The following is a 57,671-nucleotide window of genomic DNA, read 5'->3' as shown; positions in this document are numbered from 1 at the left end:
CAGGCCCAGCTCCGGCTCGGCCTGCAGAGCTTGGTAGGTCAGCGCCAATGCGTCGTTCAGGCAGGCCGCGTCGCTGTTGAAAAGCAGAATTGTTTCCCCGGTAGCATGCTGAATCCCCAGGTTGTTGCCCTTGGCAAAGCCCGAGTTATCGGGGTTGCGCACGAGCTTGATAGAGGGAAAACGCTGCTCAAACAGGCCAGGGTCGCACTCGGTAGAGGCGTTATCCACCACGATAATCTCGTAGCTAACCCCTTTCGTGTGCTTAATAATGGACTCAACTGCCTCGCTGGTAAGCTGAAAGGTGTTGTAGTTGATGATAATAACGGAAACCTGCATGGAAAAAACTACTGGCCAGAAGCCACCACCTTGGTATAAAGCTGTTCGTGAGAAGCAACAAACTGATCCATGTCGAACCGCCTACGGATGGCAAAGGCTGCCTCACCATGCCGCCGCAGCAGAGCCGCATCCTGTACATACTGCTCCATATGAGCCAGCAGGCTGCTAAGGCGGGGGGTGGAGTCTTCTTCCATTTCAATTAAGAATCCGCCCGGCTCCGCGCCAGCCGGCGCAATCACCTCGGGAATGCCGCACAAGTCGCTGGCAATAACCGGAACCCGATGCTCGAAGAACTCTACGATGCTGAGGGGTAGGCCTTCGGAGAAGCTGGAGGGCACCAGGCCCACCGCACACGCCGACATATAGTAGTGAGGATCGTCTACATTGCCCACAAAGATAATATCGGGGTACTGGTCTCCCAATTCAGCCCGTATCTCGTCGATGCAGGGCCCCTCCCCCATGCAAAGCCAGGCAAACTGCCGCTCCGGATGCCGGCGTTTCAGCTCCTGGTAGGCCGCCAGCGCAAAGCGCCACCCCTTCTGCTCGGTGCCACGCGCTATCATGCCAAAGACCAGCGCCCCGGCCGGGATGCCAAGTTGCTGCTTCAGTTGGGCAGCTTCCGGCAAAGGCTTTTGGTAGCGTACTACCCCGTTATAAATGGTAGTTACTGGCGTAGTTAGCCGCTCGGTTGCGGTAACCTCACGCCGGGCTTTCAGGCTTTCATACTCGGCTTTGTGGTCGGAGGCCAACACCTTCTCACCATAGGCACGCAAAAGGGCTGAATCCTCATGGGTGCTCCCCTCCTGCAACACCCGAGCTGTGTACTCCGATACGGCCACAATGGCTTTAGCCTTATTGGCATATGGGTAGAAAGAGATATCCCCTACCTTCAGCAACATGGTGTAACCGTTATGGTCGGTAATAACCACCGGCACGGAAAGGAAACGAGCCACTTTGGTGAGCCGGGAATGTTTCACCAGTATCTCGTGCCCGTGTACTACGTCGATACGGTGCCGGATAAGCACATAAAAGAATACCAGCGTCTTGCATGTTTCATGAAAGCCCGCGTAGCCAGTTAGGCGCTTCAGCAAGCCATTCATTTTCCACAATACCTTGTTCAGGCGCGGAAAGGAATTCATATCAAGCAGGCGCACCTGGGGGCTGAGGTATGCCGCTACCATGCCGGCATCTACCATCTGCTCCCCATGATTGAAGTAAAACACTTCGTGGCGCTTGGTATTGGCAATACCCGATGCCAATGTCAGGGCCACAATATGCGACCCCGCTTTCTGTAGATTAAGCGTGGTGTATAGTATTCTCATACATGGGCAGGGCTATGCGACGTAGCGGCAGCTAGCTGGAAGGCACGCTCATACTGAGCGGCACACGTTTCAATGGAAAACTGCTGGCTGGCCTCCAGTGCGTTTTGCGCGTGACTGGCATACACATCCGCCTCTTGGTAGTACCGTCGCATAGCCGCTGTCAGCATGGGCAGTTGAGGAGTATAGGTGGCAGGCTCCATGTCCACAAGCAGCCCCGTAAGGCCGGCTGATGATTCGAGCAGCTCCGGAATACCGCCTACGCGGGTTGCTACCGACGGCTTACCGCTTACCATGTACTCAATTATGGCCAGGGGCAATGCCTCGGCCCGGAAATAGGTAGGCAATAGGCCCACATCAAACCCAGCCACGTAAAAATCGGGATTTGGCACCTGCCCGGTAAACACAATGCTCGTATCGGCGGCGCACTCGGCCTGCAACTGCTGCAAATACGGGCTTCCGCCTACCAGCACGAGGTAGAGCGGCCGGCCGGCGGCTTCCCCTTTTACGTGTTGAAATGCCTGCACGGCATATTTCCAGCCCTTTTCCTCAATGCCTCGCGCTACCATGCCAAAAACAAAGGCATCCGACGGGATATGCAACGCCCGGCGAGCTTCCTGGGCGTTAGCGGGGGTAGTAACCACGCCATTGTACACCGTTTCTAGGGCCGGCAAACCGGGAAAAGCGGCTTTTAGATTACGCTGACAGTAGCGCGACACGGTCAGGATGCGCGCGGCAGCCTGGAGCACGGGCGCAAAGTCGCGGCGGCCTTCCTGCAGAAACTTGTTGTACTCGCCGTGCTCCGTAATAACGAGTGGAATACCCAGCTGCTGGGCAACGGGCATACAAATAGCATCGGCCACGGTGGCGTGGCTGCTTATCAGTTCTATGCGGTGGCGGCGCAGGCACTCGGCCAGATAGGCCTGCTGCCGCTGCTGAAAGAATGTAGCTGAGCGGCCGAGGCGCTGCTGCAGCGCATTGATTTTATACGCCCAAAAACTCTCGCCCGGCTTATCGGCCATCGACAGTACCTGAACCTGTGGCGGTAGCAGCCGCGCTACCAGGGCCTGATCAATTAGCTCAGCCCGCTGGTTAAATACAAATACAGTGTGCCCGCGGCGGTGAAGCTCAGCGGCCAGATTCATGGCCAGTACCTCGCCCCCTCCTACCTGCAAAGACCACGTAGAAATCAGTATTCTCATTGATTTTAGCCTGCTGCTGGCAGGATAGAAACTCGTTATGGAACGCCCGCCAATTTGCGCCGCCGGCTACAAAGCCAGCAATTCCGGCAGGCGGCTACACGTGCTTGGCAATCAGATCTTCGTAGGTGTGCACGGCCACTATCTGCCCGTCCTTCAGCTCATAAATCCGGTCGCACTGCCGCAGGGTAGTGATGCGGTGGGCAATAATCAGAATGGTAATATCCGTGGCCGAGAGCTTGTTGATAGCCTCGGTTACCTCCTTTTCAGTTTGCGTATCCAGGGCGCTGGTAGCCTCGTCCATCACCAGAATCTGGGTTTGCTTGTACATGGCCCGGGCAACCCCAATGCGTTGCCGCTGCCCGCCTGAAAGCCGGGCCCCTCTCTCCCCCGACACCGTGTCCAGCCCCTGGGGCAGGCTTTCCACAAAATCTGCCAGAGAGGCCTGCTCCAGGGCGTACTGCAGGCGCTGCGGATCGGGGTCGGATTCACCCAGTGTAATATTATCGCGCAGGGAAGCCTGCATTAGAAACGTATCCTGCTTTACGTAGCCCACCAGCTGGTGCCAGGCTTCTGTATTCTCCAGGCGCAGGGGCACACCATCCACACGTATTTCACCGGACTGCTGGGTATAGAAGCGCAGCAGTAGGTTCATGAGGGTGGTTTTACCGGAGCCGGAGCTGCCAATAAAGCCGATCTTCTCTCCTTTGTTAATTGTGAAGGAAATGTTCCGCAGCACGGGCTTATCACTACCCGGAAAAGCAAACGTGATGTTGTCAAACTCTACCCTCTGCTGGAAGCGAATAGCGGGCTCTTGCTTTATCATATGTTCCCGCCATTGCGGCTCCTCATAGGCCTTTAATGCTTCCAGCGTGTAAAGGTGCTGTTTCATGGACACCATGCTAGCCAATATCCGATTGACGGAGGGCATCAGCTTGTACGCGGCGGCGGCAAACAGGCCTACGATAGTTACCAGGGTAGTCGTGTCGCGGGTAACGAGCAGTGCGTAGAGGATGATGGTAACCACAGCCAGAATAGAAACCATCTCAATAGTTCTGGGCGGCAACAGCCCGTACACGTACCCTTTGGCATCAACGTTTTGCAGAAGTCGCTGGTTGGCGTTAATGCGCTGGCGGAACAGCTGCAGCTTATGGGCCAGCTTCAGCTCTACGTACCCAGCAAAAGTGTCACTCACAATACTGTAGGCCGTAGGCGCATGAAGATCCCGCTCTTCTCCTAGCCGCTGCACCCGGTTGCGCAACGCTTTGTATGTAACGTAGGTAGCGGGCACCAGTGTGGCAGCCAATATGACAAATAGCGTTGGCTGGTATAATAGAATCCCCAGCACAACAATTAATATAATAATTCCCTCGGAAAGCAGCACAAACAATTGCCGCATTATACCATTCAGATAGGCATTCGGAACGGTCAATACTTCATTGACCACCTTAAAAGTACCGATTTCCTGAAACCGCCAGAAGGGCAGGCCAATGTATTTCACGTATTGGCTATCAATGATTTTCAGGGCGACATCTGCCGTGAATTGTACTTGCTTGTAGTTGATCCAGCTGATGAAAATGTTTTTAAGCAGAAAGAAAACGAAGACAACCAGAACGGCCGTCACGAAAAATGCCGTTTCAGTCTGGAAGCCCAAGCCGTGGTAGAGTGGGGAAGCCCATTTATTCTGCAACACTGCCCCTGGTCGTGACGCTAACGTAACTATTGGAATCAATGACGCTAGGCCGAATACATCCAGAAACGAAGTGAATATCTGCAGCAGAAACAGCAAAAATGCCCGCTTTTTTTCCGTCGGCGACAGATAACGCAGGATACTCTTGATGGCCTCTGTTACTATGTTGCCTGTTAGCATTTTAAGCTGAAACTTGATGAATTGCGGCGGAAGAGGCACAGGTCTGGAGCAGACTGTACGCCGCACGCTATCGATTGGGCCCGCAAAGGTACAAGATAAAATCTTGAGAAGTTTTTATCAATCGTTTGGTTGTTATCCAATTCGATGGTAAAGCTATAGAGCCTACCCACCAGAACGGGAACCCTGCTTCCGGGCTCTGATCAACTTCTTGAATAATTGACAGAAAGCCCCCCGCCGTACGCAGGCGGTATTTAAAAAGTTCGGCTGTGTTATACCCTCTTGGTGCAGCACAGCCCCTTGGCGATGGTACCAAGGGGCTGTGCTGCACCAAAAGGGCTTTCTATCGGCAAGCCACCTGGCCAATGAAGATCAGCGGCGCCCAAGCAGGCGCTGGGCCTTCATCACTGATTTGCCTGGTATGCCTAGCTTGGCGCACATGTAAAGGCCCCAACTTATAAGGGAATGATCATCTTGCCACCGTACGCGCAGCCAGTGTGCCGCCTGCGGGCTACCAATCTGGTAGAGCAGTTCTGAACGCAACCGCGTTTGGGCTTTAATAATATGGTCGGCTTCAGGGCTAAAACCGCGGTGCTTGTTTAGTAACATCAATGAGCCTTCCTGATCCTGCCGCTTTCGGGTTTCGAACGACGAGGCACTATGTCGTCGGTATAGAGCGCTCACCTTGGGAGAATATAGTATTCTATATTCCTTGGCTATTCGTAACCACATATCCCAGTCTTCAAAAGGCAGTTTCTCGTCAAACAAACCAACCTTTTCATAGCAAGACCTACGTACCAAAGTACTCATTGCAGCAATGAAGCAGCGCTCTAACAATGGAATAAATATATTTTCCGGGTGCGACACAGCAAAGTCGTCCGGCTTATTCATGTAATTGCCTTGTTCATCTATAAACTCAATCGCGCTGGTTAACATCCCTACGCCTTCATCAGCACTTTCAAGCAATTTAACCTGCTCAGATATCTTATCCAATAGATAAATATCATCCGATCCGATGGTGCTGATATAAACTCCGTTTGAGTTTTTAATAGCCGTATTCAACGTATGACAAACGCCACGATTTTCATTCTGATAGATATATTTTAAAACCCTCTCCGCACTATCGCATAGCGGTTCATGCCGTTTCACCCAGGATGCTATTACTTCATCTGAATTATCCTGAGAATGATCATCTACAATAACAATTTCAATTGGTTTATAATTCTGGTTCCACAAACTATCCAATGTTTCTAACACATACTGAGCATGGTTATACGAAGTAACGCATATACTAACTAAAGGATTCGAAGAATTTTTCATTGGAGCGTTTTCCATCAACCCGTGCTTTTACTACTGAGAGTTTATTGTATTTTTTTTTCCATAATTATCAACTCATCATTGAACTCATTTTTCTTTATATCAAAACCCCACTTCAGATACAAATTAACTGCTCTATGATTGTTACGCAAAACTTTAAGATACAATTTTTTCAATTTTTTCTCTCTAGCAAGCATAATCACGGTTTTCATCATCCAACTCCCAATACCCATTCCCCAGTATGCCTTATCACCGATATAACCCCAATACTCTCCCACGTCACCGGAAATATTTTTTATTCCAAATGCTCCAACAGGAATTTCTTTACAACGAATCCCCCAAATAATAAAATTATTTCTGGTTGGCAATTTTTCAAACCACTCCCGTTGTTCCTGGCGAGTCACTGGCACACCCTGAATTAATGATTGTATTTCAGGGTCGTTCACCCATTTGAAGGAATGTTCTAGCATTACCTCATCGAATAGTGTGTACTGTAGTTCGTCCACTAAATACCGAAATTAAATGATGAGGTCGTGCAGTATATCAGAAACAAACGCAACTGCTACAAATGTTTTTCGAACACATCAGTCAGCTCTATAACGGAACCAAAGTCCTCTTTCTGCGAAAGTAAGCCATAGTTTACTTCTGAGTTGACGGTGGATATACCAAATGAAAATTTTAGTATACCCTCCTGTTTTGCAACCTCAGCAGCATACACTACCAAAGCATCTATAACGCGAGCACTACGCCCTTCCTCATTCGCGTGAGTGTACTGACTATGAACAAATCCGCGCGCTGCATCAATGAATAGCAGTGTACCTCCTACAATTTTATCATTAATCGAAGCTGTGTATAACCGAATATTATCCGGATTATTTTTAATTAACCCATACATTTCATCGACCGTATGAACAGGCTTAACACTATGTGTTTTCATAAGACTATCACTCATTATATCCCAAAATTCAATCAAACTATCATTCTTCTGTATTACTACCCCAGTAGCAGAAGCTTTTCTTATATTTTTTCTTCTAGCTTTGGTCAAACGCAATGGGTTATTTAGATTAATAACCGAATTGACATCCCTGCAGATTATTTCGAAGTTATTTTTATAGAAATAAAACTCTTGTGCCTCAGAATATTCTTTGCAAAAAACTCTAGCAACAGGCTTTATAACTATTTTTTCAAATCCATCACTTTTTATTTTTGCGACAAGAGAGTTAAATACATTCTCTAACTGTTCGTATTTAATATCACATTTATACACCAATCCACCATATGTCAGTCCTGGATGAGCAATTAAAACATGATGATTTGATGCATTTTTTGGTACGGCAGCTACAAATACAGCTATCAGGTTTTCTTTATTCCATACCATGTATGATTTATCACTGAATCTATCCTTGTGATAATCCATAAAGGAGCGCCTGAATAGGAAAGTACCATTGATGCTATCATCAATAAACTTATCCCAGACAGCTATATCCTCTTGCGTGTATTGCTTAACTGTATATACAGGTAAGTTGACTAACTCATTCATTTGGAGCCCATTTGTTTTAGTTGAGAGAAAATAACATAATCCCGAATATATTCCTCCTCTATATACTCCAGTGAAGCCAGACACAGCAGAACGGCATCGCGCGAAAATTTAATTGTCCGCCAATACAGGCGAGGAATATATAGGCCAACATTGGGCTTATCAAGATAATACGTGGTTTGCTTACCCCATATATCCTCGAGCGTAAATTCTATTTCACCACTGACAGCGAAAATAATCTGCTCTAACTCTTTATGGGCATGGTGCCCGCGCACTACTTCGTCGGAAACAGAGTAGGTCCAATAAACGCGCTGAACGGTGAACGGCAGACCACTATTCTGGGCAACCGTCAGGTAACCGATTGTAGTATCACCTAATCGGGAAAACTCAATTAGCCGGGGCTGTTGCGCTGCGTTATCCATTCAGTTGAAATAAGCCCCTATCTCGTCTGCTACAGTTGTTACCTGCTCTGGCGTCATGCCAGGCCACATGGGCAGGCTCAAACAGGTATTGGCCAACTCCTCCGCAATAGGGAAAGAGCCCACTAGGTAACCGGAGGTAGCGTAAGCCTGCTGCAGATGAGGGGGCACCGGGTAATGGATAAGCGTACCAATACCGGCCTTGCCAAGGTGCTGCTGTAGGGCGTCCCGATGCGCCGTCCGGACAACGTAGAGGTGATAAACGTGCGTACTACCCTCTGCTACCACGGGTATCTGGATGTCGCCTACCCCCTGTAGCTTTTCATTGTACCACCGGGCAATCTGCTGGCGTTGCCGCGTCCACTCGGGCAAGTACTGCAGCTTTACTGACAGCGCCGCGGCCTGCATCTCATCCAGGCGGGAGTTGTAGCCGATAACCTCGTTGTAGTATTTGCGCTGGGAGCCGTAGTTGCGCAGGGTCTGAATTTTCCGGGCAATCTCCTCATCGTTGGTGGTAATAGCGCCGGCGTCGCCGAGTGCCCCCAGGTTTTTGCCAGGGTAGAAACTGGTTCCGTTCGCGTGGCCGAAGCTACCAGTCAGGCCGCCGTGGGAGGTAGCCCCCTGGGCCTGCGCATTATCTTCAATCACCAGCAGGTTGTGCCGCCGGGCAATTTCCATGATGGGGCGCATCTCGCAGGCCTGCCCGTAGAGGTGCACCGGCATGATGGCCCGGGTGCGCTCCGTAATGGCAGCCTCAATCCGGCGGGGGTCCAAGTTGTAGGAGGCGGGGTCCGGCTCGACGGGAACCACCGTGGCCCCCACGTAGGAAACAGCCAGCCACGTAGCGATATATGTGTTGGAGGGCACTATCACCTCGTCGCCGGGGCCAACACCCAGCGCCAGCAGCGACAGGTGCAGCGCATCAAGGCCATTGGCTACCCCAATGCAGTACCGGGCCCCAGAGAACGTGCTGTACGCGGCCTCAAACGCTCGCACGTTCTCGCCCAGCACAAACCACTGCGAATCATAGACGCGGGCCAGGGCCGCTAGAACCTCGTCGCGGATGGGGTTGTGCTGGGGAGCGAAAGAAAGAAAAGGAACTGCCATGAAAGTTGCTACTAAGGGGATGCCAATGGAGCAAAATTAGGGAATGTTCCCATTACGATTTTACCGCCCGCTGTCAGCCTGCCCACTACAGTGGGGGTTAGGACGCCGGAGTTTGATTCCAGCCTTGCTTGATCTGTCTTTCGCTTCTCAGATTATTTGGTTAGAACGCGTCCGGGCGGCATATGGCCACTCATGAGGTTGTAGCAGCTCTCCAGCCATTGCCAGTGGCTTTAAGGATACGTATTCAGTGCGGACTGGTGACTGTATTTCAGCTTTTTAGGGTGGGCCTCACTCATCTTCCCAGGCAGACGACGAATATTCAACGCCGGGTGTGGGCGCTTTCCGGCCTTTATGACGCCTCCTGTCACTGCCGAACCGGTACCGGCCCGGTACACCTCGGCCAGGCTTCTTACAATCAGCAAATCGGCACCGAGGTACCACGGAGACGTTTGAGAGCAGGCGGGAGCAGCTGCGCGCTAATGGCCGAGCTGTTTTTTATTACTGGAGGTGTGGTTTAACTAATCATATTCCTCGCAGTAACGCTGACAAATGGCTAAGCGTATGTTGCTATCCTCTTACAGATTTTAGGTAGTCGTTTGCATTACTTGCTCAGTCAGTAAAACGAAGTAGAGACGCCACTTCATCGGCTAACTTAAACAGCGTCTTAAAGCAGATCTACCTACTCTATTTCACGAGTTCAACCGCCACACCAGCAGCCATTTGCCCATAAGCTATTTACGGCCCGGGTGGCAGGCGCCAAAATTTACTTTAGCTCAGCTATCTATTCGCCCCCGCTTCAACCGCCGCCATAACTGTCCTATTTTCGGGTAGTTGAAATATGTTTCCATTACCCGACTGTGTACCAGCTGCTTAAGCGTTTCCTTAGTTATGGGTTTGGGCATGTAGCGGCTCGAACGGGCAACCGGCGATTGGCGCAGGTAGTGGGGGTAGAGAAAGCGCAGGCGGTTAATGCAGGCGCGGTGCCAGGGCTTGTTGCGGCCGTTGTAGTGGATGATGACCTTATCGGCAAGGTACGTGCGGAGGTCGCGCCGGGCCAGATCGTGGGGGATATAGGCCTTCATTAGGTTGTAGCGGCTCTCCAGTCGGTGCCAGCGGCCGTCAAACACTACGTTCAACGCATCCTGATCATGGTAAAGCAGCACCTCTTTGGGAGTGCGCACGATTACCTCAATGGCCTGCTCACTGATTTGCTGCTCCCGCCACCGGGGCAGGTGCATCAGTAGCATCCCGGAGTTGAAATAATCCTCTAGTCGCCGGATGCCAATCTCGCTACGCAGCGGCACTTCTATCTCCATGACGGCTCCCACGGCCGCGCCCTGCAGATCGGTTTGGTACATGGAGTCCAGGGACCCAATCACGAGCATGTCAATATCTAGGTACAGCAGCCGCTCGATGTCCTGCGGAACCAGCCGGGGAAAAAACAGGCGGTAGTACGCCGCCATGGTAATATAGGCTTCGGGCTCATCGGGGCCGGGTACCGGAAAGCCGCTGGTGACCTCCGGGCTAACCACGTAAAAGTGCATGTCGCCGCCCTGCTGGCGGACGAATTCTACCATGCGGGCCTTCTCGGCCTCCGGCACGTCGGTGGCAATGGCATGGACCTGCACCTGCGAGTTGCGGTTATTCGAAAAGATGGAGGTCAGCAGCACATAAACCGGCGTAACGTACACCTCGTCAAAGGCTATGGCAATGTGAATGGTAGCGGGATTGGTTGACATGAGTAAAGTTATAAGAAGTCCCATCGAAAAATCAGGACCACCTAACCGTTGGGTATTCTCAAGATTGGGATGGCAAAGATACAGGTATGTATCCTATGCTTTGTATAACTTTGTGCGTATGACGGCATACACTACAGGTCAACCTCATCCTAAAAGACACTTTGAATTTAATTTGGAAGCATTACGCGGATTTGCCGCGTTAGTAGTGGTAATAAGTCACTGCTTAGGATTTTCCAAGGTGTTGAACGGATCTGAAAGATCTGGATTATGGACATATGACTTACCTGGGCACCTAGCGGTATTGGTTTTTTTTATCCTGTCGGGTTATGTTATTGGCCTTGCAACTAAAGTGCCTTTAACATGGGCAACCGCTGTACCTTATTTAAAGAAAAGGTTCATACGATTGTATCCTATCTATATAACAGGCATACTGTTAGCTTTACTAATATCCGACAAAACATACTCTGCAACAGAAATTTTATCAAATGCATTGTTTCTGCAAAGGGTAACGGCTGACCCTATGTATGAAATCGGGGTGAACTGGTCGTTGAACTACGAGGTTTTGTTTTACATACTATTTATACCCATTTCTGTATATAATATAAATCCTATACATATTTTCTTTTCCGCTTTGCTATTTGGCTTATTTTTTCAGCTTATACTACCCATTCAGCTACTTGCAATGTATGGATTCGGCTTTTGCTTCTGGACCGTTGGCCTTTGGCTAGCCAAAACGGATGTAACATCCCGTGCCCACACTTCTCGTTACACGCTCGCGGGTCTATTGTGTGTCATGCTATCATTCGGTTCGCTTAACTTCATCAAAGAAGTTATGGAATATACTTTACATACAGATACTATGAGGGGAGTTCAAAGCCACTACAGCGTCCTAAATATCATGCCCTCTGATTTTAGCTATTTTCCCTTAGGCATATTGTTAATCACGTATTTTACAAATAAGAGAATAAAGCACAACAAATTATTGATGATCACCATTTTAGCCACACCTCTGTTATACCTATTGCTCCAAATATACTCCAGCACCAAACGCCCAATAGACATAGACTCAAGAGTCGTTGCCTACATATTCTACCTGATCGGCATTATTTTACTGTTTATTGAAAGCAGAAGCAAAAGCTATAAAGAAAAAACGCTACCCGCCCCAATGATTAAATTAGGCAGTATATCCTACGGTATTTATTTAATTCATTTCATAATAATAATATTAATTGGCAGAATCGATTTTATCAACAAAACAAACACTGCATTTATCTTACGCACATCAGTTGCTATCGTGAGTACGATAGTAGCAGCTTATATATTGGAAAGAAAATTACACCCATTAGTCGTTAAACAGCTACGAAAGACACCTTTTTTCAACACTCTATAAACAGCTTCTCACTCCGATTTCCCGTCATTTTCACCACATGTCCACTCCCCCCGTTATCCATCTGGGCTTTTGTTTCGACAAAGGTTACCTCCCGCCTTTCTATGTACTTCTCACCTCTATATTTTATCATAACAGCGCGCATAACATTGTTATACACGCCATTGCAACAAATATATCAGAAACCGACAAGAGCGGGCTGGTACGCTACGCCAAGAAGCACGGAGCAGAAATCTTTTTCTACACTGTCGAGCCTCACCTGGTCCAGGACTTTGTGCTGCCAGACCACGCAGGCAGCTACTTTACTGAAACGATTTTCTACCGTCTATTTTTTGCCAAGCTGGTTCCCCCTTCAGTTGAATCTATTATTTATATGGATATTGATACAATTGTAGTAGGTGATCTTAGTCCCCTATCACATCTGGATACAGGAGAGCACCCTCTCGCCGCCGTCGCCGATGATTGGATGCCTATTCGTGAGGATCTTGGAATTACACAGAAGGGACAGTACTTCAACTCAGGTGTAACTCTTATCAACATTCACAAATGGAATGAGAAGAATGTAACTGAGCGTGTAACAGATGTTATTATAAAATACCCTGAACGTATCAAACAATTTCCTGATCAAGACGCGTTGAACATGGTCTTGCTTAACGACTGGTACAAATTGAGCGTAGGCTACAATTTGACAGGGGTGCACTGTCCGTCTGTGACAGACAGAGCTATACTAGATGAGTACCTAAAGGACAAGACAATCATCCACTTTAGTGGGCCTAAGCCTTGGAATGTACTCACTGATTGTAACCATGTTTATGAGTATAAGTGGTTTGAATATTATAATATATCCCCAGTAAAGTCATTTGTTAAATACTTTGATATTAAATTATCTAAAAGCTTTATCAAGAAATTCACTTTTAAACATCTTCTTAAATTCTATTTAAATACACCCATCTTAGGCAAAATCAAGCGCGCTATTTCGTCAGGCGCAAATCAAAATATATAGATTTTTTCAAATATTACTTAGGGGTTTCATCATATCATAGGAGAAGCTACTTTCTTCCGATTAACCACCTCTTACTCTGGCTCACGCACTGCTTTCACCACGTAGAGTGGTCGGTTGCGGGCGGCGTCGAGGCCGCGCCAGACGTACTCGCCAATAATGCCGAGGGCCATCATCTGGAAAGCCGAAACAAAGAGGAGCACTACCATAAGCATGGTCCAGCCGGCAGGCTGGGCCGTACCGCTCAGCCGCAATGCCACCAGATATAGCCCGTAGAGCAACGCCACCGCGCCCAGGCAGATGCCGGTGACTGAAATAGCACGTATGGGAAAGAAGGAAAAAGACAGAAAAGAGTCCAGAAACAGCTTCACCTTCTTCGACAGCGTCCAGCGGGAAGTGCCGATTTCGCGACGACGGCGGGAGTATGGCAGGTTTACGTAGGGGTAGCCCAGCCACGTCATCAGGTAAAACACGTTGCTGTTGCGCTCCTGCAGGCGCACTACCTGCTCCCGCACTTGCCGGTCAAACAGCACGTAATCAAAGCCGCCCGGCGGGATGTTGCGCAGCGCAAAGCGCCGCATCAGGCTATGAAACAGTTTGGCTAAAAGGACACTAACGGCACCCTCCTGCCGATCCTGGCGGTTACCGATAACCAGCGGGAAACCCTGCTGCCAGTAGGCGTACATGGCGGCCATCAGTTCGGGCGGGTCCTGCAGGTCGGCGGTGATGATAACGTTACAGTCGCCGGTGGCGTAGGCCATGCCCGCCACGATGGCATTGTAGGAGCCTACATTGGCGGCCAGCTCCACCACCTTCACCCGCTCGGGGTATTGGCGCTGGAAGGTGTGGAGGGCGGCTACTGTTCCATCACCGGAGGCATCATCTACCAGCACATACTCAAAGGTGACCTCAGCCGGGAAACGGGCCTCGTTGGCAACCAGCGCCTGCATGGTAACGGGGATATTGGCCTCGTTGAAATAGCAGGGAATGATGATGGACAGTTTTGGCATAGGGCGAAGTTGAACAGTTTGGGTGGGGCCTGCTACCGGGCTTGCCAGCTAACGATGTGTGTGAGGCCACCCAGCCGGAAGCCCAATACCTCGCAGTTATGGATTACGGCCCGGTTGGCAGCCTGGGTGGTCAGCAGGGCGTAGCGGCTGCCTCGCTGGTGCAAGTGCCACAGCGTTTCAGCAAGCAAGGGGCGGTGCCAACCCTGGTTTTGGGCACCCACGGCCGTCAGCACTACGCGCCCTAGTGGGCAACCCAACAACCGGGCATCCGCTGCCAGATACCCAATGGCCAGAAAACTATCGAGCGGCCCGTGCTGCGGCACCAGAACTACGTCGGCGTAGCCGCGCACGGTAGCTGCCGCGTACTCGCCCAGGAAGGCGTCTCCCTGCTCGGGGCTGAAAAACGGATCAGTGTGGAAACGGTCGGCAGGGTTGCGGTTGATGGCAGCAACGCGGCGCACGGCTTCGGCATCTTCTGCCGTGGCCCGGCGCACGGGGTAGCGGGTGGCCGGGAGCGGCTGCAGGGTGTGGTAGTAGTGCAGCCGGGTTTCTACGGTAGCCCAGCCGGCGCGGCCCAAAGCCGTCAGCAATAGGGCGTCGGGGGCGGCAACCTCGCAGTAGCAGTGCTGCTGCCCGGTAGCGGCCAGGTGCCGGCTAAACTGGCGAATGGCCGCCGTGAGCCCAGGCAACCGCACCGCCGGACCAAATACCACGGCCTGCAAGCGTGCCATAGCCCGGCCGAAAAAAGTTGTATCCCAAGGCAGGTGCCGGTACAGGAATACTACCTGCTCCTCCCCTACCCCTTCCACCCAACGGAAGTGCCCAGCCTGCCGGGTAAACTCCTGCAGCCGGGGCCGCACCAGCTGCTCGAATACAGTTTCGGGGGCAATACCGGGCAGGGCCGCGTAGGGCACAGCCGCCAGCAAGGCCGGTCGGCGCGCCGCTAACTGCTCTGCGAACTGCATACCCGACGAAACTCGGCGTAGGTGCGGATATAATCGGCCTCGGCATAGGGCGTGGAGGCCAGGGTGAGCTGCACAGCCCCGGCTGAGTACTGCATGGTGTGCCAGCAGCAGGGCGGAATGTACACCCCCACATCCGGCCGGTCGAGCACAAAGGTTTGCAGCTCCTGGTTGGGCATTTCCGTCAGGACCACAATGCGACCAGTAACGGCCAGCAGAACATGTTCCGTGCGATGGTGCGCGTGCCGGCCGCGCACTATGGTTTCCGGGGTATTATAGGTCCAGAACACCCGTTTCACTTCGAAGGGTGCGCCCGGCTGATCAACCACCGAGAGGTAGCCCATATCGTCGGCGCCGATACCGGGAAAAGAAAGTAGATGCGGGAGTTTCATAGGGTAGTGGGGCGGCGCAGCGGCACTATGCCCCGTAAAATAAGAAAAGCCGGTTGCTTTCGTCAACCGGCTTTTCGCTGCATATAGCCGTGCTTAGGCTTAGAAGGTACGCGGGGTATTATCTACCTGGCCGGTTACTACGCCGGGTACATGCTCGCGGAAGTACTCCAGTGTGCGGCGCAGGCCTTCGGCGCGGTCCACCTTCGGCTCCCAGCCCAGCACCTCCTTGGCTTTGGTAATGTCGGGGCGGCGCTTCATGGGGTCGTTTTCGGGTAGGGGGCGGTAGTCGGGCTTGAACTCCACGCCGGTGAGGCGGGCAATTTCTTCGCCGAACTCCTTGATGGTGATTTCCGACGGGTTGCCGATGTTCACGGGCATATGATAGTCGCTCAGCAGCAGACGGTAGATGCCTTCAATCAGGTCATCGACGTAGCAGAAGGAGCGCGTTTGTGAACCGTCGCCGAATACCGTCAGGTTTTCGCCGCGCAGGGCCTGCGAGAGGAAAGCCGGCAGTACGCGGCCGTCGTTGAGGCGCATGCGCGGACCATAGGTATTAAAGATGCGCACGATGCGGGTTTCCAGGCCGTGGTGGTTGTGGTAGGCCATGGTGATGGCCTCCTGGAAACGCTTGGCCTCGTCGTAGCAGCCGCGGGGGCCTACGGGGTTCACGTTGCCAAAGTACTCCTCTACCTGAGGGTGAATTTCCGGGTCGCCGTACACTTCCGAGGTGCTGGCAATCAGCATACGGGCGCCCTTCACGCGGGCCAGACCCAGCAGGTTGTGGGTACCCAGCGAGCCAACCTTCAGGGTCTGGATCGGAATTTTGAGGTAGTCGATGGGCGAGGCCGGCGAGGCAAAGTGCAGGATGTAGTCCAGCTTGCCGGGCACGAAGACAAACTTGGAAACATCATGGTGATGAAACTCAAAGTTTTCTTTACCAAACAGGTGCTGGATGTTTTCCAGGTCGCCGGTCACCAGGTTATCCATGGCAATGACGTGGTAGCCTTCGGCCAGGAACCGGTCGCAGAGGTGGGAGCCCAGAAAGCCCGCTCCGCCGGTAATAAGTACGCGTTTTTTATCAGACATATACGTGTCGATTAGTCGTTGCTGAGAAGCAGGCAGGTAGCCGGAGTCGTGCTTACGCTATATCCGTAAGCCATGCTCAAGCCGTGCCTGAGCTATGCTTGAGCCGGTTCGTGGTGGGCCGTTTTGATGCCAATGCAGTGGTAGGCATAGCCCGCTTGCTGCAGTTCTGCGGCATCGTAAATGTTGCGGCCGTCGAAGATAACCTTCTGCTTGAGCAGGCGGCCCATTACCTCGAAGTTCGGCACCCGGAACTCGGGCCACTCCGTTACCACCAGCAGGGCGTCGGCATCGATGAGGGCCTCCATCTGGTCTTTGGCGTAGGTAATTCGGTCGCCGAGGCTGTGCTTGGCCTCCTCCATTGCCACAGGGTCGTAGGCGGTTACGGTGCAGCCCTCGGCCAGCAGTTTCTCAATGATTACCAGCGAGGGCGCCTCGCGCATGTCGTCGGTTTTAGGCTTGAACGAGAGGCCCCACACGGCCATTTTCTTGCCCTTCAGGTCGCCGCCGAAGTGCTTCTGCACTTTGTTGAACAGCACCTCCTTCTGGCCTTCGTTTACGCTTTCCACGGCCTGCAGCACCTGCATTTGGTAGCCATTTTCGGCGGCCGTCTTGATGAGCGCCTTCACGTCTTTGGGAAAGCAGGACCCGCCGTAGCCAATGCCGGGGTAAATGAACTTCGTGCCGATGCGGGCGTCGGAGCCAATGCCTTTGCGCACCATGTTTACATCGGCGCCCATGATTTCGCAGAGGTTGGCGATGTCGTTCATAAACGAAATCTTGGTGGCCAGCATGGAGTTAGCCGCGTATTTCGTCATTTCCGCCGACGGAATATCCATGAAGATAATGGGGTGGCCGTTGAGCAGGAAGGGCTTGTAGAGGCGGCTCATTACCTCCTCAGCGCGCTCCGACGACACGCCTACCACAATGCGGTCGGGCTTGAGGAAGTCATCAATGGCGGCGCCTTCCTTCAGGAACTCGGGGTTGGAAGCAACGTCGAACTCGATGTTCTCGCCGCGACGGGCCAGCGCGTCCTCGATTTCCTTGCGCACTTTGGCGGCCGTACCCACCGGCACCGTGCTCTTGGTCACGATAACGCCGTAGCTGGTCATGTTCTCGCCAATAGCGCGGGCCACGGCCAGCACGTATTTCAGGTCAGCCGAGCCATCCTCGCCGGGAGGAGTGCCTACGGCAATAAAGGCCACATCGCAGCCTTTGATGGCTTCGGCCAGGTTGGTGGAGAAGTGTAAACGGCCGGCCGCGACGTTGCGCGACACCATTTCCTCCAGGCCTGGCTCGTAAATCGGCAGAATGCCTTTGTGCAGGTTGTCGATTTTGCGCTGGTCGATATCAATGCAGGTTACATCAATGCCAACCTCGGCAAAACAGGTTCCTGTTACTAGGCCTACATAGCCTGTGCCTACTACTGCAATTTTCATGTAAGTGGGAAAATAAGGGGGAAAAAAGAGCCAAAGGCTCACCATGAAAGCTAGAGAGAAGGCCTACTTGAAAAGACCATATCTGATAATGCAATAAATTGCCCGGAAGCCGTCGCGCCAGCCAATCTTTTTGCCTTCGGCATACGTGCGGCCGTAGTAGCTGATGCCCACTTCGTAGATACGCACGTGGGGCACCCGCGCCATTTTAATAGTGACTTCCGGCTCGAAGCCAAAGCGTTTCTCCTCCAGCTGCAGGCCCTGCACAATGTCCCGCCGGAACAGCTTGTAGCAGGTTTCCATATCGGTCAGGTTCAGGTTGGAGAAGGCGTTACACAGCATGGTCAGCCATTTGTTGCCGATGCTGTGCCAGAAGAACAGAATGCGGTGCGGGTTGCCCCCCATGAACCGGGAGCCGTACACCACGTCGGCTACGCCGCGCAGCACGGGTCGCAGCAACACATTGTATTCCTCCGGATCATATTCTAGATCAGCGTCCTGAATAATGATATAGTCGCCGGTAGCCTTCCGGATACCCGTGTGCAGGGCCGCGCCTTTGCCCTGGTTGACTTCGTGGCGGTAGTACTGAATAGGCAACTCCGGATTGGCCGCCATGTAGCGCTGCACGGCTTCTTCGGTATTGTCGCGCGAGCAGTCGTTGACAATCAGTACCTCTTTGGTGAAGCCGCCCAATAGCTGCACTGCCTTCACCTGGTCAAGAATCAGGTGAATAGTAGCCCCTTCATTATAAGCCGGAATAACGATGGAGAGCTTACGGGAGGGCGCGGCCGGAATCATAGGGTTGTGCAGGAAACGAAAGGTATTGGAGGGGTAGGCCCCGGAACGGAAGCGGCAGAGCGCCGAACCGGGTAGCCTACGCCATCATGTGCTTTTTCCACCACCATTGAAACACGATGAGGGCCCAGATGCGGGCATGCACGTCGCCGGGACTGGAGGAGAACAGTTGGCGCTTGAGGGCGCGGGTAGCCTCCACGTCGAATACGCCCTGGGCCTCGATGAACGCATCCGAGAGCAAATCGTCCTCAATCAGGGGCCGCAACTCCCCGCGGAACCACTTGAGCAGGGGTACTTCAAAGCCGTGCTTGGGCCGTTTGTACAGCTCTTCGGGCAGCATGGGCCGGAAGGCGTCCTGCACAATCTTCTTTTTCATCTTGCCGTCAATCTTGCTCGACACGGGCAAAGAGAAAGCAAAGCGTACCACGTTGGGGTCCAGGAAGGGCGGGCGCACTTCCAGGGAGTTGGCCATGCTCATCAGGTCCACCTTGGCGAGCATGTCGTACGGAAGCACCATTTTAGTATCCGTGAGCAGCACCTCGTTCAGGTCGCCGTCGGCGTGCAGGTCTTCCAGCAATTCCCGGCGGCGCTTATCGGCCAGCTTCTTCCCTACCTTGCGGCGGGCGGCCGGACTGAGCAGGGCGCGGGCGTCCTTCTCCGAGGCAAAGGAAGCCCAGTCCCAGTACCGGTCTTTGGGTCCGGCGAGCATACCGCGCGAGAAGCGCTGAAACTGCCGCACCTTGTTTCCAAAAAACGAGTTGCGCGACTTGGGCAGCACGTCCCACAGCAGATTCAGGCCCGTCACGGCCTCGGCCTTGAAGCCGCCCTGCCGCACCTGAAACTCGCCCATGTGCTTGTTGTAGCCTGCAAACAGCTCGTCGGCTCCGTCGCCCGAGAGGGCTACGGTCACCTTTTCGCGGGTGCGCTTGCTGAGGATGTACACGGCCAGGGCCGAAGAGTCGGCAAAAGGCTCGTCGATGTAGTTCAGAACGTCGAAGATGTGGTCGTAGAGGTCCTGGTTGGTCAGCGAGAAAACCGTGTGGTTGGTTTTGTATTTGTCGGCGACCAGCTTGGCGTACTTCGTTTCGTCGAAGAACGGCTCGTCGCGGTAGCCAATGCTGAAGGTATTCAGGTGCTGGGTGTGGCGCGAGGCCAGGGCCACAATCACCGAAGAATCGATGCCGCCGCTGAGGAAAGCGCCCAGGGGCACGTCGGCCACGAGGCGGCGGGCGGTGGCGTCGTCGAGCAAATCGACTAGTTTGGCCTGCTGCTGCTCGTAGGAGAGCTTGATTTTATCGGTCTTCTTGGGGTCGTACGGAATCTTGTACCACCGCTTCTTGACCACCTTCTTGCCTTTCACATAGAGGTAGTGGCCGGGCAGCAGCTTCTTGACTCCTTTAAAGATGGTAGCCGGCCCCGGGATATAGTTCAGCTGCAGATAGTGGCTCAAGGATACGTAGTCCAGCTTGCGGGGTACGCCCAGGGCCAGCAACGACTTCATCTCGGAGGCGAACAGCAGCTTGTCCTCGTCGCGGTAAATCAGCAGGGGCTTCTCCCCCATCCGGTCGCGGGCCAGAAATACAGAATCCTCTTCTTTATCGAAAATGGCGAAGTCGAAGAAGCCGTTGAGCTTTTTCAGGAAGTTACGTCCCTCCGATATATACAGGTGGAGCACTACCTCCGTATCAGTCTGGGAGTGGAAGCGGTGGCCTTTGTTGACGAGCTTCTGGCGCAGCTCCTTGAAATTAAAAATTTCGCCGTTGAAGACAATGGTGTACCGGCCCGACTCGTCGGTCATGGGCTGGTTGCCATCGGCAGTTAAATCAAGGATGGCCAGTCGCCGAAAGCCTAAGCCGCACCGCTCGTAGGCAAAGTGCCCCTGCGAGTCGGGGCCGCGGCTAACAATGGCGTCGGTTGAGGCGCGCAGGGAAGCCAGCGAACTGCGGCCTGCATCAGTAAAAGCGAATACTCCGGAGATTCCACACATAAGGCGGGCAAAAGTACGAACTATCAGGACTTGAGTTTCTAAAAACTACAAGGCGGCGTCCGCAACCAAAGCCATGCCACGTTAGTACACACCTCAGGAATCGTTGTTTTTCCCAACCCTACCCCACCATGAATCTACAAGATCAACTAAGTCTTCAGCAGGAATTTGAGGCCGCCGTATCGCGTGTTGACAACCTGCCCGGCGACGCGGCGGCCGCGCAAATGACCGAGCTATACGGCCTCTACAAGCAAGCTACCCAAGGTGACCACGACACGGAGAAAGACGTCGTCGGCGACGACTCGCCTTCCAATCCCAGCGGCTACGCGGGCATGTCGCAGGCCCAGTGGGACTCCTGGAGCAAGTTCAAGGGCGTGAGCGAGGACGATGCCAAGCGCCAGTACATTCAGAAGGTTGCGGAAATAGCCGGACCGGTAGGTGAAAAAACCACTGTTATTACCGGCAACGGCCAGCCGGCTACCGGTTCGCAGGTAGGAGGCGCTGATGCAGCTTCCGGCCCTGAGGTGCAGCCCAACGATAATACCACCCTGGCCCAGCAGCCCAGCACCCAGCCGGGCGTTTCGCAGGGTGGCCTGCGCGGCGACATCACGGCCGGCGCTCCGTACGGCGGCGAAGACAAGCTGAAAGGCGACCAGAGCTAAATCACGGAGTAAGACGAATTCGGCGGATTGCACAGATTAAGTGTCAACCCACGTAACCGTACCACAGAAAAGAGGCCGCCTGATCAGGCGGCCTCTTTTCTATTTCTGCCAGCAGACAATGGAATCCGGTGAATCCGTCTTCGTCCGGGATTAAAAGATCTTGCCGGGGTTCATGATTCCGTGCGGGTCGAATACCTGCTTGATACCGCGCATTAGCTGGAGGTTAGTTTCCTTGAGTGCAATACCGATGTAGCCTTTCTGCACCAGCCCGATGCCATGTTCGCCGCTGATAGTGCCGCCCAGCTTCACGCACAGCTCAAATATTTCGCTGATGGGCTGGCGCAGCCCCACGTTCCACTGCTCGTCGGTCAGCTCGCCCCGAATAATGTTTACGTGCAGGTTTCCGTCGCCGGCGTGCCCGTAGCATACACTCTTGAAGCCGTAGCGCGCCCCAATTGCCTTAACTCCTTTCAGCAGGGTAGGCAGCTCGGCCCGCGGCACTACGGTATCCTCTTCCTTATACACGGAGTTATAGCGCACCGAATTGCCAATGTTGCGTCGGATTTTCCAGAGCTCGTCTTTCTGGGTGGCGTTGTCGGCCAGCAGAATTTCGCCCACGTCGTAGTGCTCCAGCACGGCGTACACTTGCTCGGCTTCCTTGTAAAGCTGCTCCAGGTCCTGCCCATCCAGCTCAATTAGCAGGTGAGCCAGAATATCCTCGGGTAGGGTAAGCGGAATTTTCAGGTAGTCAGAGGACCAGGCAATGGCTTCCCGTTCCATAAACTCCATGCCCGAGGGAATAATGCCGGCCCGGAATACCGCCGAAACTGCCTCGGCGGCTTGCTCCTCCTGGCGGAAGGGCACCAGCATCAGGATGGTATGCTGGGGGTAGGGCAACAGCCGGAACACTACCTTGGTAATGATGCCCAGGGTGCCCTCCGAGCCAATCATGAGTTGGGTGAGGTTGTAGCCGGTGGAATTTTTCAGGGTGTTGGCCGCCGTCCAGATGATGTCGCCGGTGGGCAGCACTACCTGCAGGTTGAGCACGTAGTCGCGGGTAGTGCCATACTTCACGGCTTTGGGTCCGCCGCTGCTGTGGGCCAGGTTACCGCCCAGAAAACAGCTGCCTTTGCTGGCCGGATCAGGGGGATAGAACAGGCCGACCTCCTTTACCGCGTTCTGGAATACCTCATTCACTACCCCCGGCTCCACGGTAGCCTGCAGGTTGCGCTCATCTATTGCCAGAATGCGGTTCAGCCGCTCGGTGCTCAGCAGCACTCCGTGGTGAATGGGCAGGGCTCCGCCGCTTAGGCCAGTGCCGGCACCACGAGGTGTTACCGGGATGCGGTGCTCATAGCACAGGCGCACAATGGCGCTTACCTCCTCGGCGTTAGCGGGGCGCACTACCACATCGGGAGCAAAGTGAAAATCCTCGGTATGGTCGCGGCCATAATCGGCGTACACGTCTGCCTCCACCCGTTGGGCAGTAAGCACGTGCTGCGGCCCGACTATCGTTTCCAGTTCGGCTACCAGAGCAGGAGTCAAAACCTGATATTCCATATATAGATGAGTGAAATGACCACTTCGCGTATCTTTGCCCCGATGCGGGAACACGTTACGAAGGTACGGTATTCAACGCAGTGGCAACGGCCACTTATTACCGTCTTACTGCTGATACTAGGCAGCTGGCTGGTGGCGTGCAGCACCAGCAAAGTAAACTACCGGAACGGCCGATACTACTCGGCCCGGGACATGGCGCGCATGAAGGCCGCCGACCGGCGTCGGGGCGCCGCGCCCGCCGTGGTCAAATCCAAGGTAAAAACCTCTACCCCAGCCGGCAGAACAAAAACCGTAGCCCGCCGGCCCGCCGCACCCGCTGCCCGCCCCCTGCCGGCTAACGTGCCCCGCCAAATGGCCGTCGTGATTGAAACCGCCCGCTCTTTTCAGGGCACTCCCTATAAGTTTGGCGGCACCAGCCGGCTCGGGATGGACTGTTCCGGCCTGCTGCTGGAATCATTTGCCGCTATTAATGTGGCCATTCCGCGCTCCAGCAACGAGCAGGCGCTCTGGGGGGAGCAAATAAGGCCACAGGAGCTCCGGCCTGGCGATTTGGTATTTTTTGGAGCCTCTCCCGGCAGCAGCACGATTACGCACGTGGGCCTGATTACGGAAGCCTCGGCCGAAAGCGTGCAGTTCATCCACTCTTCCAGCTCGTTAGGAGTAGTGGAAAACGCCCTGGAAACCGATTACTACCTGAGCAGATTCATAAAAGCGGTACGACCAAGATTGTGAATTTCCCTCTTACCTTTGCGGCGAAATCGGCCCTGGGCCTCCTGCTGTTTAATAATACTGACGTAACACAAAGCGGTTTCTGAAACCGTAATTTTGCACCTCGTTTTCTCAGCGAACCTCTTTCTTCACCAATCCCCCTTTATGAGACGCAATCTTTACGCCTCTGTGGCGCTGGTGCCGCTGGCAATTTTGTCAGCGCACATGAGCTGGGCACAGGTGACCACCTCCGCAATGAACGGTATCATTACCGACAAGAGCGGCGAGGGTCTGCCTGGGGCAACGGTAATTGCTGTTCACACCCCTACCAACACCCAGTACGTAGCGCCAACCAATTCGGAGGGTCGCTTCAACATTCAGGGTATGCGCGTAGGCGGTCCGTACACGGTTCGGATTACGTTTGTAGGGTATCAGGATGCCACGCGGGAAAACCTGTTCCTGAGCCTGGGCCAGAACTTGCGCCTGGACATCAACCTGAGTGAATCGTCGCAGCAGCTGGGCGAGGTAGTAGTAAGCGGCCGCCGCGATGCGCTTATCAACTCGGACCGCGTTGGGTCAGTTACCGCCGTGCAGCGCGAGCAGATTGAGCGCCTGCCCTCCATCACCCGCAGCCTCAACGACATCACGCGTCTGACGCCGCAATCGAACGGTCAGAACATCGGGGGCGGCAACAACCGTCAGAACAACTTTACGGTTGACGGCTCCGACTTCAACAACAACTTCGGTATCGGCGGCAACCTGCCCGCCAACGGTACGCCCATCTCGCTGGATGCTATTGAGCAGCTGACGGTAAGCGTAACGCCCTACGACGTTCGTCAGTCGGGCTTCGTGGGTGGCGCCATCAACGCCGTAACCCGCTCCGGCACCAACGATATCAGCGGTTCGGTTTACGGTTACTTCCGCAACGATAAGTTTATCGGCGACCGGGTAGGCAACGAGCGGGTTCCTCTGCAGGATTCGCGCTTCTACCAGTACGGCTTCCGTCTGGGCGGCCCTATCATCAAGGACAAGCTGTTCTTCTTCGCCAACGCTGAAATAGAGGAAAACCGTACCCCGGGCCAGACGCGCTTTGCCGCTACTGCTGCTGCTCCCTACGGCTCGGCTACCAACATTACCCGCCCAACGGCCGGTGAGCTGGACGAAATCAGCAATTACCTCAGCACGCGCTTCGGCTACGAAACGGGCGGCTACCAGGGCTACGACTTCACCAGCCCCCGCACGAAGTTCCTGGGTCGTATTGACTGGAACATCAGCAAGAACCACCGCTTCAACATCCGTTACAACCAAACGGAAGGCAAGACGCCCAGCTTCCCCAGCACCTCGTCGAGCCCGCTGACCAACTTCGCCTTCGGGGCGGGCCGTACGGACCTGAACGCCCTGCCGTTCCGTTACGCCGGCTACTTCCAAGAAGCCAACTTTTACTCGGCGGCCGCTGAACTGAACTCCACGTTCGGGGGCAACATGACCAACACGCTGCGGGCTACCTACACCAAGCAGAACGACCCGCGCAGCTCTGATAGCCGGATATTCCCCTTCGTGGACATCCTGAAGGCTGATGGTACCAACGCGCCTACCCCCTTCACCTCGTTCGGCTACGAGCCCTTCACGCTGGGCAACCTGCGTGACGTGGCTATCTACTCGGTTCGCGACGACTTCTCCTGGCTGATTGGCCGTCACAACATCACGTTGGGTGGTCAGGCGGATTACAGCATCACCAAGAACGGCTTCCAGCGCTTTGCTGCCAGCTACTACCGCTTCAACTCGTTCGCTGATTTCCAAACGGCCAGCAACCCGAACTCGACTCCGGCCCAGCTAGCTGCTGCCCGCCCCACCGATTTCGCTTACACCTACTCGCTCTCGCCCGGCTTTGAGCAGGCTTTCCCCACGTTTAAGTTTGGCCAGTACTCGCTCTACGCTCAGGACGACTACTCCATCCGGGAGAACCTGCGCCTGCTGGTAGGCGTGCGCGCCGACTACGTAACCTACCCCGAGAAGCTGAAGGAGCACCCCTTGGTTTCGGCGCTGAACTTCGCCAACAACGAGAAAATCAACGTTGCCAACCTGCCCAAGTCGAGCATTCTATTTTCGCCCCGCGTTGGCTTCAACTGGGATGTAAACAACGACCAGACCGTTCAGCTGCGCGGTGGTACTGGCATCTTCACCGGCCGTGTGCCCTACGTTTGGATTGTAAGCCAGGCCGGCGACGCAGGTCTGTTGCAGATTACCCGTACATTCTCGGGTAGCGCCATTGACCAGTTGCCTGGCGGCTATCGTGGCTTCAACGAAGACCCCGGTTTCTACCGTCCCGCTACGGTACCGGCCGCCGGTACCGTAATTCCAAACGTTATTTCGGCCGTTGACCAGAACTTCAAGTTCCCCCAGACGCTGAAGAGCAGCCTGGGTGTGGATGCCAAACTGCCCGGTGGCTTCGTGGCCTCGCTGGAAGGTATCTACAACAAGGACCTGAATACGGCTATATTCCGCAATGCCAACCTGGTAGAGCCGCGTAACCTGGGCGTATCGGGCTACCCCGATAGCCGCCTGATTTACCCGAACAACAACCAGGACAAGTTCCTGAACCCCATCAACGGGGCGGGCCAGGCCGTACCGAACGGCACGGCTGGTGGCGGGGCTTTCAACGCCATTGTGCTGGACAACGCCAACAAAGGCTACTACTGGTCGTTGACCGGTAAGCTGGAGCGCCAGTTCGACAACGGCCTGTATGCTTCGGTAGCCTATACCCGCAGCGACGCCCGTAACCTTTACGACGGTGGCGGCGACCAGCCCCTCTCGGCCTGGCAGCAGACCCCGACCGTAAACGGCTCGAACAACCTGCAGCTGAGCTACGCCAGCTACGTAGTGCCGGACCGCGTAATTGCTTCGGTATCGTACAAGCGGGAGTACCTCAAGAACCTGGCTACTACCCTCTCCGTGTTCTACGAAGGCAGCCAGCAGGGCCGCTTCTCCTACGTGTACTCGGCGGACTTCAACCGCGACGGTGGCAACGCCGACCTGATCTACATCCCCCGCGACGCGTCGGAAATCAACTTTGTATCGCAGACGGTGGGCACCGGCTCCAGCGCCGTAACCTACACGCCTCAACAGCAAAGCGACCTGTTCTTCAAGTACATCGAGCAGGACAAATACCTGCGCGACCGGAAAGGCACCTACGCGGAGCGTAACGGCGCCCTGCTGCCCTGGCGCAACCAAGTGGACGTGAAGCTGCTGCAAGACATTTTCACGAACATCGGCAACAAGCGCAACACCCTGCAGCTGAGCCTCGATATCTTTAACATAGGCAACCTGATCAACAGCGACTGGGGTCTGATTAACGTGACCAACGCCAGCTCGGTGCTGGTGCCCACTAACGTGAGCTCCCTCACCCCCGGTGGTACCACTCGCCCCACGTTCCGTCTGCAGCTTGACCGCGGCGGTCTGGTGCAGGAAACTTTCCGCCGGAACCTGAGCGTCTCTTCGACCTACTACATGCAGGTTGGTGTACGCTACATCTTCAACTAAGCCAAGGCTTTAGCTTTTTAAAAATGGGCTGACGGTATCGTCAGCCCATTTTTTTTGTCTGGGCAACGCAAATTTTTTTGTGTTTTTTTCGACCTACCTCTTGCAGATTCCAAAAGCCGCCGTACTTTTGTCACACCAAACGCAACCGGCGGATGGATAACACCAAACGGGGGATTAGCTCAGCTGGCTAGAGCGCTTGCATGGCATGCAAGAGGTCATCGGTTCGACTCCGATATTCTCCACTCCCGTTCTGAAAAGCCTGACCTACCGGTCAGGCTTTTTTGTTTTGAATGGTATTCGATTTACTACCCCCATCAAACGCAAAAGCCGCCTCCATCAGATGGAGGCGGCTTTTGCGTTTGATGGGGGTAGTTCGCCGTTACACAAACAGGCCTTCTACCGACAGGTACCGCTCGCCGGTATCGTAGCAGAACGTGAGAACCCGGCCGCCCTGGGGTACTTCGTCGAGCTTCTTAGCCACGGCCGCTAAGGACGCGCCAGAGGAAACACCCACGAACAGGCCTTCCTCGCGGGCGGCACGCCGGGCGTACTCAAACGCTTCCTGCTGGCTTACCTGAATGGTACCGTCGAGGATATCGGTGTGCAGGTTGTCGGGGATGAAACCGGCACCGATGCCCTGAATAGGGTGCGGACCCGGGGCACCCCCACTGATAACGGGCGAGAGCTCCGGCTCCACGGCGAAGGTCTTCATCTGGGGGAAGTGGGGCTTGAGCACTTCCGTAACGGCCGTGATGTGGCCGCCGGTACCCACACCGGTAATGTGGAAGTCGAAGCCCTCGGGAGCATCGCGCAGAATTTCCTGGGCCGTGGTTTCGGCGTGCACCTTGAGGTTGGCGGGGTTGCTGAACTGCATGGGCATCCAGGCGCCGGGGGTGTCACGCACCAGCTCGTGAGCCTTTTCAATGGCGCCTTTCATGCCTTTCTCGCGGGGCGTCAGCTCCAGGTTGGCCCCGTAGGCGGCCATGAGGCGGCGGCGCTCGATGCTCATGCTCTCGGGCATAACCAGCGTGAGCTTATAGCCTTTTACGGCCGCCACCATGGCCAGCCCTACCCCCGTATTGCCCGAAGTAGGCTCCACAATCAGGCTGTCAGAAGTCAGAATACCTTCCCGCTCGGCCTGCTCAATCATGCTCAGGGCAATCCGGTCTTTGATGCTGCCGCCGGGGTTGGCCCGTTCCAGCTTCACCCACACCTCCACGTCGGGGCGGTGAGCAAACAATTTATTGAGGCGCAGCAGCGGCGTATTGCCAATAGTCTCCAGAATGGAAGTGGCTTTCATGGTGTAGGAAGTGATGAAGTGAATGGTAATGGGGTGATGAGGTGACAGGTGAGGAGGTGAGAAGTGATGAGGTAAATAGTGACAGGTGAATGGTGCAAGGGCGGCTTCTGTGTATTGTGTCGGCAGGCTGGCGTTACCAATCTGCGGCTACCTTTTCACTTGTCACGATTCACCTCATCACCCCATCACCTCTTCACTCTACCACCTAACCACCTAAATTGAAAACGTAATATCCTCGGTGGGGTCCTGGGAGCGGGTGACGTGGATGTGGGCCTGGTGGTACACCCGCGAGTGTGAGGGTACGCTTTCCGTAAGCCACACATTGCCTCCAATAATGCTATGGCTGCCCACGGTGGTACTGCCGCCCAAAATAGTGGCACCGGCGTAAATCACCACATGGTCCTCGATGGTGGGGTGGCGCTTGATGCCCTGCAGGTGCTTGGCCACACTAAGGGCCCCGAGCGTTACGCCCTGAAAAATCTTGACGTGTGCCCCGATAACGCAGGTTTCGCCGATGACCAGGCCCGTGCCATGATCAATGCAGAACGAGGGGCCGATGCGGGCGCCCGGATGAATATCGATGCCGGTGCGCTGGTGGGCATACTCGCTCAGAATGCGCGGCACGCGCGGGATGCCGCGCTGGTGCAGGCCGTGGGCGAAGCGGTGCATAGCAATGGCGTAGAAGCCGGGGTAAGTAGCTACTACCTCAGTTAAGCCCTGGGCGGCGGGGTCGGCGGCTACAATGGCAGCCGCATCCTGCAGCAGAGTAGCGCGCAGCACCGGCAGAGCGCTCATGAGGCTAGCCGCCAGTTCGGGGGCCGGCCTGGGGGTAGGCACGGCGCGCAGCAGCGTGGCCAGGTCGGTGCGCAGCTGATCCAGGGTAGCGGCCACGGCATCAGGGGTACGCAGGGGGCGGGCGGAGCGCTCGGGAAACAGCAGGTCCAGCAGCTGCTCGGCCAGTTGGCAGAAGGCCTGGGCCGGCAGCGGGGCCGCCGTGTGCTGGTGGGCCTGCGTGAGGGCCTGAACGAAATCGGGGTTGGAAGAAGACATGAGCAAAAAGGAGCCCGCCAACGGGCTGAAAGGCGGAAGATAGAATAGCCGCGACTTTTCCCAACCGCGGGCGGGGCGCAAGGTTTAGGATTTGGGCCTGTGGGTAACCCACCCCGCCCGCGCCGCGTTAGTCAGCAAAGTTCATACGTATTCACATCTAGCCCCTTCCTCATGGCCGATACCACCATCACTAAAGTTGATTCCCGCTTCTCGCCCAAAGGCGCGGATGGCGAAAAATACCTAGCCTCGGGCGTGCATGTAGCCATGCGCCTCTGGGAAAACGAACAGCCCGGCGACCCGAAAGAGCCCACGGCCCGCGCCTATGAAACGGTAGGCTACGTGCTGAGCGGCCGGGCCGAGCTGCACATCGAAGGCCAGATGGTTGTGCTGGAGCCCGGCAACTCGTGGGTAGTGCCCAAGGGTGCCGCGCACACGTACAAAATTCTCGAAGCCTTTTCGGCGGTGGAAGCTACTACTCCCCCGGCCCAGGCCCACGGCCGCGACGAAGAGTAGCCCACTGTAACGCCCGCTACGCAACTGCCCCAGCCGCTAGAAGCGGCTGGGGCAGTTTTGCTTTTACTAATCCCCGGCTCATGCAAGGAAGCCGACCAGAGCCCCCTTGCTACCGCCGACTATCCATCAGCTCCACCCGGTCAATCCGGTCCCCGATGTCGAGGCGGCTGACCACGTCCATGCCTTGCACTACCTGAGCGAAAATGGTGTAGCGGCCATCAAGGTGAGGAGTGGGCGCGTGAGTGATAAACCACTGGCAGCTTTCGGTGTCTTTGCCGGCCGAGGCCAGCCCTACGGCACCTTCCCCGTAACGCAAATCGGCAAACTCGGAGCGCAGATTGTAGTCGGAGCTACCCCAGCCGTCGCCGCGGGGGCAGCCGCCCTGGGCCACAAAGTTGGGCACTACCCGGTGAAAGTTCTTGCCATTGTAGAATCCCTGCCGGGTGAGGGCCACGAAGCTGGCTACCGAACCCGGCGCCTGCTCCACCAGCAGCCGCAGAACAATGTCGCCTTTACCGGTGTGCACTACTACCCGCTGTCCGGCCGGAATAGTGCTGACCAGGCCCCAGTCGATGGGATGGGAAGTGGCCGCGGCTACGGGCGTAGCGGTAGGCGTCGTGCGGTTTTGCAGGAAATCAATGGTTTGCTGCAACGACTGCCAGGCCTCCAGGTCGCGGGGCAGGGTAAGCCGGTCGCGGGCCTGCAGCAGGAAATCGGGGTTAGGCAGTAGCTTCTGCAGTTTCAGTTTCGGGTCCCGGATGGCCTCGGCGGCGGTACCCATCACGGCCACATCACCGCTGAGCACCCCCCGGCGCAAAGCCAGGGCAAACTCGGGGTAGCGGCCGGCCGGAAAGTTGGGCTGGCGGCCCAGGGCTACCAGGGCCTCCATGCCATACGTGCCAATCACCAGCGGCTGATTCGGGGCAAAGGTGGCCTGCTGCACAAAATCGAAGGCGGCCGGGTCTTCGCCCAGGGCTTTCAGCAGGTAGCCTTTCTCGTAGGGGTCCGCAGCAGCGGTGTAGCGCTCCTGCACGGCCCGCCGAATGGCCGCCTGCTCGGGGCTTTGCTGGCGCAGAGCTGCTGCCAACAGTGTAGCCCGTGCCCGCCAGTTTTCCAGCCGGTTGGCTTTCTCCAGAAACATCCCGCCGGGCTCATTAGTAGCATGAGCCAGAAAGAACTCGGCCGCCGACAGGGCCACCTGGGCGTTGGCATCGGTCAGGGCGCTCCAGACTGCCTCCTTCACGGGAGCATACATGGTGGCGTTCAGGGCGCGCAGGGCACTCACGCGTACCCGGTAGTCAGGGTCGCGGCGGGCCAGGCTGGCCAGCAGCGGTGGCACCGTGGGGTCGGTGGCGGCTTTGCTTAGGGCGGCGGCAGCTCCGCTGCGTACGGCATAGTGGGCATCCTGCTGGGCCGTGGCACCCAGGGCGGCAGCGTACGGCGCCAGGTTGAGGCCGCGCGTGCGGGCCAGGGCATTGGCCGCGGCCAGGCGGGCGCTGGTTGGGTTGCCGCGCCCCAGCAGCTGCACCAGCCGGCTTACGGCCGCCTCAGAGGTAAGCCCGCGCAACCCGGCCCGGTACAGGCCCCAGGCTTGTCCGCTAAGGGCAGCGGTATCGGGGGCCAGGGCGGGGGGTAAGCGGGTGAGGCTGGCCAGGCCGGACCGGGACGTACAGCGGCCCAGGGCTTCCAGCACGTAGCGGCGCACGGTACCATCGGGCTCCGCCGCAATGCGCTGCACCAGCACTGCCTCGGCCGTGGAGTCGGCGGTTTGCCCCAAGGCATAGGCCGCTTCCCGCCGGACGGAGGGCTCGGCATCCTGCTGAAGTAGGGCCAGCAGCGCGGGGGTAGCCGCTTTGTCCTGCACCGAGGCCAAGGCCTCGGCGGCAGCGCGGCGGTAGGCTTCCTCGGGCCGGTTGAGGTAGGGTAGCAAGGCCGGAGTGCGGCGCTCGTCCTGGGCAGTGGCAATGCGGCGCAGCACGGTATCGGCGGCAAACTGGTTGGGGGCGGCCGCACCCAATGAAGCGGTGGCCGGCCGGGAAGTGCAGGCCGGTAGCAGCAGACTGCCGGCGGCCACTACGGCAGCAGCCCGGCACAGAGCGGAGTAGGTCATGATCGGCCTAAGTTAGAAATTGCCCCGACAAGCAACCAGCCAGCCGCCGCCAGCATCTAGCCTGCTGGCCGGAGGTGTTTGCCCTTATCCTGCCCGATTCAAGCATTTCCGGGGCGGAATAGGGGTAAACCTATTTATAGTAGCATCTTTACGACAGCAATATTTCACGTATGTCGGGCGCCAGGTTACTCTTACTGCTAAGTTTACTGCTGCTGAGCGCCGGACGTAGCGCGGCGCAGACCCGCCCCGACCCGGCGGTGCCTGCTACCCCGCAAAAAGAGCTGACGGTGCACCTGACGCTGCCCACGGTGGTGGGCCTGATTGGGGAGTACGCCGGTATTCTGACCTCTAAAGAAAAAGGCAAGCTTAAAACCCTTAGCAAACAGGGGCGCTCCACTACCAGCAATCCGGTGCTTATCTTAACTATTCCGCTGCCGAGAGTGTGGGCCGACCGCAAAGTGAAGGCCAAGTAGCCACCGCAACGCTCGTCTTTCGCATCTTTCCTCTCTCTCCTGCCCTCTCCCGAACTGATTTTTCCTCATGGATCTTAATGCGGATGTGTTGCTGAGTGTGGTGTTGGCTTTGTTTGTGGTGCGCGGGTTGCGCCGGTTTCTGGACCTGCCTACCCGTCTGCCCCGGCTCAACCAGCTGCTAGGGTGGCTCTGGCTGCCCGGCCTGGTGCTGTTCATCGGAGCCCGGGCCATCCACTGGAAGTCAGACCAGCTGGATGAGCTGTACATGCTGCTGGTGATGCTGGCCGTAACGACGGTTCTGTTCCTGCTGCGCAGCTACCGGCCGGCCCGCACCTTGCTGCTGGGGCTGGGGCCGTTTCTGGTGCTATCGGCGGTGGAGCTGCTGCTTTCCGGCACCCGGCTGCTGCAGGAGTATGATGAAGGCTTCGACACGGCCAAGGGCTTTTCCTTCATCTGGATGTTTACCTCGTTCTTCATTGCCCGCAGCCAGAAAAAGCACCTGGAGAAGGAGCGCATAGAGCGGGAGGAAGAGGAAAAAGCCCGCCGCCTGATGGCCGCTCAAAAAGTAGAGCTGGAGCGCCTGGTAGCCGAGCGCACGGCCATTCTGACCCAGCAGGCCGAGGAGCTGCGCGAGGCCCTGACCGAGCTCAAAACCACCCAGGCCCAGCTCATTCAGGCCGAGAAAATGGCCTCGCTCGGGGAGCTGACGGCCGGTATTGCCCACGAAATCCAGAACCCGCTCAACTTCGTGACCAACTTCTCCGATGTCAGCGCCGAGCTGGTTACCGAGCTGGAAGAAGAGCAGCAGAACCCGGACCGCGACCCGGCGCTGGAGGCCGAGCTGCTGGGCGACCTAAAGCAGAACCTGCTGAAAATTAACCACCACGGCCAGCGCGCGGCCAGCATTGTGCGCGGCATGCTGGAGCACTCGCGCGCCAGCACCGGCGAGCGGCAATCCACTGACCTGAACACCCTGGCCGATGAGTACCTGCGCCTGGCCTACCACGGCCTGCGGGCTAAGGACAAAACGTTCAACGCTACCCTGGTCACGCACCTCGAGCCCGGCCTGCCCCCCATTGAGGTAGTGTCGCAGGATGTGGGAAGGGTGCTGCTGAACCTGTTCACGAATGCCTTTTATGCCGTACAAAAGCGCAAGGAGCTGGGCCAGCCGGGCTACACGCCTACCGTTACCGTCACGACCAGGCAGCTGCCCGACGGCGACGTGGAGGTGCGGGTGCACGACAACGGCACGGGCATTCCGCCGGCCGTGGTCGAGAAAATCTTTCAACCGTTTTTCACCACCAAACCCACCGGCGAAGGCACGGGCCTGGGCCTTTCCCTGAGCTACGATATCATTACCAAGGGCCACGGCGGCACGCTGGTCGTAGAAACCCAGGAAGGCCACGGCACCGAGTTCATTGTTACCCTGCCCCACTAATTTCAGTTGTCAGGGGTGAGTTGCCAGTTGCCAGTTTCTCTATATCCAATTTTACTGAAAACTCGCAACTGGCAACCCACAACTGACCACCGACAATCCACACCTGAGCTTTGCTTCCGATGAAAATACTTGTAGTTGATGACGAGGCCGACGTACGGACCCTCTTTGAGCAGCGCTTCCGCCGGGAAATTCGCAGCGGCTTGTTTTCGTTTTCCTTTGCTTACTCCGGTGAGGAAGCCCTAGATTACCTGCACGCCCACGCCTCGGAGGTCGTGCTGATTCTTTCCGACATCAACATGCCCGGCATGAGCGGGCTGGAGCTGCTGCGCCAGATTAAGCAGGAATACGCCGCGCCCCCACCCCCACCCTCGCCCCAGGTGATGATGATTACGGCCTACGGCGACACGGAAAGCCGGGAGCAGGCCCTGCAGCTGGGCGCCTTCGACTTTCTGACCAAGCCGGTGGACTTCGCCGCCCTCAAAGACAAACTTCTCACCCTCGCCAGCCATGAAAACTAAAATACTGGTGGTAGATGATGAGGCCGATCTGGAGTTGCTCATCAAGCAGAAATTCCGGCGCAAGATTCGGGAAAGTGTGTACGAATTTGTGTTTGCCAGCAACGGCCAGGAAGCCCTGGACACGGTGCAGCAGCACCCCGACCTCGACATCATTCTCTCCGATATCAACATGCCGGTGATGGACGGGCTGACGCTGCTCAGCAAGCTGCAGGAAACCAACCCCGTGCTGAAAACGGTGATGGTATCGGCCTACGGCGACATGCAGAACATCCGCACGGCCATGAACCGCGGCGCTTTTGATTTCGTGACCAAGCCCGTGGATTTTCAGGATCTGGAAGTGACCATGGACAAAACCGCAGCCCATGTGCAGCAGCTGCGCCAGACCCTGCGCGCCATTCAGGAAAACAACATCCTGAAGATGTACGTGGATGAAACCGTGCTCAACTTTGTGAGCAAGCCCGGCTTCGAAAACACGCTGATGGCCAGCGAAACCGTGGAGGCCACGGTGGCTTTCATTGACATTTGCGGCTTCACGTCGCTGTCGGAGGTGCTGCCGCCCGCCGAAATCGTCACCATGCTCAACACCTATTTTGATCAGATGGTGAAAGAGGTTATTGCCCAGGGCGGCTACGTGGACAAGTTTATGGGCGACGCCGTGATGGCCGTGTTCCGGGGCGAGTACCACCTCGACCGAGCCGTGGATGCGGCCCTGGCCGTGCGCAACGTGGTGCAAGCCAACCAGCACATGCTGCCCGACGGCAAGCCCTACCAGCCCCAGGTCAGCATCGGCATCAACACCGGCGAAATGGTATCGGGCAACATCGGCTCGGCCTCCCTCAAGCGTCTCGACTATACCGTTATCGGCGACAACGTGAACGTGAGCCAGCGGCTGCAGTCGGTGGCCCTCCCCGGCCAGATTATCGTTACGGAAGCCACCTATCAGCACCTGAAGGAATCGTTTCAGTGCAAGCCCATCAAGGAAGTGACCCTCAAAAACAAGGCCCAGCCCGTCATGATTTACGAGGTGGTGGCGTAGAGAGTAACGGAGTAAACAGAGTAGCTGAGTAATGCGCTATGCCGTCATGGCGAGGGCACCGACGCCATCCGTCCTCCCTTCTGTGCTACCCCCTGAAATGTGACCAGCCCTTCCTTCCAGCACGGAGGTAAGGGCTGGTCACATTTCAGGGGGTAGCACGTTGGTCAGAAAGGATGGCGTCGTCGGGCCTCCTCGCCATCACCACAGCATTACTTCCTTCTTATTTCACCATCTCGTTCTGACGGCGCAGGCGCTGGCAAAGCACGCGCAGGATGTTGCGCAGCACCTCACCGCGCTCTTCCATTACATCGTAGAAATCTTCCTGATCAAGGCGGAAGGCGACGACGGCGGTTTGGGCCACGGCGGAGGCTGACCGCGGCTCGGCATCGAGCAGGGCCAGCTCCCCGAAGAAGTCGCCCTTGCGGAACGTGGCCAACTGCTGGGAGCCGGTGAAGATGCCTACCTCTCCCTCGTGCACAATGAACAGCGAGGTGCCCAGGTCGCCCTTAGCGAAAATCTGATGGCCGGCCGGGAAGGCTATTTCCTTCATGATGGGAACGATGCTGCTGAGCACGTTGGCGGGAGTAGCCGCAAAAAGCGCAGTACCCTGCAGCACGGCCACGCGCTCGGCGGCGGAAATGCGGGAATCAGTAACAGAATGACTCATGAGCGAATGAGAAAGAGCCGGGTGGGCGGAAAGTAGCTGGGCATGAGCCGAGGGCAGCATTTGCTGTAGCCGGTCCAGCACCTGCCAAGCACTTTCCCGGATTAATTGGCTTTGGCTTTCCAGATGGGGTAGCAACAACGCCGCGGTGGCTGGCTCCGGCTGCCAGTGGTGCAGAGCCAGGCTGATGGTCCAGTCGGTGAAGGCAGCTTCACCCCGGCGGGCAATGGTAGCAGGCATGGGCTCCGGGTCCGAGAACCCACCCAGCAGCCCGTCGAGCCGGCGGGCCTTATCGGCTACCGGGGCCAGTTCCAGCAGGGTTTGCAAGCCCTGGTACACGGGGCGCGGAATCAGGTTATCGAGCACTTCCAGGGCGTTGGCCTGCCGCTCGCGGGTAGCGTGGGCCACGCCGCGCTGGGCATCGGCAATCAGGTGGGGCGGGTAGAGCTGCTGCAGCAGCCCGAATACCCGCTGCTGCAGCCGGGCCAGCTCGTAGTCGAGGCTGGCGCGCACAGCTTTGTCGTGGGTGGCAGCCAGGCCGTGCAGGAGCTGCTGCGCCAGGCGCATTTCCTCCTGTAGCAGGCCCTGGAATACCGGCGCTTCGGAAGGCGCGGCGGCCGTGTTGCGCAGGGCGCGCAAGGCGGCTTCGCGCCGAAACAGGTTAGGCTGCCGGGCCAGGGCCACCAGCGCCTGCCGGCTGGCCGGGCGCCGGAGGTGACCGCACAGCAGGGCCACCCGCCGGATCAGGGTCTCATCGGGGCTGGTGCGCAGCGTGTCCAGCAAGGCCGGCAAGGCGTGCTCCCCCAGGGCCAGCAGCGCATCGGTAGCGGAAGCACGGGTAGCTTTATCGGTGAGGGCCGTTATCTGGGCCTGAATTTCGGCGGGGCTGATTACCACATCGGTACCAGTGGCGTAGGGTGCGGGGGTAGGCTCCTCCTCGGCAAAGCCAAACCGGCGGCTCACGGCGTGCTGCAGCTCAGCCAGGTAGTGCCCGTAGGTGCGGTGCAGATAAAATAAGGCCACCAGCAGCAGCAAGCCCATCCAGGCAAACGTGAAGCTCTGCCCCAGCGCGGGCCAAACGTGCAGCACAAACAGCAGCCCGCCCGCCAGCGCCATGCCCAGGGGCTCGGACAAGCCCTTGGCCAAGGTGTGCGCCTGCAGGCGCTCCTCGGCGGGCAAGGGCTGAAATAACACCAGAAATACGGGGTCGAAGACGGCGCGGCGCAGGATTTCCAGGGTCAGAAACAGGCCGCAGAAGTACAGCACCAGCGCATCGGGGCCGGCCGTGCGCAGCCCCCCAAACAGCCCTAAGCCCACCAGCAGCACCGCCGGGGGGGCCAGCAGCACCGCCCGCACCCCCAACCGGCTTAGTACGGGCCCGGTCAGCACCAGCTTTACTACCAGCGCCAGCAAGTAAGCCAATGCCAGCACGCCGCTCACGTAGCGCATCACCAGCGCCTGGTCGTGGAAGCGGTGTTTTACATGCACGAAGAATGAGTACTCGATGCCCGTGGTTACGGCCGCCACCGCCAGCATACTCAGGCACATGGTCAGGACCAGGCGGCTGGAGCCAAACCACCGCTGCAGGGGCGCCGCTACGGCAGCCGTGCGCCGGGCGCGGGCGGCCGAGCGGGCTTCTACCAGGTGCGAGCGGCCGGTAATCTGCAGGACCAGCAGGGCTCCCATGTAGGCCCCGAAGGCCGTCAGGAGCAGCCACAGCAGCTCGGTATGGTGATGAATGAGCAGGGCCAGCACGGCCCCCAGGGCCTTGGCGGGCATGTCGCCGGAGCTGATGACACTGAACAGGCGTCGGCCCTGGCGCACATCAAACACCACCGCCGACAGCCCCCAGAACTCCAGATTGGTCAGCAGGTAAATTACGCGGTAGCCCGCCATAATCACCACGGCCGCCAGCACCGAGTGCCCTACGGCTACCAGCACGCCCAGCACCCCGGTTAGGGCTACCACGGCCAGCAGCACCCGCACCGCCACGCGCTGCAACCCCAGGTGGTGCTCGTAGTGGGCGTACACCTTGCCGGCCAGAATCATCAGCAGGGCCGCGGCCCCGTAGGCTACCGGCAGGTTGCGCTCGGGGTTGTTTTCGAGCAGAATGACGTTGGCCGAGACGTACACCAGAATGGTGCCGATGCCCAGCAGAAAGTTGTGCAGAAAGAATAGTCCCACCGTGCGGCCCTCCTCGGGCCGAATACCGAGCAGCTGCTGCCAGCGGGCAAGTAGTGTTATTCTATTCATGAAAGGCAGATGGCGAGAAGCTGCAAGATAGGAGCCGGGCGCGGCACCACGCCGGATTTTTCCGATACTTACGGGGCTTTCTCTCCCGCCTGCCTTCTGCTCCATGGGCTGCTTCCGTGCCCAAGCCTACGGGCTGGCGCGGCCGCGCCAGCACTTGCCCGCTACCCTTACCTACCACGGCCTGGCTGTAGTGGCGCAGGAAGGCAGCACCGGCCGCAGGAACTGGCTTTGCCTGGCTGCAACTACCGGCAAAATTCTTGGGCGAGCATTGGGGCCGGGCCGCCAGCGCCCCCGGCCGGCACGAAACCGCTAAGCGGGCCCGCCTAACCGAAGTACAGGTGAAACCAGCGGCCAGAGAGTTGCAGGGCGGCGTACTACGCGCGGGCAACTTCTGCCAGCACCGCTTCCAGAGCCGCGAACAACTCCTGGTTGCCGTGCTGCGGGTAGGTGCTCAGGGCCGCCTCAAACCCGCTCAGGTCATAGAGAAAGGCGCGTAGGTTGTCCGGCGTAATAGCCCCGAAGTGGCGACCATAGCCCAGTTTCTCTACCTCCGCAGCATTCAGAAACTGCTCGAACTGCGCCGGAATGGGCACTGCACAAACAGGCTTGCGCAGGTACACCGCCTCGCTGATCAGCGAGAAGCCGCCGTTGGTTACCACGGCGCGGGCACTGGCCAGGTCCTGCAGAAAGCCTTGCTCGCTGAAAGCGCGCAGCTGCACGTTGCCGTGGTTTTCGTCTTTGTTGAAGCCGTACACCCGAAACTCCTGGCCCGGCAGCTGCTGCAGCTGGGCTATCAGGTCCTTCTGGGTGGTAGCCGATTGGTACACCAGCACGTGGGCCCCGCGGGTAGGGGTAAGCGCCAGCACCTCGGGCCGCAGAATGGGTGGCACCAGCGTGGTTCGCTCCTTGATGAGGGGTAGGCGAAAGAAAGTCGTAATCAGGTAATGATGGCTCCGGGGCAGCTTGGCCCGCACAATCTGCCGGGCCAGGGTCAGGTTGGGACGCTCCGGGGGCGGCACCGGCACATCCAGCGCAGCCCGACTGATGATCTGCATGTTATCAATACTGACCACGGGCAGCCCCTTCCACTTGGCAAACAGAAAGCTGAACGACTCGAAATCGGAAATCACCACTTCCGGCTCGAAGTCGCAGAGCAGCTCCCGGTACTTGCGGAAGTTTACCCGCAGATTTTCCGGGGCTGAGCGCAGCGTCAGGGCGGCCGTTCGCGCCTTCGACACGGTGAGGTTTTTGTAGGCCAGGTGAAATCCTCGGATTTCGTGCACGCGTCCCGGAAAGTTAGCGGCCAGCATCTGGTAGGCGCGGGAGCTGCTTACCACGCATACGTTGTGCCCCTGGCTCAGCAAATGCCCGATTACTACTTTGCTGCGGGTGGCGTGGCCGAGGCCTTCGCCGGGCACTCCATAGAGAATATTCATCTGCTGTTAACTTGAAATACGCGCGTGGGGCAAGCAACCCGCAGGCAGGTTCCTACCCCACGCGAAAGAGCCCTGCCAGGTGGCAGGGTGGCCGTTGCAGCGGGCGGGCGCTAGCGCCGGGCCGTCGGAATCCGGAACTGCAGGCCCAGGCTGGGAATAAACGTAAAGCCCTTCAGGCTGGCGGTTTTGTTGTTCAGCAGCTGGTACTCGCCGTAGTTCTGGTAGTACACTGAGAGGGCCGGAATAAAGTAAGCGTAGCGGTAGCCCAGCTTGGCATTAAAAAAGGCCCCGAACGAGCTAAAGTTGCGGCGGGCGGTAGGCAGCTCGGGCACGCGGCTGGCCACCGCCCCACTGCCGGGGCCGTTGTAGAGGTTGCCGGGCGTGAGGCCGTAGCGCACGAAACTGTGGGCGTACACCACCCCGTAGGAAATAGCCCCGATTTCTTCCTCCGGCCCGAGGGAAGTGCTGAATACCAGCGGCACCAGCACATCGTGGCGGGTAGCCTTAAAGCCGAGCAGGCTATTCACGTTGTCGAGAAAGGGGATGTTAGGTAGCTTGGCCCGCTGGGTGGCGTACTGCAGCCCGATGCTGCCGTAGGTGGCGCCCGCCTGCCGGCTGCCGGGGTTTTCGGGTGTGCCCGTTGGCCCCATAAACTGGTACATGGCATCAAAAACGTGCGAGCCAAACGCGTACTTATACCCCACGTCGAACCGCTCGGCCAGGCCGTAGCGCAGGTATAGGTCGGAGGAGGGCCGCACGGGGTCGAGGATGTAGGCCAGGGCCGCTACCTGCAGGTTATCCACCGTTTGGCTGTAGTACACGCTGTCCTTGGAAGCCTGGTTAGCCAGGTCCTCGGCCGCCGACTTGATAGTGGAACCCAGCTTGCCAAGGGTTTGGGTGGGGGCGTTGAAGGAGACGTTGCCGCCCACCCGAAACTCGCCCTTGGGCGTTACCTTGCCCGTGCTGACGATGGCGCGCGGGGCGGTGCAGGAACCAGCAACCAGCAGGCTGGCCCCGGCAACCAGGCTCAGCAGGAAACGGCAGGAGAAAAAACGATTCATAGAAAGCAAAGAAAAGGCGACAAGTGGCGCACGACCAAAACCAGGCCGAAAGTAGAAAAACCCCGGCGCTAACCCGCCCCGAAGATAGGCAAGGCACTTCGGCCAGCGCCGGGCGGGCGGGAGCAGCGCCCGGAAACTACCCGTATCTGGCAGAGGCATCAACCGCTGAAAATGCCGTAACTTTCCCTTCCGCTTCTGAATTCTGCCCACCCTATGCTACAGTTTTACCTTAATCAACAGCTCATCCGTACCCAGGAGCCCGCCGGGAGTACGCTGCTCGATTTCGTGCGCTACCACCAGCACCTGACGGGCACCAAAATCGGGTGCCGGGAGGGCGACTGTGGGGCCTGCACCGTGCTAGTAGGCGAGCTGAACCCCGATGGCGCGGCGGTGCGGTACCAGTCCATGACCTCGTGCCTGACGCCCCTGGGCAATGCCCACGGCAAGCATGTGGTGACGGTAGAAGGCATCAACGCGGCCCGGGGCGCCCTCACGCCGGTGCAGCAAGCCATTGTAGCGGAAGGGGGCTCTCAGTGCGGGTTCTGCACGGTGGGGTTTGTGATGTCCTTGACTGGCCACGCCCTTAGCCCCAACCCCAGCACTCCCGAAACGGCCCTGGCTTCCATTGACGGCAACATTTGCCGCTGCACGGGTTATAAAAGTCTGGAGCGGGCCACTGCGCTGCTGCAGCAGCAACTCACGCAGCGCCCCGAGGCCGCGCCCCTACCCTGGCTGGCCGAGCAAGGCTTCGTGCCGGCTTACTTCGCCCACATGCCCGGCCAGCTCACCGCCCTGCGCGACCTGGCCCTGGGCACCAATGGCACCGCCGGCCCGACTGCTGCCCAGGGCGCACCGAACGCCTGCCCACCGGCGCGGGCTCAGCTGCTGGGCGGAGGCACCGATTTGCTGGTGCAGCGCCCCGAGCAGGTGCGCGCCGCCCCAGTGGAGCTGGTGTACGACCAACCGGGCCTGCGGGGCATTCGGCGTACCGAGGGGGGTAGCATAGTGCTGGGGGCGGCTACCACGGCCCAGCAGCTCCTGGAGTCGGAGGTGATGCTGGAGGCCGTGCCCGCCCTGCCCCGCTTCCTGAAGCTGGTCAGCAGCACGCCCATCCGGCAGATGGGCACCGTGGCCGGCAACTTCATCAACGCCTCCCCCATCGGCGACCTGACCATTCTGTTCCTGGCCCTGGGGGCCGAACTAGAGCTGGAGGCTGCCAGTGGCCAGCGCCGCGTGCTGCCTCTTTCTGAGCTTTACCTCGACTATAAAAAGCTGGCGAAAGCCGCCGATGAGCAGGTGCGGGAAATCTGCTTTCCGGCCCCACGCCCCACGGATATCTTCACCTTCGAGAAAGTTTCCAAGCGCACCCACCTTGATATTGCCAGCGTGAACACGGCCGCCTGGCTGCGGGTTGAGGATGGCCTGATCCGGGAAGCCCGGCTTTCGGCTGGCGGGGTAGGCCCGGTTCCGCTGCTGCTGCGCCGCACCAGCGCCTGGCTTGCCGGCCGGCCGCTATCCGCCGAAACGGTGCAGCAGGCCCTACCCCTGGCCCAGCAGGAAATCAGCCCCATCAGCGACGTGCGCGGCACCGAGCAGTACAAGCGCCTGCTGCTCCGCCAGCTCCTGATGGCCCACTTTGGTGAGATAGTGAATGAGTGAGAGGCCGTTAGCTCCGGTTAGACGGGCGGAGCCCGTCCGACCGGTTACCGCCCGGGCCATTTTCGCCGCAAGGCCATCATTCGCTTAACTCCTGCCGCCCGCTCAACCCAACTCGTTCGGGCATCAGCAACGGCAACCGGCCGGACGCCTCCGGCCTCGGACCGGGGGATACTCCATTCGTTTACCAGCTTACCACCTCCCACCGCATGAACCACCTTGATCCGGCCCGCCACGTGCGCGGCGAGTCGCAGTACCTCGATGATATTCCGGTGCAGCACGGCACCCTGTACGCGGCGGTAGTCGAGTCGGCGGTGGCGCATGGGCAGCTGCTGCGCCTGGATGTGGCCGCCGCCCTGGAGCAGCCGGGCGTGGTGCACATTCTCACGGCTCAGGATATTCCCGGCGAAAACCAGATTGGCGGCATCGTGCCCGATGAGCCCCTGCTGGCGGAAGGCCACGTGCACTTCCGGGGGCAGCCCGTAGCGCTGGTGCTGGCCGAGTCGGAGCACGCGGCCCAGGCAGCCCTGCGCCATGTGCGCGTGGAGGTGGCACCGCTGCCGGTGCTGGTAGATCCGCGCCAGGCCGCCGCCCAAGGCGAGCTGATTGTGCCGCCCCGCACCTTCCGCCTCGGCGACGCGGAGGCGGCCTGGGCCGGCTGCGCCCACGTATTCGAGGGCGTGGCTGAATCGGGCGGGCAGGAGCACTTGTACATTGAAACCCAGGGCGCCTACGCCTTCCCCACCGAAATGGGCGGGGTGCGCATCATCTCCTCTACGCAGGGCCCTACGGCCGTGCAGCGCCACACGGCCCGGGTACTGGGGGTAGGCATGCACCAGGTAGAAGTGGACGTAACCCGCCTCGGCGGGGGCTTTGGCGGCAAAGAGGACCAGGCCACGCCCTGGGGCGCCCTGGCGGCCCTCGGCGCTTTCGTGGCCCGCCGCCCCGTAAAGCTGGTGCTGGACCGCATGGCCGACATGCGCATGACCGGCAAGCGCCACCCCTACTCCTCCGATTTCAAAATCGGGCTGGATGAGAACCTGACGATTGTCGCCTACGAAGCCACGTTCTTTCAGAATGCCGGCGCCGCCGCCGACCTTTCGCCGGCCGTGCTGGAACGGACGCTGTTCCACGCCACCAACACGTATTTCATCCCGAACGTGACGGCCACGGCTTACAGCTGCCGCACCAATCTGCCGCCTAACACGGCCTTCCGGGGCTTTGGCGTACCGCAGGGTATGTTCGTTATCGAGTCGGCTATTGCCTGCGCGGCGGAGCGGCTGGGGGTAGCGGCCAGCGAGATTCAGCGGCGCAACCTGCTGCGCGAAGGCGACTTGTTTCCGTACCGCCAACCTACTGAGGGCTGCCACGCCGAGCAGGCCTGGGACACGGCCGCCGCGCTCTACGACCTGCCGGGCCTGCGCCGGGAAGTGGAGGAGTTTAACGCCGCCCATCGGCTTCAGAAGAAAGGCCTGGCCGTCATGCCCATCTGCTTCGGCATTTCCTTTACCAAAACGGCCATGAACCAGGCCCGCGCCCTGGTGCACATCTACACCGATGGCTCGGTGGGCGTGAGCACCGGCGCGGTGGAAATGGGCCAGGGCGTAAACACCAAAATAGCCCAGGTGGCGGCCCGCACGCTCGGCATTTCGGTGGGGCGCATCAAGGTAGAAAGCACCAACACCACCCGCGTGGCCAACACCTCGCCCTCGGCCGCTTCCGCCACCGCCGACCTCAACGGCAAAGCCACCGAGCTGGCCTGCCGCGCCCTGCGGGAGCGGCTGCTGCGCCTGGCTGCCACCGAGCTGCAGCTGGACTACGAGGGCCTGCACATAGAGGACGAGCAGGTGCTGGCCGCCGGCAAACCCGCCGACACCAACTGGGAAAAGCTGGTGTCGGCGGCCTACTGGCAGCGCATCAGCCTCTCAGAAAACGCCCACTACGCTACCCCCGACCTGCATTTCAACCCCGAAACCAACCAGGGCTACCCCTTCGCCTACCACGTGTACGGCACGGCCCTGACCACCGTGCGGGTGGACTGCCTGCGCGGCACCTACGAGGTGGAGGCCGTGCGCATTGCCCACGACTTCGGGCAGAGCCTGAACCCGGCCGTGGACCGCGGGCAGATTGAGGGGGGCGCCGTGCAGGGCATTGGCTGGATGACGCTGGAAGAGCTGGTGTACAACGAGGAAGGCCGCCTGCTGAGCAACTCCCTCAACTCCTACAAAATCCCCGACCTGTACTCGGCGCCCAAGGTGCTGGATGTGCACTTCCTAGACACGCCCGGCCACCCGCGGGCGGTCCTGCGCTCCAAGGCCGTGGGCGAGCCGCCCCTCATGTACGGCATCGGGACCTACTTCGCCCTGCGCGACGCTATTCGGGCCTTCCGGCCCGATACTCCTTTGCCTTTCTCGGCGCCCATGACGCCCGAAAAAGTTCTTCTCAATTTGTACCCCGACGCCCCTAGTACCCTTCACGCTTGGACCTCACCCGCTCAACTCAACTCCGTAACCACCTCCGTGGACTGCTGATTTACGCCGCCGGCGACACGGCCGCGGCGCTTTTGGTGCACCAGTTTTCCTGGGGCCGCCTGCTGGGCATGGCCCTGGTGGGGGGCCTGCTCTACTCCTGGGAAGTACCCGCTTATTTCCAGTGGCTCGACCAGCGCGTGCCGTCCAGCCCCACCAGCAGCCTGGCGGCCCGCTGGATGCGCGCGGCCTTATCGTTGGCTTACTTCAACCCCCTCTGGATTGCCCGCCACTATGTGTTCCTGCAGCTGTTCTCGGGACACCCCGAGCAGATTACCTGGGAGCTGCTGCCTTTGGCTACCCGCTCGTTTGTGCTGAACATCCCGGTTTCCTTGTTCGTGAATTATTACATCCAGAACCGGGTGTCGGCCGACTGGCGCTTCGTGGTCAGCGCGGCTTTTTCGGGCGTAATGGCCGTGTATTACGCCCTGAGCGCCGTGTGGCTGTAACCACTTTTCTTCGCTGCTTTGGTTATGCCCCCCGTGCCCTCTGCCCCCTCGCCTACCCCGGCCCTACCCCGCGACCTGCCGGTGTGGGAGCACGCGGCGGCCTGCCTGCGCGGGCAGGTGGGGGTAGTGCTGCTGTGCGTGCTCCAGAGCGAGGGCAGCAGCCCCGGCCGGCAGGGCTTCAAGATGGCCGTAACGGCTACGGAGCTGGTTGGCTCCATTGGGGGCGGCATCATGGAGCACAAATTTGTGGAGCTGGCGCGCAGTATGGCAGGGAAAGACGCGGCCGGCCCGGCCCTGCGCCACCAGGTTCACCGTAAGGAAGCGGCCATCGACCGCTCGGGCCTGATTTGCTCCGGCGAGCAGTGGGTGCTGGTTTTTCCGCTGAGCTCTCGCCATTTACCCACGGTGGAGGCTATTGGGCAGGTGCTGCGGACCCACGCGGGCGGCGCGCTGCGGCTTTCGGCGGCACAGGGGCTGCAGCTGCTGCCCGCCGCTACGGGCTACTCGTTTCGCTCCGGCCCGGCGTGGGAATACTCCGAGCGCCTGGGCTTCCGGGACCAGGTCACGATTGTAGGCGGCGGGCACGTGGGGCTGGCGTTGTCGCGGGTGCTGGCCACCCTGGACCTGGAGCTGACCGTGCTCGACGACCGGCCCGACCTGAATACTCACCAGCTGAATCCCTACGCCCACCACAAGCGCACGGTAGCTTACGACACCCTGGCCCAGGAAATTCCGCCAGGGCCCCACCAATACGTCATTCTGATGAGCTTTGGCTACCGCACCGACCTGCTGGCTCTGCGGCAGCTGCTGGCCCACCCGGTGCGCTACCTGGGCGTGATGGGCAGCGCGGCCAAAATCCGGGAGCTGCTGGCCACGCTGCGGGCCGAGGGAGCGACGGCGCAGCAGCTGGCGCGGGTGCGGGCCCCCATTGGGTTGCCCATCCATAGCCGCACTCCGGAGGAAATAGCCATCAGCGTGGCCGCCGAGCTGATTCAGGAGCGCAACCGGCCGGAGCAGCGCGGGTAGCTTTCAGCAGCCCGGCAAGGCCCGGCCGCGTTGGGTTTTTCTGGGTGCTTCCCCCCGCAAGCAAAACTCCTAATTGCCCGGCTCGTCGGTGGCTGGGGGGTTGTTGCCCTGCAGAAAGCCTTCGGTGAAAACGTGGTACTGGTCGAAGATAGAGCGCACGGAGCGGCGCAGCACTACCTCACCCTGAGGGCCGGAGGGCACGCTCACGCCGGAGGCATAGCCATTCCAGACGGCGCGGTTGGTGCGGTTGTCAATGAGCGTGACCAGCAGGGTACCTTCGGCGAGCAGCATCCGCACGGGCTGGTAGCCCTGGCGCGCCTCGGCGGGCGTGTCCTCGTCCTCGGTGCTGCCGTTTTTCACCCACTTCGAAAAGTCGTCCTGGCTGTAGCCGCGGAAACGCATGTCGCCCTCGAACAAGCGGAAGTTCACCAGCAGATCGGGGCGGCGGCGGGTGGGGCGGTACCCCTGGATTTTCATGCGGGTCCGGATGGCGTCGCGCACGGCCTCGCCCAGCCGGCTGGTGTCGGAGTTGATGCCTTCGCCGCTGATAAACTCGTAGGTGCGGTAGCGCCGGAACTGCCCGGCGTAGCTGTAGTCAGATTCTACCCGCGCCTCGCGCGACATCAGGCACCCGGACAGCAACAGGCCGCCGCCAGCCAGCAGAGTAGAGAGCAATTTCATAGGTCCGGAAGAGTTAGGAGCATGCAGCTTCTAAAATACGAAACCTAGTGTGCTTTCAGCCTGTCAGTTACGAGGTAAAATTATGGGACGAGCTCCAGTGCCTTACGGAGCGGCCGTTTTGCCGCTTTCCGCCGGTTTCAGGTTTTTTTCCAGCACCAGCGTCAGGCCCCTACCCCCCTGCACCGTCCCTATAATATCGAAGCCGAAGCGCAGGTTCAGGATCAGCATGGCGCGCCAGCGGTTGAAGGTTTGGGTCCGGATGCGGTGGTAGCCGGTTGCCGCACACCAGGCGTGTTGCCGCCGCATCAGCTCAGCCCCCAGCCCCTGCCCCCGAAACTCAGGCAGCACCCCGCCCAGCCAGCTGTAGTAGTGGCCGGGCTTGCGCTCATAGCCCAGCTTGCAGGCCACAGGCTTATTATCAGCAAAGGCCAGCCAGGCCTGCACTGGCTGCTTTTGTTGCTGGTAGCGCAAATCGGCGGCAAACCCGGCCGCGTCGTCTTCGAGCACATCGGCCAGTAGCTGGGTCAGGGAATCGAAGGAGGCATCGACAGCGGGCAGCTCGGCCCAGAAAACGTACGCAACAGACATGCGCCCAAGATAGGCACATAGCTCCCACTCCCTACCGGTACCCAGCCGCCTGCAGCTGAAACAGCTCGGCGTAGCGGCCGCCGCGGGCCAGCAGCTCCGGGTGGCTCCCGATTTCCACGAACTGCCCGTTTTCGATGACCAGAATCCGGTCGGCCATGCGCACGGTGCTGAAGCGGTGCGAGATGAGCACGGCGGTTTTACCCTGGGTCAAATCTTTGAAGCGCTGGAACACCTCGTACTCGGCGCGGGCATCGAGGGCAGCGGTGGGCTCATCGAGGATGAGGAGTTGGGCGTCGCGCATGTAGGCGCGGCCCAGGGCTATCTTCTGCCACTCGCCCCCACTTAGGTCCACGCCCCCGTTGAAGCGGCGGCCAATCATTTGGTCGTAGCCCTGGGGTAGCTTGGCAATGACGGAATCGGCCAGGCTTTGCTGGGCGGCCTGCTCAATGCGGGGCTGGTTGTCTTTCTGCTCGATGCGGCCCACGGCCAGGTTCTGGCCTGCCGGGAGCTGGAAGCGCACAAAATCTTGGAAAATCACCCCAATTTCCTGGCGCAGCTCGGCCGGGTCGTACTCGCGCAAATCGTGGCCATCCAGCAGAATGCGGCCTTCGGTGGGGTCGTAGAGGCGGGCCAGCAGCTTTACGAGGGTAGTCTTGCCGGCGCCGTTTTCGCCCACCAGGGCCAGCTTTTCGCCGGCCTGCAGCGTGAAGTTGAGGTTACGCAGGGCCCACTTTTCGGCGTTGCGGTACTTGAAGCCCACATTCTCGAACCGGAACCCTTCCCGGATAGGCCGCGGAAACGGCCGCACCGGCTGGCCCTCGTTGCGGCGGATACGGGGCTGCAGGTGGAAGAAGTCGAAGAAATCCTGCAGGTACAGGGCGCCTTCGGCCACGGAGCTGAACCGGCTCAGGATGCCTTCCAGCAAGCCCCGCATGCGGCCAAACGAACCCGCCAGAAAGGTAAGCTGCCCAATGCTCACCTGCCCGCGCACGGCCTGGCTGATAATATAGACGTAGGCGGCATAGTAGCCGGCCGCGCCCACCGCCGCGAAGAACGTGCCCCAGCTTGCGCGTCGAATCACGAGGCTTTTGTTCTGCTGATAAAACTCGTCGGAGAGGGTCCGGAATCGGTCAATGAGAAAGCCCGAGAGCCCGAAAATCTTAACCTCCTTGGCCGTTTCGTCGGAGGCGCCGGTCTGGCGCAGGTAGTCCAGCTCGCGCCGCTCGGGCGTCCAGCCGTGCACCAGGGAGTAGCTGCGCTCATTAAAGTGCGACTCACCCAGGAAGGCCGGCACCACCGCCACCAGCAAGAGCAGCAGCAGCCAGGGGTTGAACGCCACCAGGCCCACGGCCAGAAACACCATCGTTATGAAATCCTGGGCCTGACTGAGCACCTGGGCCATGAGCACAGTGCGCGAGAGGGTCTGGCGGCGCGCCCGCTCCAGCTTATCGTAAAAGGCGCTGTCCTCAAACTGGTCCAGGTCCAGCTCGGCGGCGTGCTGCATGAGGCGCACCGAGGTCTGGTTGGCAAACAGGTCGCCCAGCAACGAATCGAGCAGGGCCACGCCCCTACCCAGTGCATCGGAGAGAATGGCCAGGCCAAATTCCAGGGCAACTAAGGTCAGAACCGGGGTCAGGGCGCGCTCGGCGGCGGGCTGGCGACTGAGCTGCACTACCGTATCGAGGATCAGCTGCCCCACGTAGAGCATAGCCACGGGCAGGGCCGCCCGCAGCAGGCGGAGCGCCACGTTGCCCAGCGTAAGGGCCGGGCTGGTCTGCCAGATCAGGCGCAGAAATTCCGGCAGGTGTTGAAGGGCCGAAAACCGTTCCCGCACCGTCAGGGCGGGCTTGCCATCGGGGCGCGGCTTTTTGGCGGAAATAGTAGAGAAAAAGGAATCAGAACGAGCCATACTCCGGCTATACGGCACACTCCGCGCCGAAGTGCGGGAGCGGCCGTTTTGGCAGGGCAGAGGGGGTAGGAAGCGGGACAGCAGAACCTCGGAAAAACACGTCATCCCGAGCTTGCCAAGGACCGTATCACGGCAGCAGGAGTAGGTACCACGCTCCACGTTCCGGGGTTATAAGCTTCTTGGCAAGCTTAGGATGACGCGAGCTACCTCTACGCATTCATAATCTTACCCTGGTTATCCCAGTGGCTGTGCTTAACGGTCAGGCTGCCCAGCTCGCGCTTAATAGTGCGCGTAAATCGCTCGCCCACGATTTTGCCGTCGGGGCGGCGCTTGCCGAAGAATAGTACCACCGGCTCACCGTTTTCATTGGTGCGGAAGGTGATGTCGTAGCCCTTAAACACGTCGTTGATGGTGGCCCTGGGCTCGTAGATTTTGCTAAGCTTTTTGTCTAGTTCGTGGTGCAAGGGCATGATGACTTCGGGTTGGGTGCAGGGGTAGTGTACGGCTGCTTTTCGCGGGAGGTATAGCCCTGAGCTGTCCTATTGCGCACCCCAGGCAAGCGGCGGCGTACAGCCGGAATGCCGAAGAGCGTTACTTTACGGCACCAATTCTTCCTTGTGCGTACATATCCGCTGGGCTTGCGCAGGTAGCGGCCCGTTTGCACTCCCTATGCTGCATAGCATTCCGTTTTCTGCCTTCGATGACACGGCCCGCCAGGCGCAGTACGTAGCCGCCCAGGCCGCCCTGGAAGCCGAGCCCACCGCCTTCCCCACCCTCTTGCTCAGCAACTTCGAGGTAGAAGGCGAGGTAGTAGATGCCCTGGTGGTGCGCCCCCACAGCATCACGGTGCTGCTTTTCGTGCCGGAAGGTGGCCTGCTCGACATCCCCAATCAGCAGGACGGGGCCTGGCAGCTGGGCGCCTACACCCTGCACGGCGATGAGCACGCCGCCAACCCCTTCGAGCAGTTTCTGCGGCAGCAGGAAGCAGTGGCCAAATGGCTGAGCACGCAGCTCGCTCCCGCTCAGGTGCAGCCGGAGCTGATAACCGGACTGGTCCTGTTTGCCGGTCCCGTGCAGTTCGGACCGGGGGTAGAAACCTACCTGCGCCGCCAGCCCGGGGCCGAAAATTTTCAGCTGCTCAGCGAGATAAGTCAGCTCCCGCGCCGCCTGCGCCAGCTCAGCAACCCCGAAATCGACCTACCCACCGACGTGCTGCTGTCCTGGGCCCAAACTCTGGCTTTGCCCACCCCCACTTCTTACCCCTCCGATGACCCCGAACCCGAGGGCGGAAGCTACTGGGAAGAAAAAGCACGCCAGCTCTGGCGGTGGCTGGGGGCCGAGGACATTCCGCACGACGCGCCCTACGGCTCGGCAGCCGAGGCCGTAGCGGCCAGCGAGCAGGAAATGCACCGCCTGGAGCAGCTCAGCCACCAGGTACGCGCCGAGCTGGCCCAGCAGCGCCAGGAGATGGAAGCCCGCGAAGCCGAACGGGAACGAAGCATCGAACAGCTCCGGGCCCAGCTGACGCACGCGCCCGGCCCAGCCGCCGAGGTAGCTGCCTTGCAGGCCCGCCTGGCCGCCGAAACCCAAGAGAAAAACCGCCTGGAAGAAGCCATTCGGGCGGCCCAGCAGGAGTCGGCGGTGCGTAACCAGGAGCTGGACGCGCGCATTCAGCAGTTAAGCCACCTGATTCAGCAGCTGCAGCGCCAGCCCGAGCCGGTGGCTGCCGCTACCCCCGCCGCGCCGGTAACCCGGCCCACGCCCGCGGCAAGCGCCCCCGCTAAGCCTCCGGTGCGCAGTGCGGCGGGGCCCCCTACCCGCCCGGCGGCCGGCAACCTGCTTCCTCGCGACTCCTGGCGGATTAAGTGGCCGCGGGTGCTGCTGGTAATTCTGGGTATCGGCGGCATAGGCGGGGCCGTGTGGGGGGTAGCGCGCTTCGTCAGCACCCACTTCGCGGAGGCCTCTGCCCCTACCCGCCAGGCCCCGAACAAAGAGCCAGACGCCGAAGAGGAAACTGCCCAGGCCCCTTCTCTCACCGACATCCAGCCCGATACGCTGCTGGTGGAAGATGAGTCTGCGCCTGATGCGGCCCCTACCCCCACCGAGCAGCCAACCCCCGCCCCACCCGATAGCACCGACCAGGGTGTTGGCCCAGATCAGTCAGAGGAGGTAGGCACGGATGCGGAAACCACCGATTCGGCTGCGGTTGACGGTGAAATCCCCGGTAGATAGCCATCCACTTAGCAATAGAAAAAGCCCCCGCCGATATGGCGGGGGCTTTTTCTATACCTCAAATGAGTTGATTAGTAAGGCTTGGCTTCGTGGGCCATTTTCTCGGCTTGCTGGGCCGCTTCCGAGTTCTTGGCGTCGTTGTACTGGTTGCCGCCTTCGGCTGTTTTGCCGGCTTTGGCTTGCTTCAACCCTTCGGCCAAGCGGCGGCCGTACTCGGCGTCGCACTGGGTGCACAGGTCAACCATCTTGTCCTGAATTACTTGGGCGGCGTCCGTGAGGGCGCCCACCAGGTTGTTGATGAGGTCGTCCTTTTCCCAGTCCTCGTGCAGGCGCCACCGCTCACCGGCTTGCTTGAAGTTGTTGGTACGGTCGATGCTCTCCCGGATCAGGCGGCCTTCGTAGCGGGGCGTGTGGTCAGGGAAGGTGCGGGGCGCTTCCTTCAGGCCACTTAGCGAGGAGGGCTCGTAGTTCACGCTTAGGTTCTGGCCCGGGGCCGAGTCCACGTGGTAGGTCATCTGCCCGTCGCGCTGGTTGGTGGCGACGTGCTTTTTGGGCGCGTTGATGGGCAGCTGCAGGTAGTTGGCCCCCACGCGGTAGCGCTGGGTATCCGAGTACGAGAACGTGCGGCCCTGCAGCATCTTGTCGTCCGAGAAGTCGAGGCCATCGACCAGCACGCCGGTACCGAAGGCTACCTGCTCTACCTCGGCGAAGTAGTTTTCGGGGTTGCGGTTCAGCGTCATCTTGCCTACGGGCAGGAAGGGGAACTGATCCTCGGGCCAGATTTTGGTGTCGTCGAGCGGGTCGAAATCCAGCTCCGGGTGCTCGTCGTCGCTCATGATCTGCACGCACAGCTCCCACTCCGGGAAGTTGCCCTTGGCAATGTTCTCGAACAGGTCCTGGGTGGCGTGGTTGAAGTTCTTAGCCTGGATGGCCTCCGCTTCCGGAGCCGTCAGGTTCTTGATGCCCTGCAGCGGCTCCCAGTGGTACTTCACCAGCACGGCTTCGCCCTTGTCGTTCACCCACTTGTAGGTGTTCACGCCCGAGCCCTGCATCTGGCGGTAGTTGGCCGGAATACCCCAGGGCGAGAACAGAAAAGTGACCATGTGCATGGCCTCCGGGGTGTTGCAGATAAAGTCGAAAATCCGCTCCCCGCTCTGCCGGTTCGTTACTGGGTCAGGCTTTTGGGAGTGAATCAGGTCGGGGAACTTGATGGCGTCGCGGATAAAGAACACCTTCAGGTTGTTGCCTACCAGGTCCCAGTTGCCGTCTTCGGTGTAGAACTTCACGGCGAAGCCGCGGGGGTCGCGCAGGGTTTCCGGCGAGTGGCCGCCGTGGCCTACCGTGCTAAAGCGCACGAATACGGGCGTTTGCTTGCCCGCCTGCTGAAACAGCTTGGCGCGAGTGTACTTGGCAATGGGCTCGTCGCCTACCTTGCCGTAGGCCTCAAACACGCCGTGGGCGCCGGCACCGCGGGCGTGCACCACCCGCTCCGGAATCCGCTCCCGGTCAAAGTGGCTGATTTTTTCCAGAAACTGATAGTTTTCCAGCGTAGCCGGCCCGCGGTTGCCCAGGGTGCGCAGGTTCTGGTTGTTCGTGACGGGGTGGCCCTGGCGGGTGGTCAGGGTGTTAGCATCCTCGCCGCTGGCCGTGCGCTGGTCGTACGCCGAGCCGGTGCCGGTTACGGCCGTGCCGGTCCCCGACAGTGCGTCGGCGGAAGCGGCGGAGTGGCCGTTTTGCGCTTGATTCTGCTGATCTTGTGCCATACCTGATAATGTGTGAGTGATGGATGTAATACCGGCAAGGTACACCAGAGGTTAGATCTAGTGGAGAATTTTTCTCCGAAAGAATTTTGGCATTTTCCTTCCTGCCCCACCGAAAGCACGTTTTATACGGCCGCCCGAAGCTTGAGGAGCTACCTTTGCCCTCTATGTCTGCTCCCGCCGCTCCTGCTCCTACCCCCGTCTATACCATCGGCTTCTGGCTGATGTGCCTCTCGTCGCTGCTCTTTTTTATGAGCTTCAACATGCTCCTGCCCGAGCTGCCCGACTACCTTACGCGCCTGGGCGGGGCCGAGTACAAAGGCTTTATCATTGCCCTGTTCACGCTCACAGCCGGCCTTTCGCGCCCGTTCAGCGGCAAGCTGGCCGATACGGTGGGCCGCATTCCGGTGATGGTGTTTGGCTCTTTGGTGTGCTTTGTGTGCGGCTTCTTCTACCCCTTCACGGCCACGGTGGCGGCGTTTCTGGGGCTGCGGCTGCTGCACGGCTTCAGCACGGGCTTTAAGCCTACCGGTACCGCCGCCTTCATTGCCGACATCATTCCCTATGCCCGCCGGGGCGAGGCCATGGGGCTGCTGGGGGTAGCGGGCTCCCTGGGCATGGCCGCCGGGCCCATGTTGGGCTCTTTCCTGGCCGAGCAGTTTTCGCTTGACACTATGTTCTACTGTTCCTCGGGCCTGGCCCTGCTGAGTTTAGCAGTACAGGGCACCATGACGGAAACCCTACCCCAGGCCCAGCGGCAGCGCTTTAGCTGGAGCCTGCTGCGCCTGGATTGGAGCGAGGTGCTGGAACCCCGCGTGCTGAAACCGGCCCTCGTGACGCTGCTGTGCCTGTTCCCATTCGGGGCGGTGCTCACCGTCATTCCCGACCAGAGCCGGCTGCTGGGCCTCACCCACGGCAGCAAGGGCCTGTTTTACACCTGCTACACCGGCGCTTCCCTGGTAGTGCGCCTGCTGGCCGGCAACGCCTCCGACAAGTACGGGCGCGTGCCGGTGCTCATCGGCTCCTCGGCCCTGATGGCTTTTGCGCTGAGCCTGATGGCCCTGGCTACTTCCACACCGCTGTTTCTGGGCGCGGCCATTCTGTTCGGGCTGGCCACGGGGATGAACTCCCCTACCCTCTACGCCTGGACGGTGGACCTGAGCCACCCCGAGCGGCGGGGCCGGGCTGTGGCTACCATGTACATTGCCCTGGAAGCCGGCATCGGGCTGGGCGCCCTGCTGGCCGGCTGGCTCTACGCCAACGAACCCGCCCGCCTACCCCTCGTGCATAGTTTAAGTGCCCTGACCGTATTGGGTGCCCTGCTCTACCTGATCCGTCACCGAAAAATTACAACGGCCGAGGTGGGATAGGGCTTGGCAACTCAACGGCTTTTCAATAATTTTACTCCGGCCTGGTCCGGCTGGGTGGTTTATTCGGAAGAGCTTATTATTGGTTTGATGTTTACTTGTATTGCTTCCGCCACCCGGCGCGGAGCCTTCGGCAGCCTGTTGCTGCTCTCTTTACCTGCGGCCGCGCAGGCCCAGGAGCTACCCCTTCGTTTTGGCAAGCTGGACGCGAAGGAAGCCGCCGAACTGCTGGCTCGCCCCGCCCCCGACTCGGCCGCCGCCGAGGTGCTCTGCAACTTCGGACAATCCAAAATTCAGGGCGCGCAGGAAGGGTTTGAATTGCGCTTTGAGCGCACGGCCCGCCTGCTGATCCGGCGCCGCCCGGGCTATGAGCACGCCACAGTGCGGGTGGTGCTCTACCACGACCCCAAAGACGGCCGCCGGGAGCAGATTCTGCAGCTCAAGGGCTTTACCTATAATCTGGCGGGCAAGGAGTTGACCAAGGAGCCCCTGCGCACCGAGGCCGTGTTCAGCCGCAAGCTCAATGAGCGGCTTGATGAGTACGCCTTCACGCTGCCCAATGTGCGGGAGGGCTCTATTCTGGAGTTTACCTACGTTATCCGCTCGCCCTTCCTGTTCAATCTGCAGGACTGGCAGTTTCAGCAGGAAATTCCGGTGCGCTGGAGCGAGTACCGGGTCCAGATTCCGGGCTTTTTCGTGTACAAGGAACTGAGCCACACCTACTGGCCCTTCGCCATTAACGAGACCGGTTCCGCGCCTTACACCACCGCCTACCGCGAAAAAGTAGAGGATTCCTTTGGCGGCCACGCGGGCTTGCAGGAACGCTCCTACTCCATTTCCACGCAGGCCATCACCCGGCGCTGGGTGCAGAAAGACGTGCCGGCCTTCCAGGAAGAGCCCTTCCTGACGACGGAAACCGATTACCTCAGCCGCGTAGATTTTGAGCTGGAGCGCATTCAGTTCGACCCCAACCGCGAGCCAAGCTACGTCATCGGGACCTGGGCCCAGATTGAAAAGCAACTGCTGGAGCACGAGGAGTTCGGCCAGTATTTGAAGCGCGACTCGCCCCTGGCCGACGGGGCCGCGGCCCTGCGTACTATTCCGGACCCTACCGCCCGCGCGGTAGCAGCCCGCCAGCTGGTGCTGCAGGCCGTGGGCTACTCGGGCACCACCTCCCTGTACGCGCGCAATTCCCCCAAAAAGGTACTGGAAACCCGCCAGGGCAACGCCGCCGAAATTAATCTGCTGCTGGTGCGGATGCTGCGTGAGGCTGGGCTGGAGGCCCAGCCCCTGCTGCTGAGCACGCGCCGCCACGGCCGGGTGCAAGCCGAGCTGCCGGTGGTCAGCCAGTTCAACTATGTGGCGGCCCACGTAGCTCTGCCCGGCGGGAAGCAGTTGCTGCTGGATGCTACCGATGCTACCCTGCCCCCGGAGCTACTGCCCGAAAACTGCCTTAACGGCCAGGGCCGTCTGCTGGGGCCGGCCGGGCGCTGGGTTTCCCTGGCTCCTGCCACCTCCCATTTGCGCTACACCCACGCCCGCCTCACCCTCGATGCCAAGGGTGGCCTGCAGGGCACCGTGCGCCAGGAGTTTGCCGGGTACGCCGCCGCTGAAAACCGCCAGCCCCTGACCGAACTGCGCCAGCAATGGCAAAAGGCTCACCCCGACTGGCAGATCGATAAAGCCGAGGCCACTACCTCCGACCTCTCCCGGCCCGTGGCTCTTAGCCTGAACGCGCGCCTGCCCGGCGCCGAAGCCCCGGCTACTACGCTCTACGTACGGCCCGTGGCCCAGCTGGGCGTGCCGGCCAACCCGTTTCAGCACCCCGACCGCCTGTATCCGGTAGATTTGCCCACCGAGCGCCGCCTGGAGTATATGGTGGAGCTGACGCTGCCCGAAGGCTACGCCGCCACCGAGCTGCCGGCGGGCACTACCCTGAACCTGCCCAACAATGGCGGCCGGTTTATCTTCAATGTGGGTCAGCCTACGGCCCGCACGCTCACCGTAACGGGCCGCCTGCACCTGACCAAAACCCGCTACTCGGCCGAAGAATACCAGGCCCTGCGCGAACTGTACACCCGGGCCCTGGCCAAGCTGGCCGAGCCCATTGTGCTGCACCGCCACTAAATCCGGCTGCTGGTTTGGTTGCGCTCCGCTGAATAATGATATTCAGCTCTACCGCGTTCCTTCGCCCCGGCCCCACCTTGGTGCCACTTCTTATTTCCCGCTTACGGGCGCAGCGGCCGGCTGGCCGCGAACATGTA

48 protein-coding genes and 1 tRNA gene (1 of these 49 only partly in view) are annotated in these 57,671 nt (G+C 59.0%); 20 read left to right on the top strand and 29 right to left on the bottom strand.

The annotated features are described in order from the left end of the window. The 4 genes from GGU46_RS06145 to GGU46_RS06130 form a co-directional block, all read right to left on the bottom strand. On the bottom strand, positions 1-336 hold the 5' end (the start) of the coding sequence (locus GGU46_RS06145) for a glycosyltransferase family 2 protein (protein WP_183402690.1). The gene continues 564 nt to the left of window position 1, outside the view; the window shows 336 of its 900 coding nt (coding positions 1-336); the start codon lies at positions 334-336; its stop codon lies off the left edge, out of view. Positions 337-344: 8 nt separating this feature from the next. Further along, positions 345-1,658 carry a glycosyltransferase family 4 protein gene (locus tag GGU46_RS06140; protein WP_183402689.1) on the bottom strand — a complete coding sequence of 438 codons (1,314 nt, stop codon included), beginning with the start codon at positions 1,656-1,658 and terminating at the stop codon, positions 345-347. After that, a complete protein-coding gene (locus GGU46_RS06135) occupies positions 1,655-2,857 on the bottom strand; it encodes a glycosyltransferase family 4 protein (RefSeq protein WP_183402688.1) in 1,203 nt (400 codons plus the stop codon). Before GGU46_RS06135 ends, GGU46_RS06140 begins: the two co-directional genes overlap by 4 nt. Before the next feature lie 94 nt (positions 2,858-2,951). Next, the gene (locus GGU46_RS06130) at positions 2,952-4,049 is read right to left on the bottom strand and encodes an ABC transporter ATP-binding protein (RefSeq protein WP_183402687.1); all 1,098 of its coding nucleotides are present in this window, start codon (positions 4,047-4,049) and stop codon (positions 2,952-2,954) included. 195 nt (positions 4,050-4,244) lie between these two features. Between GGU46_RS06130 and GGU46_RS06125 the strand changes: the two genes are divergently transcribed. Then, on the top strand, positions 4,245-4,562 hold the full coding sequence (locus GGU46_RS06125) for a hypothetical protein (RefSeq protein WP_183402686.1): 318 nt from the start codon (positions 4,245-4,247) through the stop codon (positions 4,560-4,562). A 531-nt stretch (positions 4,563-5,093) separates the two neighbouring features. On the opposite strand, the gene GGU46_RS06120 is transcribed toward GGU46_RS06125, so the two are convergent. The 6 genes from GGU46_RS06120 to GGU46_RS06095 all read right to left on the bottom strand — a co-directional run bounded on the left by GGU46_RS06120 (position 5,094) and on the right by GGU46_RS06095 (position 10,840). After that, a complete protein-coding gene (locus tag GGU46_RS06120; RefSeq protein WP_246398953.1) occupies positions 5,094-6,041 on the bottom strand; it encodes a glycosyltransferase family 2 protein in 948 nt (315 codons plus the stop codon). Positions 6,042-6,082: 41 nt separating this feature from the next. Next, positions 6,083-6,544, bottom strand: coding sequence for a GNAT family N-acetyltransferase (locus GGU46_RS06115; protein WP_183402684.1), 462 nt, complete (start codon positions 6,542-6,544; stop codon positions 6,083-6,085). A gap of 56 nt (positions 6,545-6,600) precedes the next feature. After that, on the bottom strand, positions 6,601-7,578 hold the full coding sequence (locus GGU46_RS06110) for a GNAT family N-acetyltransferase (protein ID WP_183402683.1): 978 nt from the start codon (positions 7,576-7,578) through the stop codon (positions 6,601-6,603). Next, entirely contained in the window at positions 7,575-7,997 is a 423-nt protein-coding gene (locus tag GGU46_RS06105; protein ID WP_183402682.1) for a sugar 3,4-ketoisomerase, read from the bottom strand. Before GGU46_RS06105 ends, GGU46_RS06110 begins: the two co-directional genes overlap by 4 nt. Next, positions 7,998-9,101, bottom strand: coding sequence for a DegT/DnrJ/EryC1/StrS family aminotransferase (locus GGU46_RS06100; protein WP_183402681.1), 1,104 nt, complete (start codon positions 9,099-9,101; stop codon positions 7,998-8,000). Between the two features lie 773 nt (positions 9,102-9,874). Continuing rightward, entirely contained in the window at positions 9,875-10,840 is a 966-nt protein-coding gene (locus tag GGU46_RS06095) for a glycosyltransferase family 8 protein (protein ID WP_183402680.1), read from the bottom strand. A gap of 118 nt (positions 10,841-10,958) precedes the next feature. Here GGU46_RS06095 and GGU46_RS06090 point away from each other — a divergent pair, with 118 nt between their 5' ends. After that, positions 10,959-12,230, top strand: coding sequence for an acyltransferase family protein (locus GGU46_RS06090; protein ID WP_183402679.1), 1,272 nt, complete (start codon positions 10,959-10,961; stop codon positions 12,228-12,230). Between the two features lie 37 nt (positions 12,231-12,267). Continuing rightward, positions 12,268-13,230 (top strand): glycosyltransferase family 8 protein, encoded by a 963-nt coding sequence (locus tag GGU46_RS06085; RefSeq protein WP_183402678.1) that lies wholly within the window; start codon positions 12,268-12,270, stop codon positions 13,228-13,230. A gap of 71 nt (positions 13,231-13,301) precedes the next feature. Here the strand turns inward: GGU46_RS06085 and GGU46_RS06080 are convergent, their stop codons facing one another. The 7 genes from GGU46_RS06080 to asnB form a co-directional block, all read right to left on the bottom strand. Further along, entirely contained in the window at positions 13,302-14,237 is a 936-nt protein-coding gene (locus GGU46_RS06080; protein ID WP_183402677.1) for a glycosyltransferase family 2 protein, read from the bottom strand. Between the two features lie 32 nt (positions 14,238-14,269). Further along, positions 14,270-15,202: a GNAT family N-acetyltransferase gene (locus tag GGU46_RS06075; protein ID WP_183402676.1), complete on the bottom strand. Its 933-nt coding sequence runs from the start codon at positions 15,200-15,202 to the stop codon at positions 14,270-14,272. Next, complete coding sequence (locus tag GGU46_RS06070) at positions 15,181-15,591, bottom strand: sugar 3,4-ketoisomerase (protein WP_183402675.1); 411 nt, start codon at positions 15,589-15,591, stop codon at positions 15,181-15,183. Before GGU46_RS06070 ends, GGU46_RS06075 begins: the two co-directional genes overlap by 22 nt. A gap of 99 nt (positions 15,592-15,690) precedes the next feature. Next, entirely contained in the window at positions 15,691-16,677 is a 987-nt protein-coding gene (locus GGU46_RS06065) for a UDP-glucuronic acid decarboxylase family protein (RefSeq protein ID WP_183402674.1), read from the bottom strand. Positions 16,678-16,769: 92 nt separating this feature from the next. Then, positions 16,770-18,113, bottom strand: a complete 1,344-nt coding sequence (locus GGU46_RS06060; RefSeq protein WP_183402673.1) for a UDP-glucose dehydrogenase family protein — start codon at positions 18,111-18,113, stop codon at positions 16,770-16,772. Between the two features lie 63 nt (positions 18,114-18,176). Then, positions 18,177-18,908, bottom strand: a complete 732-nt coding sequence (locus GGU46_RS06055; protein ID WP_183402672.1) for a glycosyltransferase family 2 protein — start codon at positions 18,906-18,908, stop codon at positions 18,177-18,179. 76 nt (positions 18,909-18,984) lie between these two features. Further along, positions 18,985-20,892: an asparagine synthase (glutamine-hydrolyzing) gene (gene asnB, locus GGU46_RS06050; RefSeq protein ID WP_183402671.1), complete on the bottom strand. Its 1,908-nt coding sequence runs from the start codon at positions 20,890-20,892 to the stop codon at positions 18,985-18,987. 128 nt (positions 20,893-21,020) lie between these two features. On the opposite strand from asnB, the gene GGU46_RS06045 reads away from it, so the two are divergent. Next, on the top strand, positions 21,021-21,551 hold the full coding sequence (locus tag GGU46_RS06045) for an acyl-CoA-binding protein (RefSeq protein WP_183402670.1): 531 nt from the start codon (positions 21,021-21,023) through the stop codon (positions 21,549-21,551). Between the two features lie 150 nt (positions 21,552-21,701). On the opposite strand, the gene GGU46_RS06040 is transcribed toward GGU46_RS06045, so the two are convergent. Then, entirely contained in the window at positions 21,702-23,111 is a 1,410-nt protein-coding gene (locus GGU46_RS06040) for an FAD-binding oxidoreductase (RefSeq protein ID WP_183402669.1), read from the bottom strand. A gap of 15 nt (positions 23,112-23,126) precedes the next feature. On the opposite strand from GGU46_RS06040, the gene GGU46_RS06035 reads away from it, so the two are divergent. The 3 genes from GGU46_RS06035 to GGU46_RS06025 all read left to right on the top strand — a co-directional run bounded on the left by GGU46_RS06035 (position 23,127) and on the right by GGU46_RS06025 (position 27,601). Further along, positions 23,127-23,843, top strand: coding sequence for a C40 family peptidase (locus GGU46_RS06035; RefSeq protein WP_246398896.1), 717 nt, complete (start codon positions 23,127-23,129; stop codon positions 23,841-23,843). A gap of 141 nt (positions 23,844-23,984) precedes the next feature. After that, entirely contained in the window at positions 23,985-27,359 is a 3,375-nt protein-coding gene (locus tag GGU46_RS06030; protein ID WP_183402668.1) for a TonB-dependent receptor, read from the top strand. 168 nt (positions 27,360-27,527) lie between these two features. Further along, positions 27,528-27,601, top strand: a tRNA-Ala gene (locus tag GGU46_RS06025). A 137-nt stretch (positions 27,602-27,738) separates the two neighbouring features. On the opposite strand, the gene cysK is transcribed toward GGU46_RS06025, so the two are convergent. Together cysK and GGU46_RS06015 are read right to left on the bottom strand one after the other, a co-directional pair. Continuing rightward, positions 27,739-28,659 (bottom strand): cysteine synthase A, encoded by a 921-nt coding sequence (gene cysK / locus GGU46_RS06020; protein WP_183402667.1) that lies wholly within the window; start codon positions 28,657-28,659, stop codon positions 27,739-27,741. Positions 28,660-28,872: 213 nt separating this feature from the next. Continuing rightward, complete coding sequence (locus tag GGU46_RS06015) at positions 28,873-29,709, bottom strand: serine O-acetyltransferase (protein ID WP_183402666.1); 837 nt, start codon at positions 29,707-29,709, stop codon at positions 28,873-28,875. A gap of 171 nt (positions 29,710-29,880) precedes the next feature. Between GGU46_RS06015 and GGU46_RS06010 the strand changes: the two genes are divergently transcribed. Beyond that, entirely contained in the window at positions 29,881-30,222 is a 342-nt protein-coding gene (locus tag GGU46_RS06010) for a cupin domain-containing protein (protein ID WP_183402665.1), read from the top strand. 109 nt (positions 30,223-30,331) lie between these two features. On the opposite strand, the gene GGU46_RS06005 is transcribed toward GGU46_RS06010, so the two are convergent. After that, positions 30,332-32,332 (bottom strand): peptidylprolyl isomerase, encoded by a 2,001-nt coding sequence (locus tag GGU46_RS06005; protein WP_183402664.1) that lies wholly within the window; start codon positions 32,330-32,332, stop codon positions 30,332-30,334. Positions 32,333-32,502: 170 nt separating this feature from the next. Here GGU46_RS06005 and GGU46_RS06000 point away from each other — a divergent pair, with 170 nt between their 5' ends. From GGU46_RS06000 to GGU46_RS05985, 4 genes are all read left to right on the top strand, one after another. Next, positions 32,503-32,805 carry a hypothetical protein gene (locus GGU46_RS06000; RefSeq protein ID WP_183402663.1) on the top strand — a complete coding sequence of 101 codons (303 nt, stop codon included), beginning with the start codon at positions 32,503-32,505 and terminating at the stop codon, positions 32,803-32,805. Positions 32,806-32,872: 67 nt separating this feature from the next. Then, positions 32,873-34,243 carry an ATP-binding protein gene (locus tag GGU46_RS05995; RefSeq protein WP_183402662.1) on the top strand — a complete coding sequence of 457 codons (1,371 nt, stop codon included), beginning with the start codon at positions 32,873-32,875 and terminating at the stop codon, positions 34,241-34,243. Positions 34,244-34,362: 119 nt separating this feature from the next. Continuing rightward, positions 34,363-34,761, top strand: coding sequence for a response regulator (locus GGU46_RS05990; RefSeq protein WP_139924295.1), 399 nt, complete (start codon positions 34,363-34,365; stop codon positions 34,759-34,761). After that, entirely contained in the window at positions 34,751-35,797 is a 1,047-nt protein-coding gene (locus GGU46_RS05985) for an adenylate/guanylate cyclase domain-containing protein (RefSeq protein ID WP_183402661.1), read from the top strand. The genes GGU46_RS05990 and GGU46_RS05985 overlap by 11 nt, the downstream gene beginning before the upstream one ends. Before the next feature lie 220 nt (positions 35,798-36,017). Here GGU46_RS05985 and GGU46_RS05980 read toward each other — a convergent pair whose 3' ends face one another. Beyond that, on the bottom strand, positions 36,018-38,714 hold the full coding sequence (locus GGU46_RS05980; RefSeq protein ID WP_183402660.1) for a cyclic nucleotide-binding domain-containing protein: 2,697 nt from the start codon (positions 38,712-38,714) through the stop codon (positions 36,018-36,020). 103 nt (positions 38,715-38,817) lie between these two features. Between GGU46_RS05980 and GGU46_RS05975 the strand changes: the two genes are divergently transcribed. Next, entirely contained in the window at positions 38,818-39,027 is a 210-nt protein-coding gene (locus GGU46_RS05975; protein ID WP_183402659.1) for a hypothetical protein, read from the top strand. Positions 39,028-39,088: 61 nt separating this feature from the next. Here GGU46_RS05975 and GGU46_RS05970 read toward each other — a convergent pair whose 3' ends face one another. Together GGU46_RS05970 and GGU46_RS05965 are read right to left on the bottom strand one after the other, a co-directional pair. Then, positions 39,089-40,150, bottom strand: a complete 1,062-nt coding sequence (locus GGU46_RS05970) for an MJ1255/VC2487 family glycosyltransferase (protein ID WP_183402658.1) — start codon at positions 40,148-40,150, stop codon at positions 39,089-39,091. Between the two features lie 110 nt (positions 40,151-40,260). After that, positions 40,261-41,211: a hypothetical protein gene (locus GGU46_RS05965; RefSeq protein ID WP_183402657.1), complete on the bottom strand. Its 951-nt coding sequence runs from the start codon at positions 41,209-41,211 to the stop codon at positions 40,261-40,263. Between the two features lie 213 nt (positions 41,212-41,424). Here GGU46_RS05965 and GGU46_RS05960 point away from each other — a divergent pair, with 213 nt between their 5' ends. The 4 genes from GGU46_RS05960 to GGU46_RS05945 all read left to right on the top strand — a co-directional run bounded on the left by GGU46_RS05960 (position 41,425) and on the right by GGU46_RS05945 (position 46,870). Further along, positions 41,425-42,870 (top strand): FAD binding domain-containing protein, encoded by a 1,446-nt coding sequence (locus GGU46_RS05960; RefSeq protein WP_183402656.1) that lies wholly within the window; start codon positions 41,425-41,427, stop codon positions 42,868-42,870. A 206-nt stretch (positions 42,871-43,076) separates the two neighbouring features. Continuing rightward, positions 43,077-45,398, top strand: a complete 2,322-nt coding sequence (locus GGU46_RS05955) for a xanthine dehydrogenase molybdopterin binding subunit (RefSeq protein WP_183402655.1) — start codon at positions 43,077-43,079, stop codon at positions 45,396-45,398. Then, on the top strand, positions 45,347-45,844 hold the full coding sequence (locus GGU46_RS05950; protein ID WP_183402654.1) for a hypothetical protein: 498 nt from the start codon (positions 45,347-45,349) through the stop codon (positions 45,842-45,844). Before GGU46_RS05955 ends, GGU46_RS05950 begins: the two co-directional genes overlap by 52 nt. Before the next feature lie 24 nt (positions 45,845-45,868). Beyond that, positions 45,869-46,870: an XdhC family protein gene (locus tag GGU46_RS05945; RefSeq protein ID WP_183402653.1), complete on the top strand. Its 1,002-nt coding sequence runs from the start codon at positions 45,869-45,871 to the stop codon at positions 46,868-46,870. A gap of 69 nt (positions 46,871-46,939) precedes the next feature. Here GGU46_RS05945 and GGU46_RS05940 read toward each other — a convergent pair whose 3' ends face one another. The 4 genes from GGU46_RS05940 to GGU46_RS05925 all read right to left on the bottom strand — a co-directional run bounded on the left by GGU46_RS05940 (position 46,940) and on the right by GGU46_RS05925 (position 50,518). Next, positions 46,940-47,551 (bottom strand): DUF4136 domain-containing protein, encoded by a 612-nt coding sequence (locus GGU46_RS05940; protein WP_183402652.1) that lies wholly within the window; start codon positions 47,549-47,551, stop codon positions 46,940-46,942. Positions 47,552-47,653: 102 nt separating this feature from the next. Next, a complete protein-coding gene (locus GGU46_RS05935) occupies positions 47,654-48,139 on the bottom strand; it encodes a GNAT family N-acetyltransferase (RefSeq protein WP_183402651.1) in 486 nt (161 codons plus the stop codon). A gap of 31 nt (positions 48,140-48,170) precedes the next feature. Beyond that, positions 48,171-50,048, bottom strand: coding sequence for an ABC transporter ATP-binding protein (locus GGU46_RS05930; protein ID WP_183402650.1), 1,878 nt, complete (start codon positions 50,046-50,048; stop codon positions 48,171-48,173). Positions 50,049-50,257: 209 nt separating this feature from the next. Further along, positions 50,258-50,518, bottom strand: coding sequence for a hypothetical protein (locus tag GGU46_RS05925; RefSeq protein WP_183402649.1), 261 nt, complete (start codon positions 50,516-50,518; stop codon positions 50,258-50,260). A 199-nt stretch (positions 50,519-50,717) separates the two neighbouring features. Between GGU46_RS05925 and GGU46_RS05920 the strand changes: the two genes are divergently transcribed. Next, entirely contained in the window at positions 50,718-52,280 is a 1,563-nt protein-coding gene (locus GGU46_RS05920; protein WP_183402648.1) for a hypothetical protein, read from the top strand. Between the two features lie 71 nt (positions 52,281-52,351). Here the strand turns inward: GGU46_RS05920 and GGU46_RS05915 are convergent, their stop codons facing one another. Next, a complete protein-coding gene (locus GGU46_RS05915; protein WP_183402647.1) occupies positions 52,352-54,043 on the bottom strand; it encodes a catalase in 1,692 nt (563 codons plus the stop codon). A gap of 164 nt (positions 54,044-54,207) precedes the next feature. Here GGU46_RS05915 and GGU46_RS05910 point away from each other — a divergent pair, with 164 nt between their 5' ends. Next, a complete protein-coding gene (locus GGU46_RS05910; RefSeq protein ID WP_183402646.1) occupies positions 54,208-55,410 on the top strand; it encodes an MFS transporter in 1,203 nt (400 codons plus the stop codon). A gap of 87 nt (positions 55,411-55,497) precedes the next feature. Continuing rightward, a complete protein-coding gene (locus GGU46_RS05905) occupies positions 55,498-57,534 on the top strand; it encodes a DUF3857 domain-containing protein (protein ID WP_183402645.1) in 2,037 nt (678 codons plus the stop codon). Positions 57,535-57,671: the final 137 nt, after the last annotated feature.

Origin of the sequence: Hymenobacter latericoloratus, assembly GCF_014199535.1 — a bacterium.
In the GTDB taxonomy this organism is placed as follows: domain Bacteria; phylum Bacteroidota; class Bacteroidia; order Cytophagales; family Hymenobacteraceae; genus Hymenobacter; species Hymenobacter latericoloratus.
This window is presented reverse-complemented; position numbering and strand designations above follow the sequence as displayed.

What these genes read in the sequence shown, in the direction of transcription:
- GGU46_RS06140 (WP_183402689.1), bottom strand. Translation starts at nt 1,658, where the DNA reads ATGAGAATACTATACACCACGCTTAATCTACAGAAAGCGGGGTCGCAT.
- GGU46_RS06135 (WP_183402688.1), bottom strand. Translation starts at nt 2,857, where the DNA reads ATGAGAATACTGATTTCTACGTGGTCTTTGCAGGTAGGAGGGGGCGAG.
- GGU46_RS06120 (WP_246398953.1), bottom strand. Translation starts at nt 6,041, where the DNA reads ATGAAAAATTCTTCGAATCCTTTAGTTAGTATATGCGTTACTTCGTAT.
- GGU46_RS06110 (WP_183402683.1), bottom strand. Translation starts at nt 7,578, where the DNA reads ATGAATGAGTTAGTCAACTTACCTGTATATACAGTTAAGCAATACACG.
- GGU46_RS06105 (WP_183402682.1), bottom strand. Translation starts at nt 7,997, where the DNA reads ATGGATAACGCAGCGCAACAGCCCCGGCTAATTGAGTTTTCCCGATTA.
- GGU46_RS06100 (WP_183402681.1), bottom strand. Translation starts at nt 9,101, where the DNA reads ATGGCAGTTCCTTTTCTTTCTTTCGCTCCCCAGCACAACCCCATCCGC.
- GGU46_RS06095 (WP_183402680.1), bottom strand. Translation starts at nt 10,840, where the DNA reads ATGTCAACCAATCCCGCTACCATTCACATTGCCATAGCCTTTGACGAG.
- GGU46_RS06090 (WP_183402679.1), top strand. Translation starts at nt 10,959, where the DNA reads ATGACGGCATACACTACAGGTCAACCTCATCCTAAAAGACACTTTGAA.
- GGU46_RS06085 (WP_183402678.1), top strand. Translation starts at nt 12,268, where the DNA reads ATGTCCACTCCCCCCGTTATCCATCTGGGCTTTTGTTTCGACAAAGGT.
- GGU46_RS06080 (WP_183402677.1), bottom strand. Translation starts at nt 14,237, where the DNA reads ATGCCAAAACTGTCCATCATCATTCCCTGCTATTTCAACGAGGCCAAT.
- GGU46_RS06075 (WP_183402676.1), bottom strand. Translation starts at nt 15,202, where the DNA reads ATGCAGTTCGCAGAGCAGTTAGCGGCGCGCCGACCGGCCTTGCTGGCG.
- GGU46_RS06070 (WP_183402675.1), bottom strand. Translation starts at nt 15,591, where the DNA reads ATGAAACTCCCGCATCTACTTTCTTTTCCCGGTATCGGCGCCGACGAT.
- GGU46_RS06065 (WP_183402674.1), bottom strand. Translation starts at nt 16,677, where the DNA reads ATGTCTGATAAAAAACGCGTACTTATTACCGGCGGAGCGGGCTTTCTG.
- GGU46_RS06060 (WP_183402673.1), bottom strand. Translation starts at nt 18,113, where the DNA reads ATGAAAATTGCAGTAGTAGGCACAGGCTATGTAGGCCTAGTAACAGGA.
- GGU46_RS06055 (WP_183402672.1), bottom strand. Translation starts at nt 18,908, where the DNA reads ATGATTCCGGCCGCGCCCTCCCGTAAGCTCTCCATCGTTATTCCGGCT.
- asnB (WP_183402671.1), bottom strand. Translation starts at nt 20,892, where the DNA reads ATGTGTGGAATCTCCGGAGTATTCGCTTTTACTGATGCAGGCCGCAGT.
- GGU46_RS06045 (WP_183402670.1), top strand. Translation starts at nt 21,021, where the DNA reads ATGAATCTACAAGATCAACTAAGTCTTCAGCAGGAATTTGAGGCCGCC.
- GGU46_RS06040 (WP_183402669.1), bottom strand. Translation starts at nt 23,111, where the DNA reads ATGGAATATCAGGTTTTGACTCCTGCTCTGGTAGCCGAACTGGAAACG.
- GGU46_RS06035 (WP_246398896.1), top strand. Translation starts at nt 23,127, where the DNA reads ATGACCACTTCGCGTATCTTTGCCCCGATGCGGGAACACGTTACGAAG.
- GGU46_RS06030 (WP_183402668.1), top strand. Translation starts at nt 23,985, where the DNA reads ATGAGACGCAATCTTTACGCCTCTGTGGCGCTGGTGCCGCTGGCAATT.
- cysK (WP_183402667.1), bottom strand. Translation starts at nt 28,659, where the DNA reads ATGAAAGCCACTTCCATTCTGGAGACTATTGGCAATACGCCGCTGCTG.
- GGU46_RS06015 (WP_183402666.1), bottom strand. Translation starts at nt 29,709, where the DNA reads ATGTCTTCTTCCAACCCCGATTTCGTTCAGGCCCTCACGCAGGCCCAC.
- GGU46_RS06010 (WP_183402665.1), top strand. Translation starts at nt 29,881, where the DNA reads ATGGCCGATACCACCATCACTAAAGTTGATTCCCGCTTCTCGCCCAAA.
- GGU46_RS06005 (WP_183402664.1), bottom strand. Translation starts at nt 32,332, where the DNA reads ATGACCTACTCCGCTCTGTGCCGGGCTGCTGCCGTAGTGGCCGCCGGC.
- GGU46_RS06000 (WP_183402663.1), top strand. Translation starts at nt 32,503, where the DNA reads ATGTCGGGCGCCAGGTTACTCTTACTGCTAAGTTTACTGCTGCTGAGC.
- GGU46_RS05995 (WP_183402662.1), top strand. Translation starts at nt 32,873, where the DNA reads ATGGATCTTAATGCGGATGTGTTGCTGAGTGTGGTGTTGGCTTTGTTT.
- GGU46_RS05990 (WP_139924295.1), top strand. Translation starts at nt 34,363, where the DNA reads ATGAAAATACTTGTAGTTGATGACGAGGCCGACGTACGGACCCTCTTT.
- GGU46_RS05985 (WP_183402661.1), top strand. Translation starts at nt 34,751, where the DNA reads ATGAAAACTAAAATACTGGTGGTAGATGATGAGGCCGATCTGGAGTTG.
- GGU46_RS05980 (WP_183402660.1), bottom strand. Translation starts at nt 38,714, where the DNA reads ATGAATAGAATAACACTACTTGCCCGCTGGCAGCAGCTGCTCGGTATT.
- GGU46_RS05975 (WP_183402659.1), top strand. Translation starts at nt 38,818, where the DNA reads ATGGGCTGCTTCCGTGCCCAAGCCTACGGGCTGGCGCGGCCGCGCCAG.
- GGU46_RS05970 (WP_183402658.1), bottom strand. Translation starts at nt 40,150, where the DNA reads ATGAATATTCTCTATGGAGTGCCCGGCGAAGGCCTCGGCCACGCCACC.
- GGU46_RS05965 (WP_183402657.1), bottom strand. Translation starts at nt 41,211, where the DNA reads ATGAATCGTTTTTTCTCCTGCCGTTTCCTGCTGAGCCTGGTTGCCGGG.
- GGU46_RS05960 (WP_183402656.1), top strand. Translation starts at nt 41,425, where the DNA reads ATGCTACAGTTTTACCTTAATCAACAGCTCATCCGTACCCAGGAGCCC.
- GGU46_RS05955 (WP_183402655.1), top strand. Translation starts at nt 43,077, where the DNA reads ATGAACCACCTTGATCCGGCCCGCCACGTGCGCGGCGAGTCGCAGTAC.
- GGU46_RS05945 (WP_183402653.1), top strand. Translation starts at nt 45,869, where the DNA reads ATGCCCCCCGTGCCCTCTGCCCCCTCGCCTACCCCGGCCCTACCCCGC.
- GGU46_RS05940 (WP_183402652.1), bottom strand. Translation starts at nt 47,551, where the DNA reads ATGAAATTGCTCTCTACTCTGCTGGCTGGCGGCGGCCTGTTGCTGTCC.
- GGU46_RS05935 (WP_183402651.1), bottom strand. Translation starts at nt 48,139, where the DNA reads ATGTCTGTTGCGTACGTTTTCTGGGCCGAGCTGCCCGCTGTCGATGCC.
- GGU46_RS05930 (WP_183402650.1), bottom strand. Translation starts at nt 50,048, where the DNA reads ATGGCTCGTTCTGATTCCTTTTTCTCTACTATTTCCGCCAAAAAGCCG.
- GGU46_RS05925 (WP_183402649.1), bottom strand. Translation starts at nt 50,518, where the DNA reads ATGCCCTTGCACCACGAACTAGACAAAAAGCTTAGCAAAATCTACGAG.
- GGU46_RS05920 (WP_183402648.1), top strand. Translation starts at nt 50,718, where the DNA reads ATGCTGCATAGCATTCCGTTTTCTGCCTTCGATGACACGGCCCGCCAG.
- GGU46_RS05915 (WP_183402647.1), bottom strand. Translation starts at nt 54,043, where the DNA reads ATGGCACAAGATCAGCAGAATCAAGCGCAAAACGGCCACTCCGCCGCT.
- GGU46_RS05910 (WP_183402646.1), top strand. Translation starts at nt 54,208, where the DNA reads ATGTCTGCTCCCGCCGCTCCTGCTCCTACCCCCGTCTATACCATCGGC.
- GGU46_RS05905 (WP_183402645.1), top strand. Translation starts at nt 55,498, where the DNA reads ATGTTTACTTGTATTGCTTCCGCCACCCGGCGCGGAGCCTTCGGCAGC.